The sequence below is a fragment of the Singulisphaera rosea genome (genome assembly GCF_054877945.1).
Map to the genome: position 1 here is coordinate 115,344 of NZ_JBTYIP020000009.1, position 57,671 is coordinate 173,014.

Annotated in this window: 41 protein-coding genes and 2 pseudogenes (1 of these 43 only partly in view); 22 read left to right on the forward strand and 21 right to left on the reverse strand. The window is 64.9% G+C overall.

Annotated elements, in window-relative coordinates; all coding sequences use genetic code 11:
• The 11 genes and pseudogenes from ACYOEI_RS17260 to ACYOEI_RS17310 form a co-directional block, all read left to right on the forward strand.
• Nucleotides 1–582: the 3' end of an IPT/TIG domain-containing protein gene (locus ACYOEI_RS17260; RefSeq protein ID WP_462850779.1), read on the forward strand. The gene continues 17,241 nt to the left of window position 1, outside the view; only the last 582 of its 17,823 coding nucleotides appear in the window; its start codon lies off the left edge, out of view; its stop codon occupies nucleotides 580–582.
• A 413-nt stretch (nucleotides 583–995) separates the two neighbouring features.
• Nucleotides 996–2,411 carry a sulfatase family protein gene (locus ACYOEI_RS17265; RefSeq protein WP_462850780.1) on the forward strand — a complete coding sequence of 472 codons (1,416 nt, stop codon included), beginning with the start codon at nucleotides 996–998 and terminating at the stop codon, nucleotides 2,409–2,411.
• 669 nt (nucleotides 2,412–3,080) lie between these two features.
• On the forward strand, nucleotides 3,081–4,157 hold the full coding sequence (locus tag ACYOEI_RS17270; protein ID WP_462850781.1) for an esterase/lipase family protein: 1,077 nt from the start codon (nucleotides 3,081–3,083) through the stop codon (nucleotides 4,155–4,157).
• Nucleotides 4,158–4,218: 61 nt separating this feature from the next.
• Entirely contained in the window at nucleotides 4,219–4,818 is a 600-nt protein-coding gene (locus ACYOEI_RS17275) for a histidine phosphatase family protein (protein ID WP_462850782.1), read from the forward strand.
• Nucleotides 4,819–5,158: 340 nt separating this feature from the next.
• Nucleotides 5,159–5,395, forward strand: a pseudogene (locus ACYOEI_RS17280) (hypothetical protein); the annotation flags it as partial.
• A 235-nt stretch (nucleotides 5,396–5,630) separates the two neighbouring features.
• Nucleotides 5,631–7,727: a transketolase gene (gene tkt / locus ACYOEI_RS17285; RefSeq protein ID WP_462850783.1), complete on the forward strand. Its 2,097-nt coding sequence runs from the start codon at nucleotides 5,631–5,633 to the stop codon at nucleotides 7,725–7,727.
• Nucleotides 7,728–7,730: 3 nt separating this feature from the next.
• Nucleotides 7,731–8,204: a ribose 5-phosphate isomerase B gene (rpiB, locus tag ACYOEI_RS17290; RefSeq protein ID WP_462850784.1), complete on the forward strand. Its 474-nt coding sequence runs from the start codon at nucleotides 7,731–7,733 to the stop codon at nucleotides 8,202–8,204.
• Nucleotides 8,205–8,549: 345 nt separating this feature from the next.
• Nucleotides 8,550–10,613: a glycogen debranching protein gene (locus ACYOEI_RS17295; RefSeq protein WP_462850785.1), complete on the forward strand. Its 2,064-nt coding sequence runs from the start codon at nucleotides 8,550–8,552 to the stop codon at nucleotides 10,611–10,613.
• Between the two features lie 106 nt (nucleotides 10,614–10,719).
• Nucleotides 10,720–11,739, forward strand: coding sequence for a phosphogluconate dehydrogenase (NAD(+)-dependent, decarboxylating) (gnd, locus tag ACYOEI_RS17300; protein ID WP_462850786.1), 1,020 nt, complete (start codon nucleotides 10,720–10,722; stop codon nucleotides 11,737–11,739).
• A 118-nt stretch (nucleotides 11,740–11,857) separates the two neighbouring features.
• Nucleotides 11,858–13,234, forward strand: a complete 1,377-nt coding sequence (gene zwf, locus ACYOEI_RS17305; RefSeq protein WP_462850787.1) for a glucose-6-phosphate dehydrogenase — start codon at nucleotides 11,858–11,860, stop codon at nucleotides 13,232–13,234.
• A 208-nt stretch (nucleotides 13,235–13,442) separates the two neighbouring features.
• Nucleotides 13,443–15,404: an esterase/lipase family protein gene (locus ACYOEI_RS17310; protein ID WP_462850788.1), complete on the forward strand. Its 1,962-nt coding sequence runs from the start codon at nucleotides 13,443–13,445 to the stop codon at nucleotides 15,402–15,404.
• A gap of 13 nt (nucleotides 15,405–15,417) precedes the next feature.
• On the opposite strand, the gene ACYOEI_RS17315 is transcribed toward ACYOEI_RS17310, so the two are convergent.
• Nucleotides 15,418–16,890 carry an RNA polymerase sigma factor gene (locus ACYOEI_RS17315; protein WP_462850789.1) on the reverse strand — a complete coding sequence of 491 codons (1,473 nt, stop codon included), beginning with the start codon at nucleotides 16,888–16,890 and terminating at the stop codon, nucleotides 15,418–15,420.
• 121 nt (nucleotides 16,891–17,011) lie between these two features.
• Complete coding sequence (pgi, locus tag ACYOEI_RS17320) at nucleotides 17,012–18,643, reverse strand: glucose-6-phosphate isomerase (protein ID WP_462850790.1); 1,632 nt, start codon at nucleotides 18,641–18,643, stop codon at nucleotides 17,012–17,014.
• 317 nt (nucleotides 18,644–18,960) lie between these two features.
• Here pgi and ACYOEI_RS17325 point away from each other — a divergent pair, with 317 nt between their 5' ends.
• Nucleotides 18,961–20,595, forward strand: a complete 1,635-nt coding sequence (locus tag ACYOEI_RS17325) for a serine/threonine-protein kinase (RefSeq protein ID WP_462850791.1) — start codon at nucleotides 18,961–18,963, stop codon at nucleotides 20,593–20,595.
• Nucleotides 20,596–20,815: 220 nt separating this feature from the next.
• Here the strand turns inward: ACYOEI_RS17325 and ACYOEI_RS17330 are convergent, their stop codons facing one another.
• Both ACYOEI_RS17330 and mscL read right to left on the reverse strand, forming a co-directional pair.
• Nucleotides 20,816–21,211 (reverse strand): hypothetical protein, encoded by a 396-nt coding sequence (locus ACYOEI_RS17330; RefSeq protein WP_462850792.1) that lies wholly within the window; start codon nucleotides 21,209–21,211, stop codon nucleotides 20,816–20,818.
• Nucleotides 21,212–21,500: 289 nt separating this feature from the next.
• The gene (gene mscL, locus ACYOEI_RS17335) at nucleotides 21,501–21,935 is read right to left on the reverse strand and encodes a large conductance mechanosensitive channel protein MscL (protein ID WP_462850793.1); all 435 of its coding nucleotides are present in this window, start codon (nucleotides 21,933–21,935) and stop codon (nucleotides 21,501–21,503) included.
• Between the two features lie 274 nt (nucleotides 21,936–22,209).
• On the opposite strand from mscL, the gene ACYOEI_RS17340 reads away from it, so the two are divergent.
• The gene (locus ACYOEI_RS17340; RefSeq protein WP_462850794.1) at nucleotides 22,210–22,863 is read left to right on the forward strand and encodes a 3-keto-disaccharide hydrolase; all 654 of its coding nucleotides are present in this window, start codon (nucleotides 22,210–22,212) and stop codon (nucleotides 22,861–22,863) included.
• Nucleotides 22,864–23,002: 139 nt separating this feature from the next.
• Here the strand turns inward: ACYOEI_RS17340 and ACYOEI_RS17345 are convergent, their stop codons facing one another.
• On the reverse strand, nucleotides 23,003–24,715 hold the full coding sequence (locus ACYOEI_RS17345) for an NAD-dependent malic enzyme (RefSeq protein WP_462850795.1): 1,713 nt from the start codon (nucleotides 24,713–24,715) through the stop codon (nucleotides 23,003–23,005).
• Nucleotides 24,716–24,864: 149 nt separating this feature from the next.
• Here ACYOEI_RS17345 and ACYOEI_RS17350 point away from each other — a divergent pair, with 149 nt between their 5' ends.
• Nucleotides 24,865–25,476: a Dps family protein gene (locus tag ACYOEI_RS17350; protein WP_462850796.1), complete on the forward strand. Its 612-nt coding sequence runs from the start codon at nucleotides 24,865–24,867 to the stop codon at nucleotides 25,474–25,476.
• Nucleotides 25,477–25,718: 242 nt separating this feature from the next.
• Here the strand turns inward: ACYOEI_RS17350 and ACYOEI_RS17355 are convergent, their stop codons facing one another.
• From ACYOEI_RS17355 to ACYOEI_RS17390, 8 genes are all read right to left on the reverse strand, one after another.
• Nucleotides 25,719–27,653: a sodium/solute symporter gene (locus ACYOEI_RS17355; RefSeq protein ID WP_462850797.1), complete on the reverse strand. Its 1,935-nt coding sequence runs from the start codon at nucleotides 27,651–27,653 to the stop codon at nucleotides 25,719–25,721.
• A complete protein-coding gene (locus ACYOEI_RS17360; RefSeq protein ID WP_462850798.1) occupies nucleotides 27,650–27,985 on the reverse strand; it encodes a DUF485 domain-containing protein in 336 nt (111 codons plus the stop codon). The genes ACYOEI_RS17355 and ACYOEI_RS17360 overlap by 4 nt, the downstream gene beginning before the upstream one ends.
• Before the next feature lie 421 nt (nucleotides 27,986–28,406).
• Complete coding sequence (locus tag ACYOEI_RS17365) at nucleotides 28,407–29,966, reverse strand: hypothetical protein (protein WP_462850799.1); 1,560 nt, start codon at nucleotides 29,964–29,966, stop codon at nucleotides 28,407–28,409.
• Between the two features lie 236 nt (nucleotides 29,967–30,202).
• Complete coding sequence (locus ACYOEI_RS17370) at nucleotides 30,203–33,127, reverse strand: protein kinase domain-containing protein (RefSeq protein WP_462850800.1); 2,925 nt, start codon at nucleotides 33,125–33,127, stop codon at nucleotides 30,203–30,205.
• Between the two features lie 167 nt (nucleotides 33,128–33,294).
• A complete protein-coding gene (locus ACYOEI_RS17375) occupies nucleotides 33,295–36,828 on the reverse strand; it encodes a hypothetical protein (RefSeq protein WP_462850801.1) in 3,534 nt (1,177 codons plus the stop codon).
• Nucleotides 36,829–37,177: 349 nt separating this feature from the next.
• Nucleotides 37,178–37,771 carry an ECF-type sigma factor gene (locus ACYOEI_RS17380; RefSeq protein WP_462850802.1) on the reverse strand — a complete coding sequence of 198 codons (594 nt, stop codon included), beginning with the start codon at nucleotides 37,769–37,771 and terminating at the stop codon, nucleotides 37,178–37,180.
• Between the two features lie 620 nt (nucleotides 37,772–38,391).
• Nucleotides 38,392–41,706 carry a protein kinase domain-containing protein gene (locus ACYOEI_RS17385; RefSeq protein WP_462850803.1) on the reverse strand — a complete coding sequence of 1,105 codons (3,315 nt, stop codon included), beginning with the start codon at nucleotides 41,704–41,706 and terminating at the stop codon, nucleotides 38,392–38,394.
• Nucleotides 41,696–42,313, reverse strand: coding sequence for a sigma-70 family RNA polymerase sigma factor (locus ACYOEI_RS17390; protein WP_462850804.1), 618 nt, complete (start codon nucleotides 42,311–42,313; stop codon nucleotides 41,696–41,698). The genes ACYOEI_RS17385 and ACYOEI_RS17390 overlap by 11 nt, the downstream gene beginning before the upstream one ends.
• Before the next feature lie 325 nt (nucleotides 42,314–42,638).
• Between ACYOEI_RS17390 and ACYOEI_RS17395 the strand changes: the two genes are divergently transcribed.
• Complete coding sequence (locus ACYOEI_RS17395; RefSeq protein WP_462850805.1) at nucleotides 42,639–43,592, forward strand: SGNH/GDSL hydrolase family protein; 954 nt, start codon at nucleotides 42,639–42,641, stop codon at nucleotides 43,590–43,592.
• A gap of 215 nt (nucleotides 43,593–43,807) precedes the next feature.
• On the opposite strand, the gene ACYOEI_RS17400 is transcribed toward ACYOEI_RS17395, so the two are convergent.
• The 3 genes from ACYOEI_RS17400 to ACYOEI_RS17410 form a co-directional block, all read right to left on the reverse strand.
• On the reverse strand, nucleotides 43,808–45,178 hold the full coding sequence (locus tag ACYOEI_RS17400) for a 6-phosphofructokinase (RefSeq protein WP_462850806.1): 1,371 nt from the start codon (nucleotides 45,176–45,178) through the stop codon (nucleotides 43,808–43,810).
• 419 nt (nucleotides 45,179–45,597) lie between these two features.
• Nucleotides 45,598–45,840, reverse strand: a complete 243-nt coding sequence (locus ACYOEI_RS17405; protein WP_462850807.1) for an RNA-binding S4 domain-containing protein — start codon at nucleotides 45,838–45,840, stop codon at nucleotides 45,598–45,600.
• Nucleotides 45,815–46,573, reverse strand: coding sequence for a CvpA family protein (locus ACYOEI_RS17410; protein WP_462850808.1), 759 nt, complete (start codon nucleotides 46,571–46,573; stop codon nucleotides 45,815–45,817). The genes ACYOEI_RS17405 and ACYOEI_RS17410 overlap by 26 nt, the downstream gene beginning before the upstream one ends.
• Before the next feature lie 337 nt (nucleotides 46,574–46,910).
• Here ACYOEI_RS17410 and ACYOEI_RS17415 point away from each other — a divergent pair, with 337 nt between their 5' ends.
• On the forward strand, nucleotides 46,911–47,855 hold the full coding sequence (locus ACYOEI_RS17415) for a serine hydrolase (protein ID WP_462850809.1): 945 nt from the start codon (nucleotides 46,911–46,913) through the stop codon (nucleotides 47,853–47,855).
• Between the two features lie 69 nt (nucleotides 47,856–47,924).
• The gene (locus ACYOEI_RS17420) at nucleotides 47,925–48,407 is read left to right on the forward strand and encodes a hypothetical protein (RefSeq protein ID WP_462850810.1); all 483 of its coding nucleotides are present in this window, start codon (nucleotides 47,925–47,927) and stop codon (nucleotides 48,405–48,407) included.
• Here the strand turns inward: ACYOEI_RS17420 and ACYOEI_RS17425 are convergent.
• Together ACYOEI_RS17425 and ACYOEI_RS17430 are read right to left on the reverse strand one after the other, a co-directional pair.
• Complete coding sequence (locus ACYOEI_RS17425) at nucleotides 48,375–48,800, reverse strand: acyl-CoA thioesterase (RefSeq protein WP_462850811.1); 426 nt, start codon at nucleotides 48,798–48,800, stop codon at nucleotides 48,375–48,377. The genes ACYOEI_RS17420 and ACYOEI_RS17425 overlap by 33 nt on opposite strands.
• A 276-nt stretch (nucleotides 48,801–49,076) precedes the next feature.
• Complete coding sequence (locus ACYOEI_RS17430; RefSeq protein ID WP_462850812.1) at nucleotides 49,077–50,036, reverse strand: GlxA family transcriptional regulator; 960 nt, start codon at nucleotides 50,034–50,036, stop codon at nucleotides 49,077–49,079.
• Between the two features lie 424 nt (nucleotides 50,037–50,460).
• On the opposite strand from ACYOEI_RS17430, the pseudogene ACYOEI_RS17435 reads away from it, so the two are divergent.
• The 4 genes and pseudogenes from ACYOEI_RS17435 to ACYOEI_RS17450 all read left to right on the forward strand — a co-directional run.
• A pseudogene (locus ACYOEI_RS17435) lies at nucleotides 50,461–51,081 on the forward strand (efflux RND transporter permease subunit); the annotation flags it as partial.
• A 91-nt stretch (nucleotides 51,082–51,172) separates the two neighbouring features.
• On the forward strand, nucleotides 51,173–52,027 hold the full coding sequence (locus tag ACYOEI_RS17440; protein WP_462850813.1) for an isocitrate lyase/PEP mutase family protein: 855 nt from the start codon (nucleotides 51,173–51,175) through the stop codon (nucleotides 52,025–52,027).
• Between the two features lie 367 nt (nucleotides 52,028–52,394).
• Nucleotides 52,395–53,621, forward strand: coding sequence for an MFS transporter (locus ACYOEI_RS17445; protein WP_462850814.1), 1,227 nt, complete (start codon nucleotides 52,395–52,397; stop codon nucleotides 53,619–53,621).
• A 138-nt stretch (nucleotides 53,622–53,759) separates the two neighbouring features.
• Nucleotides 53,760–54,452 (forward strand): isochorismatase family protein, encoded by a 693-nt coding sequence (locus ACYOEI_RS17450; protein WP_462850815.1) that lies wholly within the window; start codon nucleotides 53,760–53,762, stop codon nucleotides 54,450–54,452.
• A 55-nt stretch (nucleotides 54,453–54,507) separates the two neighbouring features.
• Here ACYOEI_RS17450 and ACYOEI_RS17455 read toward each other — a convergent pair whose 3' ends face one another.
• On the reverse strand, nucleotides 54,508–54,873 hold the full coding sequence (locus ACYOEI_RS17455; protein WP_462850816.1) for a transposase: 366 nt from the start codon (nucleotides 54,871–54,873) through the stop codon (nucleotides 54,508–54,510).
• 251 nt (nucleotides 54,874–55,124) lie between these two features.
• Between ACYOEI_RS17455 and ACYOEI_RS17460 the strand changes: the two genes are divergently transcribed.
• Nucleotides 55,125–55,493, forward strand: coding sequence for a hypothetical protein (locus tag ACYOEI_RS17460; RefSeq protein ID WP_462850817.1), 369 nt, complete (start codon nucleotides 55,125–55,127; stop codon nucleotides 55,491–55,493).
• Between the two features lie 118 nt (nucleotides 55,494–55,611).
• On the opposite strand, the gene ACYOEI_RS17465 is transcribed toward ACYOEI_RS17460, so the two are convergent.
• Entirely contained in the window at nucleotides 55,612–56,700 is a 1,089-nt protein-coding gene (locus tag ACYOEI_RS17465) for a DUF1559 domain-containing protein (protein ID WP_462850818.1), read from the reverse strand.
• Nucleotides 56,701–56,897: 197 nt separating this feature from the next.
• Entirely contained in the window at nucleotides 56,898–57,146 is a 249-nt protein-coding gene (locus ACYOEI_RS17470) for a hypothetical protein (protein ID WP_462850819.1), read from the reverse strand.
• Nucleotides 57,147–57,671: the final 525 nt, after the last annotated feature.

Below are 57,671 nucleotides of genomic sequence, written 5' to 3' on the forward strand. Positions count from 1 at the left end.
TTCGCGAACGGAGGGCTTCTCTCGGGCGTTCTTCGAGGCAACGGTGGCGCCGATTGGCTTGACTATTCGACGATGAGCAGTCCGGTGACGGTCAACCTCACGAAGGGGATGGCGACGAATGTCGTCGGAGGGATCAGCAGCATCGCCAACGTGCGAGGCGGCAGTGGTGGAAATACCCTTACCGGCAACGCGGCCCCGAACATCCTCATCGGGGGCGCGGGGAATGACACGCTCACGGCAGGCGCGGGGGGTGGGATCCTGATCGGTGAGGCCGGGACGGATGTCATCCAGGGCGGCAATGGCAATGATATCGTGATCGGCGGCACCTCATCGTTCGACGGGAACGAGACGGCTCTCGACGCCATCCTGGCCGAGTGGGAATCAAGCGATTCCTTCGCAGCCCGGATTGCCCAGATCCGATCGGGCGTCTCTTATGGGGGACCCTCCCCGGCATCGTTTTCTTCCACGACGATTAACCTTAACGGCCGCAGCAAGCTCGGTGGCGGCTCGGGCAACGATTGGTTCTGGTCAGGGATCAATGATGCTGCGACCGACCTTGACGCGAACGACCAACTCGATTGACGGTGACTCCAGGCCGGCGAATCTCCCTCACCGCTGATATGTCGAAGCCCTCAGGGAACCGTCGAAGGGGTAAGGTTTTGGGGAACCGGGTAGGCGTCTTCATCCCGGCGCCTGGTACACGAGCGGACTTCGTCGGGTCGGGAATCCTGGGCAAAGCGTTGACTCGCCAGGCCCTGACGTGGTTATTGGCTCGCAAGTCGGTTTTGAAAGGATACGCACGCGATGACTCCGGGGTGGGCTCCGGTTTCGAAAGGGACCCATTCGGAGATCCTGACGGTTGTCTGGTCTCTTGCGCCCGTCCTCGGCAACCGCCGATCGGTTCGCGTGTCCAAGCGATTCATGCGGGAGAGGCGATATTGATGAGGCGACGCACGATCTTGATACGGTGCCTTGCGCTTTTGACGACATGGGCGATGCCAGGGGGTGCGGCGGAAGGGGATCGGCCGAATCTGGTATGGATCGTCGTGGATGACATGTCGGCGAGCTTCTCGTGCGAGGGGGAGACGACGATCCGGACGCCGAACGTGGATCGGCTGGCGAGGGAGGGGACGAGGTTTCGGAAGGCGTTCGTCACGGCGCCGGTCTGCTCGCCGAGCCGCTCGGCGCTGATTACCGGGATGTATCAGACGACGATCGGGGCGCAAAACCACCGGAGCGGGCGAGGAGTCGAGAAGATTCGGCTGCCGGAGGGGGTCGAGCCGGTTCCAGCAGCTTTCAAACGAGCGGGGTATTACACGTGCATCGGGGGGCCGCTCGCGAAGGGGAAGGGGCTCGGGAAGACGGATTACAACTTCGATTGGGCCCCGTCGATGTATGACGGGAACGACTGGTCGGGACGGAAGCCGGGGCAGCCGTTCTTCATGCAGGTCCAACTGCATGGCGGGAAATATCGCGAGGGGAAGAACTGGGCGGAGGTGGTGCGTCGGGAGTTGGGTGAGGCCACGAAACCGGAGTCGGTCACGTTGCCGCCGTACTACCCGAAAGATCCGGTGATCCTCGAGGACTGGGCCGACTACCTCGACGCGGTCCGATACACCGACAAGCAGGTCGGCGACGTGCTCCGGAGGCTCGATGACGAGGGCCTGGCGGGCTCGACGGTGGTGATCTTCACGACCGACCACGGCATCAGCCACGCGAGGGGGAAGCAGTTCCTTTACGACGAGGGGATCCACGTACCCCTGATCGTCAGGGGGCCGAGGATTGCGAAGGGGAAGGTCCGGGACGACCTCGTCGAGCACATCGACATTGCCCCGACCTCGCTCGCTCTGGCGGGGCTGGCCATCCCTCAGGCGATGCAAGGGCACGACCTGTTCGCCGCCGATGGGGTCGCTCGAGACGCCGTGTTCGCCGCGCGGGACCGGTGCGACGAGACGGTCGAGCGGATCCGGGGAGTCCGGACCGACACGTTCAAATACATTCGCAATTTCTATCCCGACCGTCCCCACCTCCAGCCGAACCGGTACAAGGACGCCAAGGCGATCGTCAAGCGGCTCCGGCAGTTGCACGATGAGAAGGCGCTCGACGAGTTGCAGGAGCGGTTGCTCTTCTCCGAGTCGCGCCCCAGGGAGGAGCTTTACGACATCGCCGCCGATCCGCACGAGACCCGGAACCTAGCCGACGACTCGGCGCACCGCGCGACCTTGGGAACCATGCGAGGGCGACTCGACCACTGGATCGAGGAGACCGGCGATAGGGGACGTCAGCCCGAGCCGGAAGCGATGTACGACAGCGACATGGCCGTGTACCTGGGTAGCAAGGACGCCCAGGGTGACGCGACCCTGCGCCAGAACATCGCCCAGATGAAAGCGTGGGCCGCCGAGGGGAAATGATCGAGTCTCTGGGTGTCGGAGCCGGTGCAAGTCACTCTGGTCGACGTTGCTGGAGATTCACCACAATGGCACCAAGACACAAAGAAGACCGGGAGGCAGTACGGAGATAGATCATCTCGATGAAAATCATCAATCCAACCTCACAATAGATTCATCATACAATCGGATAATGGACGGATTAATGAACGTCAGGAGTCTCTCGCGACACAAGTCGAACCGGTGGGCCGGCTCACCGGTTTTTCGCTTGATTTGGGGCCGGAGCTCGGGTTCAATACGAAGGCCGCAAAGGTCGGTCCTGGAGGGTGTTGCCTCGGGCCGACCGGCGCCGGAAGGAAATCGAGGGGATGTCGGGCGGAACCTCGGGCTTGTCCACGTCTTCTTCGCCGGCAGGGCGTTCCCCAGGGCACTGACGTTGAGGTGACTCTCATCGAAGTTTGGGACTGTCAACTCTCTTCTCTCCGCCGTCGCGACACCCCCATCCACCCCGTTCATTCGACCTCGCGAGTTTCGGCCATCCGGGCCGAGGGCTTTCGCGGTTCAATTCGATGAGTCCGGGCCCACACACTCGACTCGCCGAGAACCGCCTGAGAGGGACGCGTCCGGGGACGTCATCCTCGACTCGAACACCAACGAGACCTCGTCATTCCAAAGAGTAGGGTATTGAAGGTCATGCGCCTCGAGATCGGAATCCCGGCGTTCTTGACGCTCGTCCTCGCCTCCACGCTGGGGGCGGCCCCTCCGACCGAGCCGACGCACCCGGCCCCTTCGGGAGTGATCGCGAGCGTCGCGAAGCCGAGCGCCCCGGCGTCGGTCGACCCCGGAGCACCGTCGACGACGATCCCCGCATTCCACTTCGAGCCGGTCGGGCTGTCGCTGATCCGGCCTTATGAGCGGGGGAAGATCCCGGTCGTCTTCATCCACGGCCTCTGGCTGAGCCCCTGGTCGTGGGCCCGGATGTGCGAGTCGCTCGAGTCCGATCGGGCCCTGCTCGACCGCTACCAAATCTGGACATTCGGATACTCGACCGGAGAGCCGCTGCTCTACTCGGCGCTGCTGCTGAGGAATAGCCTGAGGGAGGCCCGCAAGCGGTTTGACCCCGACGGCACCGACGCGGCGTTCGACCGCATGGTCCTCGTCGGGCACAGCATGGGAGGCTTGCTGGCGAAGATCGTGGTGCAGGACAGCGGGTCGAAGCTTTGGGACCTGCTCTGCTCGAAGCCGTTCGACGCGATGGTCGGCTCGCGCGAGGACCGCGATATTCTCCAGGAGATCCTCTATTTCAGGCCCCTACCCGAGGTGCGCCGGGTGGTCTTCATCGCGACGCCGCATCGGGGGAGCAAACTCGACCAGGGGGCGGTGCACCGGATCGGCTTGCGGCTGGTCCGGACCCACGACCCGCTCCAGGCGGCGCACGCGAGGCTCTTGAAAGCCAACGGGCCGGACTTCTTCACCCCGTTGCTTCGAGAGAAGATCCCCTCGAGCATCGACCAACTCGCCTGGGGACATCCCGAGCTCCTGGCGCTGTCCGCCCTCGCCATCAACTCGGGTGTGTCCTACCATTCGATCATCGCCGACCGTCGTAATCCCCCGCGTCCGGGGGGTTCGGACGGCGTCGTCCCTTACGCCAGCTCGCACCTGGACGGTCCCCGGCCCGAGTTCCTCGTCAGCGCCGGGCACCTATGCCAGGACACCCCCCCCGTCATCGAGGAAGTCCGGCGCATCCTCGTCGAACACCTCAAGCCCTGACCGGCCCGCGCCAGAGCCCGGGCTCTATCGAGCCTTGCAAGTGAGAATCGAGGGTTGGATCATGAGCGACGTGCTCCCCGAGACCTACCTGGCTCGCCACGGCGAGACCGATTGGACGATCAGCGGCCAGCACACGGGCCGGACCGACATCCCCCTGACCCCTCGGGGCGAGGAAAACGCGCGAGGGCTGGGCGACCGGCTCCGCGGTCTCGGGTTCGCCCGGGTGATCGCCAGCCCGCTCCGCCGCTCGCGAAGCACGTGCGAGATCGCCGGCTTCGCCGAGCTCGCCGAGTTCGATAAGGACCTGATGGAGTGGGATTACGGGGCCTACGAGGGTCTGACGACCGCCGAGATCCGCGGCCAGAGGCCCGACTGGGACCTCTTCCGCGACGGCTGCCCCGGTGGGGAGACGCTCGACGCGATCTCGGCCAGGGCCGACCGGGTCGTCGCCAAGATTCGCGAAGCGAGCGGCCGCGTCCTCGTCTTCAGCCACAGCCACGTCCTCCGGGTCCTCGCGGCGCGTTGGCTCGGACTCCCCGCGTCGCATGCCCGCTACTTCGTGCTCGGCACGGCGGCGCTGAGCGTCGTCGGCTACGAGCACAACCTGGCTGAGCCGGCCATCCGCCTCTGGAACGACGACCGCCACGTCCGGTCGGCGTAAGTGGAGGATCGCCCCCGACGCCCCTTCAGGCTCGATGAGCCCCGGTTCGGCCCGAGAATCCGGACCGATCGGGGCGGGACCGCCCGAAGCGCCCTGGCAATTGGGGGGGAGGCCAGATTATCGTAATCGGGGGCCGCCCTCCCGAGCGTGACCAGCCCGTCGATGTCGGCCTGTCCCGGGAAGGGTTCGCCCGGACCGAAGACCATCTCCGCGTCGGGTTGAGGTTCGAGCGCCGGGACGCCGATTCGGACGAGATGGCGGACCGGTTTCGGGAAAGAGATGGTGAGGTCTTATGGCGATACATCCACTGGCAGGACAACTCGCGCCGGCGGACGTACTCATGGACTTCGCCGCCTTGCTGCGCGAATACGTCGACCGTCGGCCAGGCCCGGCAAATTCTCACGACGGCGAGCGCCCGACGCCGGTGATCTCGCACGCGATCCTGGTCCATCGCCGAGGGCGTCGCGAACACCTCGGCCACGGCATCGTCAACACCCCGTCGCACACTTCCCCCGCCGACGGCGGCTTCAAGTACAACCCGCCGAACCGCGGCACCTCCGGCGGAAGGGCGTCGGCACCGAGAACACCGCCGAGATCGATGCGGAGAGCTTCAAGGACCATGCCCACCTCGACGCCATCGTCGACGAGGCCGGGGCGATCGTCCGACACGCGATAGCCGGGGCCTCGTCCTGATTAAGGATGTCCCACCCGGCGTGTTCGAGTCCAACGACCCGGCGAGAATGACCGCGAGACAGACCACGCGGCGAACGAACAGACTGACTGTCAGGTACCTGGAGAGGAGAAAGAGATCCATGGCGATCGCGGCCGACCCGAAGGCGACCGAGGCCGGGAAAGACCCGCTCGACATCACGTGCATCAACACGATCCGGACGCTCGCGATGGACGCGGTCCAGGCGGCCAATTCGGGACACCCCGGCGCCCCGATGGGCCTGGCCCCCGTGGCGTACTACCTCTGGCAGAACATCCTCCGCTTCGACCCCGAGGACCCGATCTGGCCGAACCGAGACCGGTTCGTCCTCTCGAACGGCCACGCGTCGATGCTGCTCTACGCCATGCTCCACCTGACCGGCGTCAAGTCGGTAAGCAAGGACTACGAGACCCTCGGCGAGCCGTCGGTCCCCCTCGAGGACATCAAGCGGTTCCGACAGTGGCACAGCAAGTGCCCGGGGCACCCCGAATATCGCTGGACCTCGGGCGTCGAGACGACCACCGGCCCGCTCGGCCAAGGGGTGGGCAACAGCGTCGGCATGGCGGTCGCCGGGCGCTGGATGGGGGCGCACTACAATAAGCCCGGCTTCGAAGAGCTGATCAACTTCAACGTCTACGCGATCTGCGGCGACGGCTGCATGATGGAGGGGATCTCGTCCGAGGCCGCCTCGCTCGCGGCCCACTGGAAGCTCTCCAACCTCTGCTGGATCTACGACAACAACCATATCAGCATCGAGGGGAGCACCTCGCTCGCCTTCACCGAGGACGTCGGTGCCCGGTTCCTCGCCTACGGCTGGAACGTCACACATGTGACCGATGTCAACGACCTCGGCCAGCTCGAGAAGGCGTTCGCCAACTTCCTGGCGACCGACGACCGCCCGACGCTGATCATCGTCGACACCCACATCGCCTTCGGCGCCCCCCACAAGCAGGACACCAAAGAGGCGCACGGCGAGCCGCTCGGCGACGAGGAGATCAAGCTCACGAAGCGAGGCTACGGTTGGCCCGAGGACGCCAAGTTCCTCGTCCCCGACGGCGTGTACGAGCACTTCCGGGAGGGCATGGGCCAGCGCGGGAAGACCCTCCGAGACGCCTGGTTCGACTCGCTCGGGAAGTACAAGGCCGAGTTCCCGGGCCCGGCCGACGAGCTCAGCCGGATGCAGCACCGCCAGCTCCCCGACGGTTGGGACAAGGGGCTGGTCCCGTTCCCGGCCGACGCCAAGGGGATGGCGACCCGCGTCTCCTCGGGCAAGGTCCTGAACGCTGTGGCCAAGGAAGTCCCCTGGCTGATCGGCGGCTCGGCGGATCTGGCCCCCTCGACAAAGACCCTGTTGACCTTCGAAGGGGCGGGCGCCTTCCAATCCGGGAGCTACGGCGGCCGGAACTTCCACTTCGGCGTGCGTGAGCACGTCATGGGCGCCATCATGAACGGGATGGCCCTGGTCAAGGTCCGGCCTTATGGCGCGGGCTTCCTGATCTTCAGCGACTACGGCCGGATGCCGATCCGACTCGCGGCGGTGATGGAGATCCCGGTCATTTACGTCTTCACGCATGACTCGATCGGAGTCGGCGAGGACGGCCCGACCCACCAGCCGATCGAGCAGCTCGCATCGCTCCGGGCGATGCCCGGTCTGGTCGTGCTCCGGCCGGCCGACGCCAACGAGGTGGTCGAGGCCTGGCGCTATGTCATGCAGCTCACCCACGAGCCGGTCTGCCTGATCTTGAGCCGACAGGACCTGCCGACCCTCGACCGGACCAAGTATGCCCCCGCCTCGGGCCTGAGCAAGGGGGCCTACGTGTTGGCGGACGCGCCCGACGGCAAGCCCGACGTCCTCCTGCTGAGCACCGGCAGCGAGATCCAACTCGCCGTCGAGGCCTACGAGAAGCTCACGGCCGAGGGGATCAAGGCCCGGGTCGTCAGCATGCCGTCCTGGGAAATCTTCGAGCACCAGTCGGCCGAGTACCGCGAGAGCGTCCTGCCCCCCGGCGTCAAGGCGAGGGTGGCGGTCGAGAAGGCCGCGACGTTCGGCTGGAGCCAGTACGTCGGCCTGACCGGCCAGATCATCGGCATGAAGACGTTCGGCGCCTCGGCCCCGCTCAAGGAGCTCCAGAAGGAGTTCCACTTCACGGTCGATTACGTGATCTCCGCCGCCAAGGACCAGTTGGAGAAAGCGAAGTAAACCATGAAGATCGCCATCGGCGCCGACCACGCCGGCTATGAACTCAAGCAGGTCCTCTGCGGCGACATCGCCGAGCTGGGTCACGAGTACGTCGACCTCGGGACCTTCGACCCGAACCAGCCCGACGACTACCCCGACTATGCCGCGGCCGTCGGGCTCGCGGTGCAGGAGGGGAAAGTCGATCGCGGGATCCTGATCTGCGGCTCCGGCGTCGGCGCGTCGGTGGCGGCGAACAAGCTGGCCGGCATCCGTGCCGGCCTCTGCCACGACACCTACTCGGCGCACCAGGGGGTCGAGCACGACGACATGAACGTCCTCGTCCTCGGCTCCCGGATCATCGGCACCGAGCTCGCCTACGAGCTCGTCCGTGCCTACCTCGGGGCGACGTTCAGCAACGAAGCCCGACACGTCCGCCGGCTCGCCAAGGTCAAGGCCATGGAGGCCTCGGGCAAGGCGGGACCGGCGGCGGGAGGTTGATCGACCGCGATCGCTTCGACTCTCGAGAAGCCTCGAGGTCCGGCTTATCCGGGCCTCGAGGCTCTCTACAAACAGTCTTTAGCACCCGGCCGGAAACCCGGTCGTTTCTTAAAAACCGGGTTTCGGGACAAACATCGACCCCAATCACTTCCGACGCGTTTCTTATGCCAATCTTCGGGATCGAGACCCGGCAACGGATGCCGTCGCTTGAAAGCAGGGGACATCGTGCAATCTACCCCTCGGGCGATCGAGACATCCGAAAATGATCATTCAACCCACTCTTTGAACGGGCAACTCCCCGACGCGGAATGCCGGTCCCCGTCCGCCTTCCAGGGCCGAGGGGTCGTGGAATGGTTCCGAGACGAAGGGCGCCCCCTGCCCCCGGGCCAATCGTGGCTCGATGACGAACTCGCTTATAACTTCGTGCTCTGCTCGGAAAATGCCGAGGCCGTCACGCTGCTCCTCTACAGCGAGGAGGACCCGGCCCGGCCGATCCTCGCGAAGCGGCTCGACCCGCAGGTGAACAAGCTCCGGACCATCTGGTTCTGCAAGGTCCCCAAGGCCGACGTCCCCGGCGCCAGGTATTACGCCTACTCGATCGACGGGCCTTCTCCGGGCGGCCCCGACGTCCGGCACGCGTTCGATCCCGAGAAGATCCTCCTCGACCCGTACGCGAAGTCGGTCTGGTTCCCCCCCACGTTCGACCGCGAGGCCGCGAAACGCCCGGGCTCGAACGCGGGCAAGGCGCCCCTCGGCGTCCTGAGGGACGGCGAACGACCGTTCGATTGGGGAGGGGACTGCAACCCCCCGCTCGACCCTCGAAGCATCATCTACGAGATCCACATCCGTGGATTCACCCGGAGCCCGAGCTCGGGCGTCGCAGACGAGGTCCGGGGGACGTATGCCGGCGTCATCGCCAAGATCCCGTACCTCAAGGCGCTCGGCGTCACGATGGTCGAGTTGATGCCCGTCCATCAGTTCGACCCCCAGGAGGGCAATTTCTGGGGATACATGACGCTCAACTTCTTCGCGACCCACCGGCAGTATGCCGCGGACCAGGGACGCGCCGAGGACGAATTCCGGGAGATGGTCAAGGCGCTGCACAACGCGGGGATCGCGGTCATCCTCGACGTCGTCTACAACCACACCGCCGAGGCCGCCGAGGACGGTCCGACCTACAGCTTCAAGGGGATCGACAACAGCACCTATTACCTCCTCTCCGGCGACCCCGCGAAGCCCTATTCGGACTACTCGGGGACAGGGAACACGCTCCACTGCAACAACCGCAACGTCCAGGTCCTGATCCTCGAGAGCCTACGCTACTGGGCGACCGAGATGCGGGTGGATGGCTTCCGATTCGACCTCGCCTCGGTGTTCACTCGCCTGGACAACGGGCTGATCGACCTGTCCGATTCGCCGCTCGTCTCGGCGATCCGCGCGGACCCGGCGCTCCGCCACGTCCATCTGATCGCCGAGCCCTGGGACGCCGCGGGGCTCTACCAACTCGGCAGCCACTTCCCGGGGCAGCTCTGGAGCCAGTGGAACGGCCAGTTCCGGGACGACTTGCGCAAGTTCATCAAGGGGGATCCGGGGATGGTCCCGACCTTGATGCGCCGGCTCTACGGCAGCGACGACCTCTTCCCCGACACGGTGCGCGACGCCTGCCGCCCGTTCCACAGCATCAACTACATCAACTCCCATGACGGCTTCACGCTCTACGACCTGCTCTCCTACACCGAGCCCAGGAACTGGGCAAACGGGCACGACAACACCGACGGCCAGCGCGACAACTACAACTGGAATTGTGGCTGGGAAGGGGATGAAAACGCTCCCCAGGACGTCCTCACGCTCCGGAAGCGCCAGGCGAAGAATCTCTGCTGCTTGCTGATGCTCGCCAACGGCATCCCGATGTTCCGCGCCGGTGACGAATTCTTGCAAACGCAGCATGGGAACAACAACCCGTACAACCAGGACAACGAAACCTCCTGGCTCGACTGGAGCCGGGGCGAAGTGAACGGCGAGAACCTCCGGTTCTTCCGGGCCATGATCGCCTTCCGGAAAGCACATCCGAGCTTGCATCGCAATCGCTTCTGGCGGGAAGACGTGCGATGGTACGGCGTCGGCCCGGACGCGGACGAGTCGCACGACTCGCACAGCCTCGCCTACGTCCTCCGAGGTGAAAGCCTCGGCGACGACGACCTGTACGTGATGATCAACGCCTACTGGGAACCCCTGACGTTCGCGATCCAAGAGCGGGGCGAGACCCCTTGGCATCGGGTCGTCGACACCGCGGAAGTGAGCCCCGGCGACATCGTCGAACCCGGATCCGAACCGGTCGTGCCGGACGAGTACGTGGTCCGGGCCCGTTCGGTCGTCGTGCTGATTCGTGGGTCGAGATTTGCCGGATAATTGGCCCGACGACGACCGCTGGTTAAACTCGGCCGCAACCCCCGGTGTGCCCGAACTGTCCGGTCGAAGCGAGCCCTGAGACCATCCAACAATAACGGAGCGACTCATGCAGATTGGAATGATTGGGCTGGGCCGGATGGGGGCCAACATGGTGCGCCGGCTCATGCGAGCGGGCCACGAGTGCGTCGTCCATGACGTCTCCGCCTCCTCGGTGAAGACCCTGGTCGACGAAGGGGCGGTGGGCTCGACGACCCTCCAGGATTTCGTCTCGAAGCTGAAAGGTCCCCGAGCCGTCTGGCTGATGGTCCCGGCGGCGGTCGTGGACTCGACGCTCAACGAACTCGTCCCCTTGCTGAGCAAGGGTGACATCGTCATCGACGGCGGGAACTCTTATTACATCGACGACCTCCGCCGCGCCGGGGAGCTCAAGGCCGAGGGGATCCACTACGTCGACGTCGGCACGAGCGGCGGCGTCTGGGGGCTCGACCGCGGTTACTGCATGATGATCGGGGGCGACAAGGAGGCCGTGACCTACCTCGACCCGATCTTCGCGACGCTCGCTCCTCCCATCGACGCCGCACCTCGGCTCCCCGGCCGCGAGTCCCTCGGCGGCACCGCCGAGCACGGCTATCTGCATTGCGGACCCAACGGCGCAGGCCACTTCGTGAAGATGGTCCACAACGGCATCGAGTACGGCATCATGGCCGCTTATGCCGAAGGGATGTCGATCCTGAAGCACGCCAACGTCGGCAAGCAGCAGCACACGATCGACGCGGAGACGACACCGCTGCGCGATCCCTCGCTCTACCAGTACGACCTCGACCTGCGCGACATCGCCGAGGTCTGGCGGCGAGGGAGCGTCATCGCCTCGTGGCTCCTCGACCTGACCGCGGCCTCATTGCTCAAGGACCCCGAACTCACCGACTTCGCCGGCAGAGTCTCGGACTCGGGCGAAGGGCGCTGGACGATCAAGGCCGCCATCGACGAGGCCGTCCCGGCCCCCGTCCTCACCACGGCGCTCTACGAACGCTTCTCCTCCCGGGGCGAGGCCAGCTACGCCGACAAGCTCCTCTCCGCGATGCGGTTCCAGTTCGGCGGCCACGTCGAGAAGGCCGCCGGGCAGTGAGTGTCTGTCCCCGTGACCCGGTTTTTTCTTAGAAACCGGGTTTCAGGACAGTTCCTGACGCAGACACTCCCTTCGTCCAATCCGAGCCCTGTCCTGCTACCCGAGGGAAGAGCTGACGATGTCGAAACCCCAATCCGATGCACTCGTGTTCTTCGGCGCGACCGGTGACCTCGCCTACAAGAAGATCTTCCCGGCGCTTCATTCGATGGCGAAGCGAGATCACCTCCACGTCCCGGTCATCGGCGTGGCCAAGGCGGGTTGGGGCCTCGACCAGCTCAAGGCGCGGGCCCGCGAGAGCATCGAGCACCACGGGGGCGTCGACGAGACCGCGTTCGGCCGGCTCATGGCCGCGCTCCGCTACGTCGACGGCGACTACCAGGACCCGGCCACCTTCCAGACGCTCCGCGAGCAGCTCGGCTCCGCCCAGCGGCCGACGCACTACCTCGCGATCCCCCCGACCCTCTTCGGCCTGGTCGTCGAGCAGCTCGCCAAGTCAGGGTGTGCCAAAGGGGCCCGGATCGTCGTCGAGAAGCCGTTCGGCCAGGACCTCGCCTCGGCCCAGGCGCTGAACCAGACGTTGCTCGGCGCCTTCGACGAGACGTCGATTTTCCGGATCGACCACTACCTGGGCAAGGGCCCGGTGCAGAACCTCCTCTACTTCCGCTTCGCCAACACGTTCCTCGAACCGATCTGGAATCGAAGATATGTGCACAGCGTCCAGATCACGATGGCCGAGGACTTCGGCGTCCAGGGCCGTGGCCACTTCTACGAAGAAGCCGGCGCCATCCGGGACGTGGTGCAGAACCACCTCTTCCAGGTCCTCTCGATCCTCACGATGGAACCCCCCGTCGGCGCCGACAGCGAGGCGGTCCGGGACGAGAAGGCCAAGGTCCTGAAGGCCATCCCGCCGCTCCACGCGGATGACGTCGTGCGCGGCCAATTCCAGGGCTATCGCGACGAGAAAGGGGTCGCGCCCGACTCCCAGGTCGAGACGTTCGCCGCAGTCCGGCTCCGGATCAACTCCTGGCGATGGGAGGGGGTCCCGTTCTACATCCGGGCCGGCAAGAACCTGCCCGTGACCTGCTCCGAAGTCCTGGTGACGCTCCGCCGCACCCCGGCGATCGCCCCGACCTCCCAACTGACCCCGAACTACCTCCGGTTCCGACTCAACCCCGACCATTCGATCGCCCTCGGCACCATGGTCCTCCCCCCCGGCGAACACCCCGAGGGGAAGCCGGTCGAGCTCCTCCTTAGCCACCACCCCGAGTCCGACGAGATGGAGGCTTACGAACGGCTCCTTGGCGAGGCCATGAAAGGCGACGCCACCCTCTTCGCCCGAGAAGACTACGTCGAGGCCGCCTGGCGGATCGTCGGCCCCGTCCTCGGCGAGTCGACGCCGGTCCACATCTACGAGCCGAAGACATGGGGCCCTCGCGAGGCTGAGCGCCTGCTCGATGACGGCCATAGCTGGCATAACCCCGTGCTGTCTCGGTGATTTGGAAACACGATCTTCGACCGTGCCCGGAGAAATCAGAAATCCTCGACGGGACGAGTGCTCGCGATCGGCCTTCCGAGAATCGCGTCCTGCGGATAGAAAAGGGGAGCCATCCGGGACGAACTCCGAGTCCGAGGTGTGGGCTGCGCCCACTCTGGCCGCTTCGGAAGCCGGTGGGCGGAGCCCACCCAACGGATTGGGTCGTACGATGGCGCTCCTCCCCAAACTCTCGGCATTGTCATTCCAGGCCGACTCTCGACCCAAGGTCGGGACAAGGATCCGCCCCGGCCTCTTCCTCGTGGTCGTATTCCTGGCCGGTTCCTCGGGCTGCGCGGGGATCAGCGCGACCGAGGCGCGGTTCCGTAACACGATCCGGGATCGTCGCGAGCGTTTCGAGGCCACGCGAGGCGTGAGCGGGGCCTCGGCGGCCGTGCTCGAGCACGCGGGGATCCCGGCCGATGCCGGGAGGAATCCGGCCCTCTCCGCGAGGGCACTCGAGTCCAAGCTCCAATTCTACCCCGACCCCAATGGGCCCTTGGCGCTCGCGGAGCTCTCGTACCGCGCGGGGCTCCAGCGCCAGACGTTCTCGCCGTCGGCAGCCATCGACTGGTATCGCGAGGCGGCGATCCTCGCGTCGCTCGCCCTTGGCGAGGCGCAAGGGTCCCACCCGGAGCTGGCGGCCGAGATCCACAATCGGGCTCTGGCACGGTTGATCCGGATCGCTCAGTCGGAAGGGATCCTGACCCGGAAAGTCTGGCGCCGGGTCGTGAGCGAGCAAGGTTTGTCGCTCGGCAGCTCGACCACGTTCCTCGACCCCGAGCGCATCGCCGACGTCCGCCTCACGGGCGACCTCCAGGTCACGGGGCTGGACCACGTCTACCGCTTCAACGGCCTGGGGGTCCCGCTCGTCGCCCACCGGGTCACCGACCCGAAACTTCCCCCCGACACGCACGACCAGCTCATGCCCCGCGAGATTCGGACCGCGGCCACAGCGGTCGTCATCCCTGGCGGGCGGTTTGCCGGCGGCGAGTGGCGGCAGAAGCGGAGTACCCTCGTCTTCTTCGACCCCGCGCAGGAGTCGGCGGCGGTCGTCGGTTCGAGGAGCGTGCCCCTCGCCCGAGACCTCTCCACCCCCCTGGCCATGCAGGTCGCCCGGATCCACCTCTCCACGCTCGAGTGGAACGGACTTTTTCAGTCCGACTTCACTCGAGAAGGCGTGGAGACCGGCCTCTACATCCTCCGGCCTTATCAGCCGGGGAAGATCCCCGTCGTCTTCGTCCACGGCCTGGTCTCGAGCCCGAGGGCCTTCATCCAGACGATCAACGAGTTGGAGAACGACCCGATCCTCTCCGCCCGCTACCAGTTCTGGGTTTTCATGTACCCGACCGGTCTGCCGGTCCCGGCCTCCGCCGCCCGGCTCCGCGAGTCGCTGGCCAAGACAAGGGATACGCTCGACCCTGGCCATGCCGACGGTGCCTTGGACCGGATGGTCTTCGTCGGGCACAGCATGGGGGGCCTGCTCTCCAAGATGATGACCCAGGACAGCGGCCTGGAACTCTGGAACGCCACGATCCAGGTCCCCTACGAGAAGCTCCAGGCCTCGCCGTCGCTCGAGAAGACGATCGGGCAGGCGTTGGTCTATCAGCGAGTGCCCAACGTCTCGCGGGTCGTGTTCATCGCGTCGCCGCATCGTGGCAGCCCGATCGCGAATGAGTTGTTTGGCCGCGTCGTCTCGAGCTTCATCCGCCGGCCTGCCAAGTTCGACGAGGTCTCTGCGGAAATGCGAGAGATCTACGGGCAGGACGTCATCAGCCCCGAGTTGCGCGGCCAACCCCTCAACGCGATCGGCAACCTCCGAACCGACAGTCCGATCCTGGCCGCTTTGAATCGGATCCCGATCAATCCCTCGGTCCCGTATCACTCGATCATCCCCCAGATCGGGGGAGGTAGGGTCCTGAAGACGGATGGCGTGGTCGAGTATTCCAGCTCCCACCTCGACGGCGCGACGTCCGAGCTGATCGTCTCGGGTTTCCACTCCGCGCAGCAAAAGCCCGAGGTAACCGCGGAGCTCCGTCGGATCCTCCTGGTCCACCTCGGGCCCGATGGTCCGACGGGCGCGGTCGATGGGGCGAGGGTCGGTGCCGTCGCACCGGCCTCGAGGAAGTTCTAGACGCCGCGGGGCGTCATTTGGGTGGAGAGGGCCGCGGGTCGAGTGCCTTCCGACTTCGTCCCTCGTCTTTGTTGAGCGCGCCACCGGGTCGCTCTTCGGTTTTCACCGAATCCAAGAACCGGTCGAGCTTGTCTTCCAGGTTTTCCATGCGTACCTCGAGGGCGGCGAGCCTCGAGTCGATGACGAGCAATCCGTCCTTGACATGATACGAGAGGCCGAGCGGTCGAAGGGCCCGTCGCAAGGCGACCCCCAGGGGGGTATTCTTCCCGTCGAAGGTCGCGATGGAAGACATCGTCTGGTTCGCCTCCTGGAGACCCAGGGGGCTGACATAGATCGGGATTCCCGGGACCCCTGGGGCTCGCGTCGCTTCCCTGATCGACTTCAAGACCGAGTCCAGCTCGGCCCCGTCGGGGAACGCGACGTCGTACGCCCCTTTGAGCTTGGTTAGGATCGTCCGGGACTGCTCCTCGAGGGCCCGGGCGTCGGCCACCCTCTTGATCCGCTGTTCCGCGAGCTTTCGCCAGGTTTCCGGGTCGGGATTCTCGATGACGACCGTATCGGGGAACGGGACGGCCTTCCTCGCGACATCCGCATCGGACTCGACCTGACGCCCTTGCTGGGCAAGGACCGCGGCCCCGACCACACCCGAGAGCAGAAGGGCGGGAATCATGGCGGACTTCATCGCGCTGTAGTACATCATCAAGATCGCTCCTTGTGCGAGGGATTGGATCGTGCCCGAGACCGGCGCCGGGTCCAGTGGAACGACAGCCCTCCACCGGACCGCGAAATGGGCCGTGGAATCGATCAGGCCGCTCGAAGGCAACCATGCGACTTTCCCGGGCGAGAGGACGGCCCCGAGGAGGCCGGCCGGCCCGAGGTCACGACGTCGCAATCGGGCTTCGAGCTTCCGTCGGGCTCGATGGAGCCGACCGCGGAGGGTCGGCTCGGATATGCCCAGCGCCTGGGCGGCACGCTCGTAACTCTGATCCCCGAGGCAGCAAAGGATGAGCGCCGATCGGAGCGTCTCCGGGAGGCGTTCGATCTCCTCGTGCAGGGCTTGCTCGAGCTCGCGAGGCTCTTTATCCGCCGGCGCCTCGTGGTCGAGGTCGGGCGGGCCGGGCTTCTCGCGGAGCTGCCTCCGGGCCGCGAGGCTCCTGGCTCGTCGCGAGACCCGAGACGCCACGCCAAGGAGCCAAGGCCCGACCGCCTCGCGGCTGCGGATCGACTCGGACCTGCGCACCAGGACGAGGAAGGTCGCCTGGAAGGCGTCCTCGACGTCATGCGAATCCCTGAGCACACCCCGGCAGAGCCGCAGGACCATCGGGCCGTGTCGTTCGACCAGGACCCGAAAGGCCTCCTCGGCCGCCGCTCCGCGACGGCTCCGGTAGATCTCCAGGAGCTCGCGATCGGTCGACGCCCCGAGCGTCCCCACGTCGAAGAGGGTGCTCAATGTCCGAGATGGAGGGCTCGATCGTGCGCCGGACATGGCCTCGTCCCGACAGACCGCGGGTGGTCGATCTCTACACTGGAATGTGCGGGGACGAGGCCATTCCTCACAAACTATTCGCGACGAATTCCGAAGATCACGCGGGCAACGATCCAATCAGTCACTCCGCCTTGAGCGAGCGATAGCGACGGATCAAGGCATTGGTCGAGCTGTCGTGGCCGAGTTGCGGCTCGTCCTTGCCCCCGAGCTCGGGGATGATCCGCTTGGCGAGGACCTTGCCCAGCTCGACGCCCCACTGGTCGAACGAGTCGATACCCCAGACGATCCCCTGGGTGAAGACGCTGTGCTCGTAGAGCGCGATCAGGCTCCCGAGGATCTCGGGGGTGAGGCGCTCGGCGAGGATGACGTTCGTCGGCCGGTTCCCCTCGAAGACGCGATGGGGCACGAGCCAGTCGGGGGTCCCCTCGGCCTTGACCTCCTCGGCGGTCTTGCCGAACGCGAGGGCCTCGGCCTGCGCGAAGACGTTCGACATCAAGTAGTCGTGGTGATCGCCCAGGGGGTTGAGGGTCCGGCAGAAGCCGATCAGGTCGCTCGGGATCAGCCGGGTCCCCTGGTGGATGAGCTGGTAGAACGAGTGCTGGCCGTTCGTCCCGGGCTCGCCCCAGTAGATCGGCCCGGTCGAGTACGACACGTGCTCGCCGGTGAGGGTGACGTGCTTGCCGTTGCTCTCCATCGTCAATTGCTGGAGGTAGGCCGGGAATCGCTTCAGGTACTGGTCGTAGGGGAGGATGGCCACCGTCTCGGAGCCGAAGAAGTCGGTGTACCAGACGCCGAAGAGCCCGAGCAGGGCCGGGAGGTTCTTCGCGAACGGGGCCGTCCGGAAGTGCTCATCCATGGCGTGGAAGCCGGCGAGCATCGCGCGGAAGTTCTCCGGCCCGACCGCGATCATCGTGGAGAGGCCGATCGCCGAGTCCATCGAGTACCGGCCGCCGACCCAGTCCCAGAACTCGAACATGTTCGCGGTGTCGATGCCGAACTTCGACACCTCGGCCGCGTTGGTCGAGACGGCGACGAAGTGCTTGGCCACCGCCTCCTCGTCGCCGAGAGTTGCGAGGGCCCAGTCGCGGGCGGTGTGGGCGTTCGTCATCGTCTCGAGGGTCGTGAACGTCTTCGACGAGACGAGGAAGAGCGTCTCGGCCGGGTCGAGGTCGCGGGTCGCCTCGGCGAAGTCGGTGCCGTCGATGTTGGAGACGAATCGGAATGTGAGCGAACGTTCGGTGTAATGCCGGAGCGCCTCGTAGGCCATCACGGGGCCGAGGTCCGAGCCGCCGATCCCGATGTTGACGACGTTGCGGATCCTTTTGCCGGTGTGCCCCGTCCAATCGCCGCTCCGGACTCGGTCGGCGAAGGCCGACATCTTGTCGAGCACGGCGTGGACCTGCGGGACGACGTTTTCGCCATCGACGACGATCGACGTCCCCTTCGGGGCCCGGAGCGCCACGTGGAGCACGGCCCGGTTCTCGGTGACGTTGATCTTCTCGCCGCGGAACATGGCGTCGATCCGGTCGCGGAGGCCGGACTCTTCGGCGAGTTCCACGAGGAGCCCGATCGTCTCGTCGGTGACGCGGTTCTTCGAATAGTCGAGAAAGAGCCCGACGGCCTCGGCCGTGAGCCGCTCGCCTCGCGCGGAGTCTTCGGCGAACAACCCGCGCAGTTGGACGTCGCGGATCTGCTCGTAATGCGCCTCGAGCGCCTTCCAGGCCTTGCGCTGACGCAGCGGTGTCGAGCTCATTGAGGTGTCCTCTCAATCGTCCCACGGAGACAACAGACGTTTCCCACCCGGGAACCCCACTCGGCCCTTCTGGAATGAGCCGCAGTCGGTTTGCCGCGAGGGAGATGTCGAATCGGCCGACCGGCTTCAGCCTACCCCCACACCGACGACGGGTCCACTGCGGACCGCGAGGGATCCGAGGCCTCGGCCCTCGAGCCGGTCGATCGCCCATCTTTCAAGGTGCTGGCGGGACATGATACCCTTCGGATCGGCCTCCCCGGAGCGCCACCGATCGGGCGTCGGGGCGAAGAAAACGTCCTAATTGGATACCAGCCGAGATGAGCCACCGCGACCCTCACCGGCCCTCGCCCGAATCCCGACACGACGCGTCCCCTATCGCGACCGGGGGAGAACGGCGGCCCCCGGGGTGCCTGGCGCTCAACAGAGAGGGAGGACCGGGGTCCACTCTCGAGATCGACGGCCTGCTCCAGGCGCGACTCCGGTCCGCCGGCCTCTTCTTCACGGTCGTGCTCGCCCTCACGCTGGGCCGGGACTTCGTCCTGGGCGAAGTCGTGGCCTGGCAACTCCAGATTGCCGCGATCCTCGCCGTCGCCACCATCGTCGCGATCCTGTCCGCCCCAAGGCCGATCAAGACCCGACGGTTGCGGATCCTCGAGATCCTGATCTTCGGGATCGCGGCGGGGATCCTGGCCCTCCGGCACTACCACGCCATGCTGATGTGGGCGTCCCGAGGGGATGAGGTCGCGATCGCCACGGCGGCGAAGAACATGATCATCAGCTCGGTGCTGCTCATGTTCGCCTATGCAATGTTAATCCCCGGCACCTGGCGCCGGGCATTGCGCTTCGCCGTGACGTTCGCCGTCCTCCCGGAGGTGACGACCGCCGTCGTGCTCCTCGTGCATCCCACACTGTTTCCCGCCATCCGCGACGTCGCCACGTTCGATCGCATGAGCCGAGACTTCGTGCTTCTGCTCATCGCCGGGGGGCTCTCGGTCTACGGCACACACGTCTTGAACTCGCTCCGACGCGAGGTGTTCGAGGCGAGGCGGCTCAACCAGTACCGCCTCGGGAAGAAGATCGGCGCCGGCGGGATGGGCGAAGTCTACCTGGCCGAACACCAGCTCTTGAAGCGGCCTTGTGCCGTCAAGTTGATCCGCCCCGACAAGGCCGGGGATGCCCGAGAGCTCGCCCGGTTCGAGCGCGAGGTCCGCGCCACGGCGAGGCTGTCGCACCCGAACACGGTGGACGTCTACGATTTCGGATGCGCCGACGACGGGACCTTCTACTACGTGATGGAATACCTCCACGGACTGCCCCTCGACGAGCTGGTGGACCGCCACGGCCCCCTGCCCCCCGGCCGAGTGATCTACCTACTGCGGCAGGCCTGCGAGGCGCTCGCCGAGGCCCATGGCGCAGGGCTGATTCATCGCGACCTCAAGCCCGCGAACATCTTCGCCGCGACGAGGGGGGGACGATCCGATTTCGTCAAGCTCCTCGACTTCGGCCTCGTCAAGGAGGCCACTCCGGAAAATGAGTCGTTCGAATTGAGTCAGAAAGGGATCGCGCGCGGCTCACCCCAGTACATGGCGCCCGAGCAGGTCCTCGGCGCATCCTTGGACCAGCGATGCGACCTCTATGCGCTCGGGGGCGTGGCCTACACGCTGATCACCGGGCGTCCCCCCTTCGACGGCGAGTCGCCTGCGAGCGTGATGATCTCCGTGACGAGAGACGCCGTCGTGCCGCCCTCCCGGCTCCGCCCCGACGTGCCCAATGACCTCGAGCACCTCATCATGACGTGCCTGGCCAAAGACCCGAACTCCCGTCCTTCGAGTGCCGAGGAGGTCGGACAAGCCCTCGCCCGCTGTCGATCCTCGGCGGAGTGGGACGCCTCGGCGGCCGCAACGTGGTGGCACGAACGCGAGGCCAATGCCTCGCGGAAAGCCTCCCTCTGAGGGAAGCCTGATACTGGTCCCCCGAGAGTCTCTGTCCTTTAACGGGTTCGGGCGGATCGACCCCGCGTTGCACCCCTTGGATAGAGGGCTTCCCGGACTCTTTACAAGCCCGAAGCGCAAGCGAGTGATTCGTCTCGCGGGATATCGAGAGAGATTCACTCGCTTGCGCTTCGGGCTTGTATCAAAGAGCGGCGACTCGATCGTAAACCGCCTCGGATCCTCAGTGGGTTGCGGTATAGGGATGAGCCCCTTCCTCGGTATCCCACCACATCCGGACGAACCCGCGATCCTCGAGCGCGAAGTATTCGAAAAGGCTCGGTCGCGCCATCCAGACTTCCTGGGCGAAATAGAGGCTCCGGACGCCCGTGAGGATCTCCAGCGAGACGGTGAAGACCAGGGTCGACGGGTCGTTGACCCACTTTGGCCCGACCTCGTCCATCCACTTCGACAACGCCGGAGTGTTCTTGAGCCGGACCTCCTCGGCAAAATCGGGAGAATCCACGAGCCGGCCGTCGACCGTCTTGAGGAACCGCTTGATCCCGGGATGATCGGAGCCGAGGCTCGCGGTCCTGGAACGGTTGGTGACCGAGATCCACTCTTCTTTCGCCGACACCATCCGCGACCCTCCTCCCAACCGTCCCGGTCGAGTCTTGACCCCCGTTCCATTTTAGAGCCAGTTCTTATTCGTAAAGGGCAATTCGTCCGCCGAACCGAGGACGGAGAGTTCGTCGGCCCCGAACCCATCAATGCAGACAGATTCGATAATCAGCCCGACCCCGAGAAACAGGCTGCGGCAGGGCCGTGACACGGTCCAGGTTGATCTCGTCGATGGCGATCGAAATCGACCGTTTATTTGCTCCGAAAAGATTCCGAAGACACCTTGCTCGCGGACTTCCATCCCGGCGTCAGGCTTGGCATCCCCCCTGCTCTCTCGACTTGAGGAGGTCGCGGATCTCGGATAATAGCTGCTGGTCCTTGCTCAAGGGCGCGGGCTCCTCGGTCTTGGACCTCAGGACCCAACCGAGGAACTTGAAGATGAAGACGAACAAGGCCGCCGCGAGGATGAGGAAGTTGACGGAGTCGCCGAGGAACTTCCCGTAGTGGATCGGCTTCCCCTGGATGGACGCGGTCCAGTCCTCGTAACCTTTGCTCCCCGGCAGGATGGCACCGAGCACGGGCATGATGATGTTGTCGACGAGCGACTTCACGATGTTGCTGAAGGCCCCGCCGACGATCACGCCGACCGCCAAGTCGATGACATTGCCCTTGAAGGCGAACGTCTTGAACTCCTCGAACAACGACAAGGCCTGCTTGGTAGGGTCAAGTTTCGTGAGGTCCATGGTCGTGTCCCGGCCGAGGGAACTGGGCCCAAACCCGCTCGACGTGCGCCTTTGCCGAGGCAACGCGTCAAGGGTCACCCGACTCTCCCGAGCGAATCAGGTGCCGGGCATCGGACTCGAGACCCGGCCCCGGGCGGCGACTTCGTCCGAGTTTCTTAGGCGATGGCGGACGGCCACCGGTTCGGATACGATCGCGACGAATGGTCGGAGGCGGCCGACCGGGGAGGGATCGGTCGGCCCAACATTTCGAGGCCCCAACTCAGGAGACCCCGTCATGCACGGCTTCCGCTGGGCGATCGTCACACTGCCCCTTTGGCTCGCCTCGCCGACGCTCGGCGACGACTTCCAGGCCCTCTTCAACGGGAAGGACCTCGATGGTTGGGTGGCGGAGGGGCAGACCGAGTCGCCCAAAGACGGTGTGGCCCGGCCGGTCTGGTCGGTGAGAGAGGGGTTGATCCACTGCGACGGCAAGGGCTTCGGCTTTCTCCGCTACGACCGTCACGAGTACAAGGACTTCGTCTTCCACGTCGACTTCCGGATGGCCCCCGGCTGCAACAGCGGCCTCGGAGTCCGCACGCGGGTCTTCATCCCGGAGCAGTCGAGGGCGACCCGCCCCTCGCTCTACAGTTATGAGATCCAACTGATGGACGACGCGGGCAAGCCGGCGACGCCCCATAGCAGCGGGTCGCTCTACCGCTACGTCGCTCCCAAAGAGAACGCGATCAAGCCCGCCTCGGAGTGGAACAGCATCGATATCGAATGCGTCGGCCCGAAGATCAAGGTCACGCTCAACGGCAAGACGATCATCGATGTCGACCAGCAGACCGTTGAGGCGATCAAAACAAAGCCGATGAAGGGCTTTGTCTGCCTCCAAAACCACGGCGGCACGATCGACTTCCGCGACGTCCGCATCCGGGAGATTCCCTGAGGCTGGTCCTGAAACCCGTTATTTTCTTAAATAACGGGTTTCTGAGCAGATCCACTCTGACGTCCCGTGTGGGTTTTCGGGGCCGAGGGCATCAGAATCCCGTTATTTAAGAAAATAACAGGTTTCGGGGGAGAGGGACTTAAACTCTCCGCTTCAGCTTGGGGTAGCTCGGCTCCCACCACCGCTCCTCGATCGTCCGCTCGAGCACCTCAGGCGCGGTCGGGCTCGCGAGCCCTTGGGCCTGGGCCTGGATCCCGACCGCCAGAGCAATCCGCTTCGAGACCTCCGTGATGTCCTCCAGCGGGGGGAAGAGCGAGGCGTCGCGGTCGCGACGGGTCGGGGCGCACTCGGCGAGGGCCCGAGCTGCGGCCAGGAACATCTCGTCGGAGACGCGACGGGCGCCGGACGCGACGACCCCCATGCCCATTCCCGGGAAGACATAAGAATTATTGCACTGGCCAATCCGAATCGACCGGCCGTCGTGGGTGACGTCGGGAAACGGGCTGCCCGTCGCCACGATCGCGCGCCCGTCGGTCCAGGCGATGAGGTCGGCGGGCTTGGCCTCGGCCCTCGAGGTCGGATTCGAGAGCGGGAGGATGGCCGGGCGCTCGACGTGGCTTGCCATCGCGCGGACGACCGGCTCGGTGAAGGTGCCCGGCTGCCCCGAGGTCCCGATCAGGACCGTCGGTCGGACGCGATCCATGACTTCGCCCAGGGAGATGTCGTCCCCCTCGCGTCGCCAATCCTTCAGACGAACCTCGGGCTGGGCGTAGCGAAGCTGGAACGGTTGCAGGCCCGACATCCCGGTGTGGAGGAGTCCGTGCCGGTCGACCAGCCAGAACCGTGAGATCGCCTCGGCCTCGTCGAGTCCTTCGGCGACCATCGCGGCGACGATCTGGTCGCTGATTCCGGTCCCCGCCGTCCCCGCTCCGAGGACGACCACGCGATGGTCGTTGAGCTTCGTCCCCGACACCTCACCGGCCGCGAGGATCGCCGAGAGGGCCACGGCGGCGGTCCCCTGGACGTCGTCGTTGAAGGTGCAGAGCCGGTCGCGATAGCGGTCGAGCAGCCGGTGGGCATTCGGGAGCGCGAAGTCTTCCCACTGGAGCAGGACGCCGGGGAGTACCCGCGTCACCGACTCGACGAAGGCGTCGATGAAGTCGTCGTAGGCCTGGCCGCGGACCCGCTGGTGCCTCCAGCCGAGGTAGAGCGGGTCGGCGAGCGCCTCGGCGTTGTCGGTCCCGACGTCGAGCAGGATCGGCAACGTCCGAGCGGGGTGGATTCCGCCGCAGAGGGTGTAGAGCGAGAGCTTGCCGACGGGGATGCCCATCCCGCCGACCCCGAGGTCGCCCAGGCCGAGGATCCGTTCGCCGTCGGTCACCACGATCACGTCGACGTCACGGAACGGGCGATTTTCGAGGATCGTGTCGATCCGGTCCCGATGCTCGAACGAGACGAAGAGCCCCCGGGGGCGTCGGTAGATCCGGCTGAAATGCTGGCACGCGTCCCCGACGACCGGCGTGTAAATCAAGGGCATCATCTCGGCGATGTGGTCCTTCATCAGCCGGTAGAAGAGGACCTCGTTGCGGTCTTGCAGGTCGCGAAGATAGATGTGCTTGAGAAGGTCCGTCACCCTCTGCTGGAAATCCCCGTAGCGCCTGGCGAGTTGCTCGTCGAGCGACCCGACGTGCGGGGGCAAGAGCCCATGCAATCCGAAGGCGTTGCGTTCCTCCTCCGGGAACGCGCTCCCTTTGTTGAAGAGCGGGCAGTCGAGCAGCGGGATACCCGCCAGGGAGACCTCGACGACATCCTCTCCGTTGGCGTCATCGACGTTGGTCGCGAAGTCGAGCATGCGAGGTCCCCGTCCGAAGATCTTCCCTGGTCCGACGATCGGGCTACAATACCTCTCCAGCGGCCCCGCGCCGAGCCCGCCCGAGCCTCTCGGCGGCCCTCGCGGGGCCCGGCATCGAAGCGATTCCCGAAGAGGAGCGATCCACGCCCATGAAGTCGCCACAGGCCCCCACCAAGGATCCGATCGGAACCAACGGCGGTCACGGCAATGCCCAGCCGATCCTGGGCCAACGCGGCCGAGAAATCCAGCCTTACGGGACCCTGACGAACCTCCCGATCGGCCTCGACGAGTCGATCCGCGCCGCGAGCGTCGCCACGCTCAACCAGATCCTGGCCGACACAATGTCGCTCCGCGACCTCTACAAGAAGCATCACTGGCAAGTCTCGGGCCACACCTTCTACTCGCTGCACTTGCTCTTCGACAAGCACCACGGCGAGCAGGTCGAACTCGTCGACTCCCTGGCCGAGCGGATCCAGTCCCTCGGCGGGGTCAGCCTCGCGATGCCTCACGACATCGTCGAGACCACCCGAATCCCCCGGCCTCCTCGGGGCCGCGAAGAGGTCCCGGTGCAGCTCTCCAGGCTCCTCGAAGCCCACGAGATCATCCTGAAGGCCGCCCGCGAAGGGGCCCGCGAAGCCGCCCAGAACGGCGACGACGGGACCAACGACCTGCTCGTCAGCGACGTCGTCCGCACCAACGAGCTTCAGGTCTGGTTCGTCGCCGAGCACCTCGTCGACACCCCGGTCGTCCGCGCCGACTGAGCCCGCCGCCTGAAACCCGGTTTCTTCTGAGAAATCGGGTTTCTGACGGAGTCGGCAACGAGATCCCCGAGAGCGATCGACGTCGACCGTGTCGGAGGACCTCGAATGCTGGAGCTCAGTCGGAGTCGATTGCGAAAGGCCGATGTGGGGGTCGACGTTGACTGTGGATCCGAAACCCGGTTTCTAAGAAGAAACCGGGTTTCGGAGCACACGCGTTCATTTCTCCAATTCAGCCAATCGTGTTAGTGCTCGATATAATTCCGCGACAGGCCCATCTCCTCCGGCGCGTGGAGCCTGAGCATCTTGAGGTCGACGTCGCGCGGGATCCACGAGGCGGTGGCCCGAGAGACGGCGAACATCACACCGAGCGACAGCGGGACGCCCCAGATCGCAGGCTGCTCCATGAGGGACCGCACCAGGGGGCTGGCCTCCCAGGTCAGGATCTTCTTGTCGAGGAGCATGGAGGCGATGATCGCGGCCAGTGACAGGAGGCCGCCGGTGAGCATCCCGCTCGCCGCGCCGATCATGGTGAGCCCGCGCCACCAGGCCCCCATGAGGAGGAGTGGGAAATAGGAAGCCGCGGCGATCGCGAACGCCCAGCCGACCATCATGGCGATGTCGAACGACTCGACGAGGAACCCGAGGAGCATCGAGACGACCCCGACCACGATGGCCGAGACCTTGAACGCGAGGAGCCTCGACTCGGGCGACGCCTGCGGCCGGAGCATCTTGCCGTAGATGTCGTGCGCGAGCGCCCCGGACATGCTGACGAGGAGCCCGGAGAAGGTCGACATGAACGCCGCGAATGCCCCCGCGCTGGTGATCCCGCTCAGGATCTGGCCGAGGAGGGGATTCTCGAGAGCGGTCGGCAGGCGGATGACGACGCTGTCGGTCGTGTTGTTGATATAGAGCGTCGGCATGACGTTCCGACCCAGCACGCCCCACATCGGCGGGAAGACGTAGAAGGCGCCGAGCATGACCATCACCCAGAGGGTCGTCCGCTTTGCGGCCCGCCCGTCGGGATTGGTGTAGAACCGCACGAGGATGTGCGGCAAGCCGGCCGTCCCACAGATCAGGGCGATGATCAGCGAGTACGTATAGAGAAGCGGATACCCGTGCTTGCCGGTCAGGGTGCCGAACGGTTCGAGCCACTTCCGGTTCGCCGGGGCGTTGGGGGCCACGGAGGCAGGCGCGAGGACGAGTTTGGTCGCCTTCGCGAACTCCACCCGGATCCCGGTGACAACCGGCTTGCCATCGACCTCGAACGGCTTCCCTCCCTTCGTGACCGCCGCAGGCCCGATCTCCAGGCTCGCCCCTGCCGGCAATTCGCCGGGCTGGATCGGGAGCGTCACCTCGTCCTCGCCTGGAGAAGGCTTGCGGACCGGCGAGACCTTCTCGATCGCCGCACCTTCGGGGAAGACGACCCGCGTCGGCCCCGCGGAGGAGAAGGCCACGACGTTGGCCGGATAACCCTCGCGTCCCTTCACCGAGACGGTCGACTCTCGGGCGAGCGTCGGGTACGCCCCCGGTTCCAGTCGGATCGTGTCGAGGTTCCGGGAGTAGCCGCCGAAGACCGACATCAGCACGAAGATCGGCAGCGAGATGGCGAACGCCTTGGCCCAGTACTGAAAGGCCTGGACGAAGGTGATCCCCTTCATCCCGCCGAGCGCGACGTTGAAGGTGATCACGCTCCCGACGACCACGATCCCCGCCCAGTAGGGCCAGTTCAGGATCGTCCCCAGCACCACCCCTGCCCCCTTCATCTGGGGCATGGTGTAGAAGAACCCGATGAACAGGACGAAGGTGACGGCGATCTTGCGGAAGACGGGGCTGTCGAACCGCCCTTCGGCGAAGTCGGGGATGGTATATGCCCCGAACCGACGAAGCGGCCCCGCGATGAACAGGAGCAGGAAGAGGTACCCGGCCGCGTAACAGACCGGATACCAGAGGACGTCATACCCGTTCTTCATCAATAGCCCGGCGATCCCCATGAACGAGGCCGCCGAGAGGTATTCGCCGGAGATCGCCGAGGCGTTCCAGAAGACGCTGACCGACCGCCCCGCGACGAAGAAGTCGGAGGCGGTGCGCGACATCCGCGTTGCGTAGACACCGAGTCCGACCGTCGCCAGCGTCATCAAGACCACGAAGCCGACAGCGATCCATGAGATGCCCGTCATGACCTCTCCCCCCCGCGCGAGTCGGCGTCGAGCAGCGTCTTCCAGTCCGAGCACTCCGCCTCGATCCGGTCGGACTCCCTGACGAAGTAGGCCGAGAGCAGCACCGTCACCGGGAACGAGAGCACGCCGAGTAATAGCCAGCTCGCCGTCAGGCCGAAGACCGGCATATTCGCCAGGTCGGGGAGGAACGCGTTGACGAGGGGCAGACCCAGCAGGATGACGAGGAACACGGAGGCCACGCGCAGGCTGAGTGCCGCCTGCCTCCTCATGACCAACCGCGCCAGCCGCGCATGGTCGTACTCGGACGGGGAGCTTGTCTCCGGGTCGGCCATCGTCTTCGTTCTCCCAGGAAGCCGACGCGCATCGCCGAGTTCGCGAGACTCCCCGCGACGGGGGCCGCGGGCGGCGGTCGGAGTGCCTACTCTATTGGGCCCACCCCCCACCCGCAAGGGCCGGGAGGGGGGCCCGTCGCCATCGCCCGAACCCCTTGCCCCGACGCGCAAGACCCCGCCCGCCAGGCCCTGGAGCGGATCACACTCGGATTCCCCCCTCACACGGCTCCACCGGAAGAGTTCCTAGAAGCCCGAAGCGCAAGCGAGTGAATCTCACGGCCTGAAATCAAGGAAGATGCACTCGCTTGCGCTTCGGGCTTGTATTCGGAGAGCAGCAGCGACTCGAAACCGCCCTGGGAATCCGCCCGTCCATGGAAATCCGTCTCGTCGTCGATCGAACGCAATTCGGACACAATGCAATCTAATGTTCATCCCCAAGTTTGATTTCGACGGTGGAGAGGTTCCCACCAACATCCGCGAGGATGCCCTGAAGGCGGATCCTGCCGTCCGCCGAGGACTTGACCTTGATCACTTGTTCGAAGGACCTGCGACGTCCGGAGAGGGCACGCCCTTCCACGACGCTGTCTTGCTCGGGGTCGAAGAACGCGATCGCCCGCAACGCCGAGTCGTCGGAGGCCGAGACCAGGACGCGGACGCTGGCACTGCCGGGGCTCGGAGACCCCACCCATTTTAGCTCGAGGGTCGGCGGCGTCTGATCGGAGAAGTCGCAGTCGGGCGCAAGGTATCGCGACGAATAGAGGAGCCGGGCGTTCAGTTCGGAGAACCGGACGCGGCGCTGGGGGTCGGGCTTCGGGCCGAAGTTCCAACGGAGATTCCGGAAGCCATTCCCCATGATGTCGACATCGTCCTGCCGACGGTCGTGCGGCAGCCCGAGCGCATGCCCGAGCTCGTGCGCGACCGCACCGAAGCCGTCTTCGATGAACTCGAAGCGGGGCGAGTCGGGGCCGCCGTGGCCGAGGGCGGTCCGGCCCTTGATCGGGGTCGAGTCGAACAGCATCAGCTTCTGCTTGGCGACAGTCAGGGCACAGAACTCGGGGCGGAGGATCCAGGCGGAGAACAGGCCGACGCCCCCGTCCGAGGAGTTTCGACGCCCGAGCGCAACGCCGCCGGGCCACTCGTAGGGAGCACTCCCAGGGTCGTATGTCTCGGCCAGGATGAGGATCAAATTCCGGTTCGGGTTGCCGACGGTCTTGGGAATCTCCGGGAGGATTGCCTTCCACTGGTGATCCGCGTCGTACTCGGGCGCATGGTTGTAATAGTCCGCGGGATGATTCCCTCGGACCAGGTGGATGATGGGCTGACCGTCCTTCGACTCGAACGCCAGGCCCCGGCTCCGGATACCTCGGGCGTCGTAGTCCTGGCGGTAGAGCTCGGAGACGAAGTGCATCAAGACCCGGATCTTCGCCTTATAGTTCGCCGTGGGCTCGCGGTCGGTCGGGACGAAATAGCAGAGACGGATCTTGTAGTCGGTGGCCGCCATCTTCGGGAGGAGCCTCGGGTCGACCCAACGCCCCTTGGCCAGGAGCGCCCAGGGCCCGTCGCTCCCCTGCCGCCACTCGCCTCGGTCGTCGTAGAGCCGCAGCCAAAGCGACCGGCCTCGGTCGAGCAGCTCGACGTACGACGTTTCCCGGCCCATCTCCTCGAACTCGAGCTCGACCCCGTCGGGGTTCGTCTCGAGCCAGTGCTTCCCGCCGACTTTTCGGAACGAGCCTTCCTTGTTGGCAAGCTCGTACCGCCAGCCCTCCCGGACCTGCTTCTCTTTCGCGGGGGAGTCGCCAGGGCCCGCGGCCCAGACCCCGGGAGAGAGGGCCACGACGAGGCACAGCGTCGTCCAGAGCCGTTTTGCCTTTGCCTGAATTAACGAGGCCCGCAGGCCCGACTCGACGGCGATTGCCGGATCCCCTGAGACATCCGGCCCTTCACTACATCGTGAATCTTGGGCAAACGTCGACCCGCTCACGTTCATAAACCCTCGGCACTGGGGCCGGGCGCTCAGACGTCCAAACTCATTAACACCTTCACTCGAAAGAGTCGTGGGCCCGGCCGATGCTGCATGCTATCAGATCGACCGCGGGGAAAACATACGAGACGGCCGTCCCAACTTCGGGATGAGCGGATCGGCGCACTCGGTAGGCCGTTGAGTCGACAACCTTCGCGTCAAACTATCGCGATCAATGGAAGGCCCAGCCGTAAGGGCTAGCGTGTGGGGCGGGGATCCGTCGCGGGCGGACGATCCGGAGGCCGCGTCCCGAGCAGGGACCTCACCTCATCGAGGAACCATCGTGGGGTATCTCCCAGTCGGTTGCTGTCGGCGAGCTTCGGTTCTGCCCTGGCGTACCACTCGCGGCCCTTCTCGGCATCGCCGCGTCGTGTATGGGCCGCAGCCAAGACGAGTTCGAGGAACGCCCAGCTTCCACCCCCGCGGATCGCGATGCACTTCTCCTCGGCCTTGATGGCGGCGTCCCAGTTCTCCAGGACATACTCGGCCAGCCCAAGCCACTTCCAGCAGAGTTGATTGTCCGGGGAGAGCTCGCAGGCCCGTCGGGCTAATTTCACAGCCTCGCCTGGAGCCCGGCGGGCCGAGTCGGGCGAGTCCAACCGCCGCTCGGCCTCGTTGGTAAGAAACTCGGAGAATTGCCGACGGTAAATGACCTTGTCCGGAAACTCGGCGAGCAACGATTCCCAGATCCCGAGAATCCTCTCCGCCGACTGTTTCGCCGCTGCGTCCTCGCCGGTCTTCCTTTGGCAGTAAATCAGCACATCGAGGGGCCTGGCAACGAGGGCTCGGTACTCGGGGAAGCTCGGGAAGTCGGCCGCGAGACGCTCGGCCGTGGCGATTGACAGGCCAACGACCCGCTTCGCCTCATCGGCCTTGCCGAGACCGATGAAGGTGATCGCGTGGTTCGACTGGCTCAGGGAGAGGAACTCGCGATATTTGGGCCGGTCAGGGAACTCCTCGACGAGCTTGCCCAGGATCGCAATGATGCGGCGGTCGCGGTCGAAGATCTTCTTCGGATCCGACCCGAACGTGTTGAGGTTGATCAGAGAGGTTGCCACGTCGCTCCGATAGGCGGGATTGCCCGGATCCCTGGTAAGTCGTGTCTCATACAACTCGACCGACCTTCGAACGGCCTCCTCTCCTTCCTTGCTCCGGCCCATTCGTTGCCAGAGACCGCCGAGGTTGTCCTCGACCTTGGCGAGCCGACCGATCGCCTCCTCGTCGCCGGGGACCTCGTCGAGGAGACGTCGAAGCATCTCGCGAGCTCGAAGGAGCGCCCGTTCGGCCTCGGCATAGCGCCCGCTCTCGCTCTGGATGGCGGCCAAGTGTGAAAGCGTGATGGCGAGTTGGCTCCGGAGCTCCCAGGACCGAGGAAGGCGCGTGACGAGGGCTTCGCGGATCGTCAACGCCCGACGATCCAGGGCTTCCGCATCTTGAAAGCGGTTGTGGCGTCCGAGGACGACCGCGAGCTGCGACAGCGTCCAGCCGAGTTCCTCGTCAACGCTCGAGCCGCCAGGCTGCCGAATCGCGAGATCCTCCAGGTCCAGGAGCATCGCCCGATAGGTCGCCTCGGCCCGGTCATCGTGGCCGAGCGATTCTTCGATGGACGCGACCCGCCTGCGGGCGCGGAGGGCCTCGAGCCGAGCCGGGAGATCCTCACCCTTCTCGGCGGCGAACTGTCGATAGAAGGCCAGGGCCTCTTCGAGGAACTCTCGTTGGAGGGATGTCAGCTTCGGCTGCTGGGCCAACCACTTCTCGGCGACCCGGGTATACATGCGATCGACGGCGCGTCGGGCCTGCTGTGCGCGAGCCTCCGCCAGCCGCTCGGCTCGGGTGGCGCGAGCAGCCTGCCAGACGCTTACGACAGTACCGGCCATCAGCGAAGATACCACCAAAAGTCCCGCGACCAGTGCGGTGCGGTTGCGTCGGGCGAACTTGGAGAAACGGTAGAGCGGCGACGGTCCGCGAGCCCCGACCGGGCGGTCGTCCAGGTAGTTCAACACATCGGCGGCGAAGTCGTTGGCCGTCGCGTACCGGCGATCACGGTCCTTCTCCAACGCCTTCATCACGACCCAGTCGAGTTCTCCTTGGAAGGAGAGTCCCAGGCGTTTTGGGTTGACCTTCCTCCGGACGGAGACCGTCGTGGATCGCGCGCCGAGTGTGCTGAGCCGAGAACTGGGCCGAGGCGGCTCATCTTCTCGGATGATGCGCCAGACCTCGTCAAAAGCCGCCTTGCGAAACGTCTCGCCGTCGAACGGAGTCGTGCCCGTCAGCAACTCGTAGAGCAGTACCCCGAGGGAGTAGACGTCACTCCGCGTATCGACATCGACCCCCGCAGGGCCGGCCTGCTCGGGGCTCATGTAGAGCGGCGTCCCCAGGCGCATGTGGAATCCCGTGGAGAGGGTCCGCTCGGTGAACCCCTCTCCGATCGCCTTGGCCACGCCGAAATCGATCACCTTCGGGACGGCCACGCCGTCAACCTCCGTCACCAGGACGTTCGACGGCTTGAGATCCCGGTGGATCACGCCCTTCTGGTGTGCATGCTGAACCGCTCGGCAGATCAGCACGAACAATTCAAGACGATCGCGGACGGCCAACGTCTCGCGCTCGCAGTATTCGGTGATCGGGATGCCCTGGACCAACTCCATGACGAAATACGGATACCCGGAACTTGTGGTCCCGGCATCGAGCACCCTCGCGATATGGGGATGATCCATCAAGGCAAGCGTCTGACGCTCGGCCTCAAACCGGGCGATCACCGGCCTCGTGTCCATACCCGGCTTGATGACCTTCAACGCGACCTTGCGTCGAACCGGGGCCGATTGCTCGGCCAGGTAGACGACCCCCATCCCGCCCTCGCCGACCCGCTCCAGGAGCGTGTACGGTCCGATCATGCTCCCGAGCACTTCGACGGGCGGGGCGTCGATCAGGTCGGGCGACCCCGCGGGCGATTCGAGGAATCGGCTGACCCTCGGATCGGCGGCAAGTAGGCGATCGACGTGTCGGCGGAGGTCGGTGTCCAGCCCGCACGTCTGATTCAGGTAGTCGGCGCGAGCGTCGAGATCGCGCCGGTCGAGTGCGGCGAAGAAGATCTCCTCGAGGTCGGGGGCAGGGATGCGCATGTTCGTTAGGCTCGACATGGACTCAACCAGGCTCATTCAACGCGGGAGAAGATCGAATCGTTTCGCCCGAATTCCAACGGATCATGCAGCGTTCTGCGACGCGTAAGAGCCCCGTACCGGCGAGGCAAATTCGGCCAACATCTTTCATTGCATGTCCATACGTATTTTTATTTTCCCAGTGGCCACAGGATGCCCTTCGACTCATAGATCTGCTTCAGGCCGACGAGGTCGACCACGTCCACTTTTCCATTCAGGGCGACGATAAACGTCGTCCCGACGTCGGGATTGCCGAGCTTCACTTCGCCCGCAAGCTCCTTCCAGAAGGCGTCATTCGTACCGTGTTGCACCATCTTCAAGGCGGAGTCCATCGCGGAGTTGATGTTCGCGATGATCGATTCGGTCGTGTCGATAATCCACTGGTTCGCAGTCCCGGGTGTGTGGTGATAGACCCCCATCAGGTCGTAGTCGCCGAAGAACTTGTTCTTGGCCGCGTCGACCACGTAACCATTGCCGTCGCTCCCGAACAGCAGGCTGAAGGCAGTCTCCTTGCCGAAGTTTTTGTCGCCGATGATGTTATTGATGATCTTCCCGTTGCCGTTCACGAGATAGTTGGTCTTGTTGCCCACGGCGTCGATGAGAGTGCCGTCGCTCAAGCGTCGCCCCATGACCAAACCGGTGATCTTGTCGGTCTTGAGCTTCAGCGCCTCGGGCTTCGGAAGATAGCCGATCTTCCCTTGGTATTGCAGACTCTTCGGGTTGGAGGCACGGGCGACGACCATCGTCCCTTCGTTCGTGTAGGAATATTTCTGGAGGCCCTTGGCGTGGACCGGAGACATGCCCGCCGCCTTGAGCTCGGCGGCCTCCGTCTTCAGACCACTCATGCCCTTCGCGAATCCCCCCGCGAGGGCCTTTTCGTCGCGGGCGACATCCGACACGACCTGAACCACGTTTTTCCCGGAGGATCCGAACGGGACGAGTTTCCCGACCTTCTCGAGGGCGGCCTGCCCGAGGCCCGAGGCGAGGATGTCCAGGAGGGCGAACGCCCCATCCACCACGGCCGCGCCCGTGCTTCCCTCCTTCGCGTACATGTAAGCATTCCCGGCATTCAGGAAGAAACCGATGCCCGGGTATGTCCCGAAGAGGGCCTCAGCATCCTTCTGATTCATCCGGGCGGCCTCGCCGACGCCCCGGATCGCCTCGTAGTTGCGGACCTTGCGTAGAGTCTCTGCGGCCTTCTTCTCCGCCTGTTGGGCCACGTAGACCGTCGACCATTGTCGGAACGTGTCGAGCCCCTTCTGCACGTCCTTCAGTTCCGTACGGACCTGCTTGACGAAATCGGCGTTCAAACGGGGATCGAGCTTGATGACCTCGGGCTTACTCCGCGCCGCCTCCTTGACGGTGATGCTCGCGGCCCAGTTCTGCCCGTTCGTGGCGGACTTCACCTCGGCGGGCAACGCGACTCCCTTCGTGATCGCATCGCCTTTCAGGGGGGCGGCCGCGATCGTCTGCGCCCGGAAGCCGTCCGGACTGCTCAAGAGGTGTTCGGCGTACAAGACGTTGGCGATGGTCGGGTGCGGCCCGGCGGCCCCGGCGTGCGTTGCCTGGTAATAGTCGTCGAATCGAAGTGCCCAGTTCATGAGATAGTCATCCAGGCTTCCGACGTCGGCACCTTCCTTTTCGTAGAATTCGTACTCCTCCTTGATCGACGTTTCCCCCCAGCCGTAGGACGTCCCTTTGGCGGTCAAGTACTGCTGAAGCACCGCCTTCCACGCCGTCAATTCTTCTCGGCTGTAGCCGTCCTGGTTGAGGGGCCGGTCCTGGGCGTCTCGCCTCTCGAACGTGACCGACGCTTCGGTCTCGTCCGTAACTTCGACCATGTCCACCCCCAGGTAGACGTCCCCGTTCTGGTCGTCGTACACGCCCGCCGAGGCCAACACGTAGGGCAAAGCAAATCCGCGTTTCTGTTCGGCCGAGGATATCACGTAGCTCGTCGAGGAGCCCCCTCCACTCGCCCCACCACGTCCATCGTCGTTGACGCTGGAGTCCTCGAAAATCACGACGGGGCTTGCGACGGGAAGGGAAATCGCCCTCGAAATGCTCTTGTACCAATGGTCGTTGTTGTCCTTCAGCTCGAGGGTGATCGTGTACACACGATCCTCGGGAGCCGCGAACGCGACCGAGTAAAAGCGAGTCGGGCCAAGTAGCTCGTCGCCCGTCCCCTTATACTCGGACTTGGGCGTCTTCCCATTGTGTTCGACGGTCCAGCGAATACCTTTCAGGTTCCCATCGGCTTTGGTCAAGACCGCATCGACCTCATAGTTGTTTCCTCCCTTCGGAAGGACGGTGATCTTGTCGATCCGCGCGGACGCCCCGGAGCTCCACTGCACCCAGTGGAGCGGATCATAGTTGATGAGGTCTTTCCACGCCTGGGGGCCCCATGTCTTGACACCCTGCCAGCGCTCATTTCCCCACGTGACGATCTTCTCCAGGCCGCCGAGGATGAGCCTATCCGCCATGTAGTTCGAGGTGTTGACTTGTTGTCGAAGTTCCTGGCGTGCTGCGTTCGCCTTGGTCGTGATGACGTTCAGATCCGCGTCGGTCTGGTCGATGGCCTTCTTGGCGGTGCGCTGGAGGTCGGCCGTGGCGAAATCGAAAATCCTCTTGGCCAAAGCATAAACGGACTTGGCCAGATCGATCTCTCCCTTGGCCCGCTTGACGATCGAATCGATTTGGACCTTCACGGAAGACAGGCTCTTGCCCAGGTCGACCTTGATCTGTTTGACGGCGGCCTTGGCCACCTTGCTCGCCTTGTCGACGGCGCCCTGTGCCGCCTGAGTGACGTAAGTCACACCGTCGCCGACCGCCTGGGCGATATCCTTCCCAGCCTTTGATGCGTCATTGGCATACTCCGTGAAACTTTTGGTTTTCACATGAAATAGCCCAAATCCGATGTCCGAGAGCGAAAGTCCATACTTCGCCAGATTCCGCTCTGCCGTCGCTTTGGCTGAGTCCATCTTGGCCGTGAGTCGCGTGACGTCGCCGTTGCGTTTCTTCTCCAGGCTGCCCACGGCAACATCACGAGTCTTCGTCTGATCGCTCAAGAATGCATTCCAGGGAGCCAACTGGTCGCGCTGCCACTTATTCCATGTGGCAACCGTGCGGTCGTGGGTGGCCTTCGCATCGGAAACCTTCTTGTCCCAGCTTTGGATCGCACTGAGGTCGATCACGAGACCAGGCAGGAGCCCTCCTCGGACCGCCTCCAATGACTGGGTGCTGATCGAGATGCTCAGGTCGAGCTTGTCTTTGTCCAGGGCCACGCCCGTCGACGTGGCGATGGCGTCGGCGCCCGCCCCGCCCTTGACCCGTACCCCACCTTTGAGAGCCGACACGTTGATCCCCAAGACGGCAATGGCGTCGTTGCCGCCGCGACCGTCAACGGTGATCGACTGGACCGTCTTGTCGAACAACGTCGACTCCAAGGTCTTCCCGGGGAGCGTGCCGACGACCTTGCCATTGAGGAGGATGCGATCATCTTGTTGGTACAGCAGGATCTGGTCCGAGTACTCCGTTCCGACGATGGACAAATTCTTGTTCGTCAGCGTGGCACTGACGCCTGCCGCCATCAGGGACCGGCCTTCGAGTCCCTCGACGCTCGCGAGGTATGTCCTCCTCCGAAGTTTGATGCACTCGACTCGCGACATGGTGATTTCATTCCATGGGGGGGGATGGAGTCACGTAGGTGGGGATAACGTTCTTCTCGTCCCACCTCGATGCCGCTCAGCGGAAGCGAGGGCTCGGGTTGTCGGCGGGAGTTCGCGTGCCGGTACCGTCACCGCAAAGGAACCGACAAACTGCGACCCGGCGAGGCATCGAACGAGCCGAGTCAACAAGCGAGCCACGACATGCACACCGATTCGGTATGCACCGCGAAGCACTCGCATGGCGAGGTCGTTGTCAACGATCCATTCGAGCGGGATCGCTGTCAGAACCGGACATCACCGACTCGGCATCCGCACGACATCGCAATGCGAGAAACCAACCCCGCGCGCCTCACGGCCCGTTCGATTTTCCTAATTGAGGGCGGAGATCATCCACATCCTGCAACTCGCTGTAGAGCCAGACCTTGGCGTAATGCCAGTGGCGGTCGGCTGTTGCGCGAGAGATACCGAGGGCCTGGGCTGCCTCCTCAACCGTGAGTCCGGCGAAGTAGCGAAGTTTCACCAGTCGGGCCTTGGCAGGATCCTGGGCCTCCAACTTCGCCAGGGCATCGTCGAGGGCGAGGAGATCTTCCGTCCGAGCCTCGGCCCCGAGTTCGAACCGCCCGAGGTCACGACGAACAAGTTTGCCGCCATGCTTCTCCGACTGCTTGCGTCGGGCGATCTCGACGAGGATGCGCCTCATGGATTCGGCCGCGGCGGCGAAGAAGTGACCGCGACTGTCCCAACTCAGCTCCGCATTTCCCAGCAGCCGCAGATAGGCGTCATGGACCAGGGCCGTCGCCTGGAGCGTTTGCCCGGGTTTCTCGCGCGAGAGCATTTGAGCGGCACGTTTTCGCAACTCATCATAGACCAACGGGAGGAGGAGTTCGGCCGCCCTGGAGTCGCCCTGCTCGATCGCCGAGAGGGCCTGAGTTACGTCGTTCATGGCAGTGAGTCGCCTCAAAACCCCGAAGTCCGTGCCGCCTGCCAGGGCAAGGATAGCCGTCGTCAGGGCCGAATCCAGGAGACGGTAGAGCTCGTCCCGAAGTACTGGCCCGGGCCGAGAGATACGGCGTGAAGAGCAAGATCAGGGCAAGTGAAACGGAGAAATCGGCTCGCCGGTTGATCCCCGCCACCATCCGCCTAGCAGAGTTCGGCTTCGAGAGGTTTCGATGCGAGGGCAAGGTGCGGGCCTCGCACTTCGCCTCGGTCGAGCGTGAAGGCGGAGTGGCTCCATGCCTTCCTTTGCTTGGAACGCGGTCCCAACAGAACGTCGATGTGGGGGCCGTTCTCGCTCGGGACGACGGATAAAGGAGGCTCGATGCCGTCGCTCGTGCCGGTGGGATTCATCGCGGAGTTCCCGGGGGGTAAGGGATAAGACCCTATGATATCGCAGTCGAGGAGTCGTCGCCTATCCCCCAATCCTTAGCGCGTCGTTTGCGATGTACCGAACTCCGACTGGCATCCACTTCGGCTTGGCGATCACCGATCTCGAAGCCGACCCATCCGAGCGGTTTGCCCGCGACTCGGGGCGAATCCATGGGGCTGGACGGGCCCGCGCCGGCTTCAGTTCGGCCCCTTGGCGGTCCTCCAGAGTTTGATCACCCCATCGAAACTGCCAGAGGCCAGAGTAGCCCCGTCAGGGGAGAACGCAACGGCGTGGACCCTGTGCTTGTGCCCTTGAAGCGTCAGTAACTCCTGGCCGGTGGCCGGGTCCCAGAGGCGGACCGTCCCATCACGCCCCGCCGACGCGAGGGTCCGCCCATCGGGGCTGAAGGCGAGGCCGAGGACTTCCAGGGAATGACCGAGGAGCGGAGGACGCGAGACGCCGTTGGTCGGATCCCAGAGCGTGATGATTCCGGTCGCGGTCGACGTTGCGAGTGTGCTCCCGCCTGGCGAGAAGGCGAGCGATTGGATGCGCTTTTCCGAGGGGATCTCCTTAAGGCGGCGTCCTGCATTCAGATCCCAAAGCCGGATCGTGCCATCGTCACCTCCCGAACCCAGGACACGACCATCGGGCGAGAATGCGACGGAGTACACGATCAAAGAGCTACGGCCCTCGAGAGGACCACCGAGGGCGCGTCTTTCGACGGCATCCCAGAGGCGAACCGTACCGTCGTTCCCCGCCGATGCCACCAACTTGCCGTCGGGGGAGAATGCCACGGTCCGGACGTATTGCGTGTGTCCTTCCAGGACGACCGTGCGCTTGCCCTCGACGACGTCCCAGAGGGCGACCGTCCGGTCGAAGCTGGCGGACGCAAGCTGGCTGCCATCCGGGGAGAACGCGACGTCCGCGACAAGTGCCGTGTGGCCAATCAACGTCCGCTCGAGTTTCCCGGTTGTTGTGTTCCAAAGCTTGATGCAGTGATCATCGCTACTGGAGGCGAGCATTCGACCATCGGGAGAATAGGCGACTCTCCAGACCTCGCGCTCGTGCCCAGAGGGCGACGGAGGTTCTGGAGGCGGTGCCCATTGCCATAAGAGGGCCCTGGGGAAGTCGCCCGTGATGAGGATCGCACGGCCGTCGGGCGTGAAGTGAAGCTCGATCCCCTGGTTGGCGGTATGGTCACCCAGCGTGTACGTGGCGCGACGCTCTCCGCTTGCCGCATCGACCACGGCGATCTCACCGAAAAATTGGTCGGCCTTGCTCGCGTAAAGGGCCAGCGATGCCCCATCGGGCGAGAAAACCGCCGTATGCACGGCCCGATCCTCGCCGAGACAACGGACCTGCGGACGACCGGACAGACGTTGGACATGCTCGCCGATTCGGTGGACCTCGGCCGGTGGGAGTGCCGTGTTCCGAAGCGTGAGCGGCACGAAGGTCACCGTATCGTCGGCCCGCCGACCGATGGCGATCATAAGGGCGTCGCGCGTGTCGACGAGCCGGATCGTGCCATCGGCGTCGAGTTGGGACAGGATCCGGCCGTCCGGTGACAGGGCGGCGTCCCGAGCACGCGATAGCCGGCCGCCACCAAGAGGCCCCCCCTCACCTTCCCCAAAAGGGTCTCCGGAACGCGGATTGTTCTGGAGCCGGTCTCGTGCGTAGGACGCCCGGAGTGTGGCTCGCTTGTTCCGGGGCTCGAGCGTCCACACCCGGACCATGGCTCCGTCGGGATCGTCCTTCGCCCGGACGGTGGTCAACGTTGTGCCGGACGCGTCAAAGCGAAGGAGGTCCGACCGCCCAATCTGAGAGGCGCCGGCTGCCCAGCGCTCATCGGAGCCGAGGTCCCAGAGCTCGGTTTTCTGAGCATCTCCCGCCGCAAGCGTTCGGCCGTCCGGCGAGAATTCGAGATGACGGACCCCGTCGAATTGGGAGCTCTGCAGCAAGCGGACCCTTTCGACGGCCATGTCCCAGATCCGGATCTCTCCTTTGTCGTCGCCGAGCGCGGCGAATCGGCCGTCGGCGGAGAGTGCGGATGCGGTGACGCCGCCGGGAAGCTTCAGGATGCGCGGGAGTTGCCGACGACGCAGTCGATCGAGGTAGGACCAGGCGAAAGTCCGAGGGTCGGGCCGACCGGGTTCGCCTCGGACGTCGTCGAGGATGTCCGCAGCGATCTCGACCTTCCCCACGTCGTAGGAAAGCTGCGCCAGGCGAATCCGTCCCGAAGAATAGAGCCGTTGGGCCCGTTGCTCGCTCTCCCGGGTCTTCTCGAGGGCCTGGCGAAGGTTCGTGTTGTAACGCTTTTCCCTCGCGCCGGACCAGGCCAGACCGACCATGGACGCGATCAACGTGGCGAGGAGAAGGCCCGCGAGCGCGGCGTGAGCTGGCCGGCGCCGGATCCATTTTTCGAGATGGGTCCATCCCGACGCGGGTTGCGCCCGGATGGGCCTCGCTGCGAGGAAGCGGCCGAGGTCGTCGGCCAGGTCCGAACCGTCACGATAACGCCGGTCCGGACGCCTTTCCAGGCATTTCATGCAAATCGTGTCGAGGTCGCGGGGGACTCCGGGCCGGAGCGAACGGAGTGGCGGCGGCTCGCCTTCAGAAACGTGCCTCAACGTTTCGAGGACCGTCTCTCCTTGGAATGGCGTCCGGCCCGTCAAGAGTTCGTAGAGAATCACCCCAAGCGCATAAACATCCGTGCCCGGGCTGATCTCTCTCGAACGACCGGCGGCTTGTTCCGGGGCCATGTAAGCGGGTGAGCCGATCGCGATGCCGGAGCAGGTGTCGTCGCCTTCCTGGTCGAGGATCTTGGCCAGGCCGAAGTCGCAGATCCGAGGGACGAAGCCCGCCGCAACCGGTTCGGGAGACGCCTCGGTCCAAGAACCGTGAAGCAAAACATTTCTCGGCTTGAGGTCGCGGTGCAGGATGCTCCGGTCGTGCGCATGCCCCACGGCGAGGGCGAGCTTCGCGAGGAGATCCGCCGCGAGTGGGGCCGGCAACGGCGTTGATCGTCGTCGGAGCCACTCGGCAAGCGTGATCCCTTCGCAGTAGGCCGAGGCGATGTAACAGACCGCCCCCTCTTCGCCGATCTCAAAAATGGGGACGATATGGGGATGATCGAGCCGCGAGGCCGCCTCCCCTTCGCGGAGGAACCGGCGCCGGAAATCCGGCGTGAGTGCAATCTCGGGGCGAGGCAGCTTGAGCGCGACCTTGCGTTGCAGGACGGTGTCGGTCGCCAGGTACACGACCCCGAATCCCCCGCGCCCGAGCTCGCTGTGGAGGAGAAATCTCCCAAACCGCCGCGGCAGCTCCGGCGGCCTGGACGTGCCCCGGGGCCAGATGCGCTCCAGCAGCCGCTGACACTCATGGACGGCATAAAGAGGAGACCCCGGCTCACAGGGAGGCTCGGAAGCACGACCGGCCGCCAGCGCCTCGTCGAAGGCCACGAGAGCGTCGATTTGCCAGTCTTCGGCCTCCGAGGGATCGTCGTCAGGGTTCATGGTGGGGAGAGAGTTCCTCCGAAAGGCGCATCAAGGCACGCGACCAAATCTTGCGTGCGGCCTCTGCGGAGCGACCCAGTCGCGTGCCGATCTCCTCGAAGCCGATTTCGTCGTACTGCCGCCAGACGACCACGCGTCGGTAATCCTCCGGGAGCCTTTCGAGGGCGACGAAGAGCGAGTCCGCACTCTCCCGGCGATCGAGACGCCCACCTGGTGTCGAGGAGTTCGAAAGCAAAGCATTCCAGAGCCCACCGGCGGTCGGATCCCCGCTCGGGATCTCTCGGTCCAGCCGGCGTTTCTCCGTGCCGCGATAATGCCGCGCGACGAAACCAAGGCGGTTGTGCAAGATCACCCTGAGCCAGGCCAGCAGCGCCTCGCGCGTATGACCGCGGAATTGAGTGAAGTCGAAATGAGCCCCGACCAGGGTTTCTTGCACCAGGTCGGAGGCCCCCACCTTGACGGCCAGGTCGGCTCCCAGCCCCCGGCCGGCGATCGCCCGCAAGTAGTCCCGGCACGACTCCAGCACACGCCCTTGAGCGTCGACGTCTCCGCAGCGAGCCGCCTCGAGGTCCAGGTTGAATCCAGCGTCGCTTGGGAAGACAGTCACAAGGTCGCTTGCTCCGTGGGGGTATCCGGATGCGCGAACGCTCAAGACAAATCCGCGTGCATTAGAAAAAATCGCTCGATCCCATACAAGATTTCTTTGTTCACGTCTCGACCGGAAACCTCGAATTTCTGCGAGCGTGCCCATTTCTTTGGAAAAATCGGGAAGAAACTCAAGTTGGTGCGTCCGATTCCCGGGCCCGTCGTTCTTAACCCGATGGAAGGCGGGCGCGGTTGGCAATCGCCTCGCAAAACCGTAGGGACAAATCTTCGACGGTCCTTCCTCCCATCCCGATGCGAGAGCCCGAAAAAAAGGAGTAGTCCCCATCATGGTCACGATGACCCGCCGCTGTGTCATGACCGCGTTTGTTTTCGCCCTCATCCCCCTGGGCCCCTTCCCCTCGGCGTCCGCCGCGAAAATCGGGGACTATCTTGCCCTGGGGGATTCGATGGCCTTCGGTGAGACCGACTTCTCGGCGAACCCTTCGAACGGCGATCGTGGCTACGTCTCGCTCTATGCCGACTCTCTAGCCCAGTCCAACGGTGGCGTCCGCCCCCATGTCATCAACCTCGCCGCCGACGGAGAAACGTCCTCGACATTCTTCAACGGCGGCGCCAACAACGACGGCACACCCGGTCATCCTGGCTCGCAATGGAACCTAAACTATTCGGGCTCGAGCCAGTCGCAGAACAGCCTGATGCTCTCCACGATCGCCGCCGAAAAGGCCTCGGGGCATGAGATCAACACCGTCACGATCCAGATCGGTGCGAACGACCTGCTCGCCGCGTTGGGCACCCCGGGTTTCCTGAACATGCCCCTCGACCAGCAACAGGCCGCGATCGGGCAGGGCCTCGCCATGATCGCCGCGAACGACAAGGCCCTCCTCACCGAGTTGAACACCCTGCTTCCCAACGTAAATCTGATTATACTCGGATATCATAACCCCTTCAATGCCGACCCGACGAGCGCGATCGGTCGGATCGCGGACCCCGCGATCAAGGCGTTGAACGCGCTGATTGCGGGCGAGGCCGCCACGTTCGGAGCCAAATACGTCGACACCTACGCGCCCTTCCTGGGTCACGAGCTATCGTACACCTACATCGCCAGCGGCAACGTCCACCCGAACGCCGCGGGCTATGCCGTCATCGCCTCCCGGATCGAGACCGTTCCCGAACCCAGTAGCGTCTTGATCGGGGCCGGGATCCTCGGGTGGATCGCCGCGGGCCGTTTCCCTTACCGCAGGCGCCGTGTCGCGTCGTCGGGTGGGGTCGTTGTCCGGTGATTCTTGCGGTCTGCGACGCCGCTTGAACCCGTCGGCACCGAAGACATCCGGGACCTGGAAACCCTCCCCGCTGGATCCGCAGAACTTCTCCGCCTTTCTCGGCAATCCAAACGAGCCCGGAACGCCGACGAGAGCATCGTCCTGGATGATCCCCAGGGAGGCTCTCGTCGTCGTTTCGGGCTCGCATGCAGAAGGCCGAATACTCGGCCGACAAACTAAGCGATCCTCATAATTCGCTTATTGATATCAACGTTTACCGAGTCATACGGGTGGGTGAGGTTCCCCGTGTCGAAGATGTTCCGCTGGCATTCGACGTCGTCGACCCCGAGGGCGTTGTTGAAGATGCTGCGGAGGTATTCGATCCCCTTGGGGGAGGGCTGGAACCGCTTGGGGTCATACAGGCTGGGCGAGAGGGGCCGGGCGTGGATGGTGCCCCAGGGGTCGCGAAGCTTGCTGGCGTCGATGCTGTCGAGGGCAAAGCCGCCGTCGCGATACTGGAGCGTGGAAACACAGTTGTGGTAGCCGTCGAGCAGGAGGTCGACGGCCTTCCCGCCGAGCTGCGAGGCATAGAACCGGTCGAACTGGATCGGCCGTCCGCCGCGCTGGGTGTGCCCGATCTTCCGGACGAAGATGGCCGCGTCGGCGCTCTCGTTGCGGCGCTTCCGGGTGAAGAAGGCGTCGCCGATCTGCTCGACGAGGATCCGCTTGACGGCCTCGGCGGCCCCGGTGTACTGGGTGTTGCCGGCCGGGTCCTTGCTCGCGGTGACGGAGCCGAGGATCCGACCCTCGACGTCGACGATCCCTTCCGAGACGCAGATGACGGCGTGCTTCTGCTTGTCCAGGATCGCGAGGACTCGATCCACCAGGGGGCCCGGTTCGACGGGAGACTCGGGGATCAGGATGAGGTCGGGCTGACCGTAAGCGGTCCCGAGCGCGATCATGCCGCAGTCGCGTCCCATCACCTCGATGATGGCGACCCGGCGGTGGCTCTCGGCCGTCGTCCGGATGCGCTGGACGTTGAGCGACGAGACGAAAACCGCCGTGGCATATCCGGGGGTCGCCGAGTTCACCATCTCGTCGAGGGCGAAGGCCCGCTCGGGCTCCTTCTTGTAGACGTAGCCCTTGGGCCGCGGGTCGGGCTGCCGGCGCCACTCGGTCGCCTCGTCGGGGTAGTTCAGCCCGAGGTCGTTGTCGATCGTCTTGGGCGCGAGGGCGACCGGCAGGTACCGGCTGAGGGGCTGCATGCCGTTGAGCGTGCCGTCCCCGCCGACGCAGACCAGGCCGTCGACCTTGAGTTGTTGGAGCCGCTCGGCGACGCGGGCGATCGTCTCGGTGTCCTCACCATCGACGTAGTCGCGCGAGGCGCCCAGGATGGTCCCGCCCCGGGTGGGATCGAGCTCGGGGATCGCCTGGAAGAGGGGGTTCAGGTGGACGTGCGGCACCTGGGGGTTGAGCAGGCCGCTGAACCCTTTGATGATGCCGTAGACCTCCACGCGGGCCTGGTTCGCCCGCTCGACCGCCCCCGCGATCGTCGCGTTGAGCGCCGGAGTATCCCCGCCCGCGGTCAGGATGCCGATCCGCTTCATCGATTTCGTCCCCCTTCGGTACGCCGATCGAAACGAGCACGCGAATGCCGGACGCGCGGCGTGGAGAGGGGCCGCCGTGGCGTCTCGCCCGTCAGGGCCGCCGTCCGGCTCCGGGACGAGGAGACGTCCCGGGGATTCTATCGGACCCGAGTTCGATCCGCCAACCCGGCAGGAATAGAAGGGGGGCTCGGACCGTGGACGTGCTTACCAATCAACGACTAAAAACACGCTAACTTTTTAAAACAAACACATTCGCCTCGTCCGCGACGAGCAATCCATTGCGCGGACCGGCGACGTCCACGGACCAGGACATCTCGCCACACTTGGCAAAAGCCGTCGAGAGGCATCCGGGGCGAGCGTGCCAGGACCCCGGCCCTGGAGGGACGCCGGGGATCCATGGCTCACCCTTATTCTTCGCCTCAATCTCCCTCAGGGGAAGGGGAAGGCTCCGAGACGAGCACCAGCGAGGGGCCGTCTTCGAGCTCGACCCGGTCGCCGATCGCCATCTTCCGGCGCTTGCGGAGCTCGACCTCGCCATTAACACGAACAAGGCCTTCAGAGATGAAGGCCTTGGCCTCGCCACCGTTTCCGACCCAGCCGGCGAGCTTGAGGACCTGGGTCAGGTTGATTTCACGCTCACCGACGTTCAGCCGGTCGTCCATTCGTCCCCCCGATCCCCGAGGCTTCCAGTTCCTTCTCGGCCGTCTCGACGACCGCGCGGCCGATCTTCGCCCCTTGCGTCTCGATGAGGTCTTGCAGGCTCGTCGAGCTCACGGAGTCGTCCCGGGACTTCGACCCGCCGAAGGGGCGTCGAGGCTTGCTCGAGGCAACCTCCTGCGAATCCGACCTCGCTCGAGACTCGGGCTTGGACCGGGGCTCGACCTCGGGGCCATCGTCGTCCGTCGAGTCGTTCCAGAATCGGGCGAGTTCGGTTCGGGCCTCGGCGGGCAGGACCGGCCCGAGGGCGACCATGACCTGGCCGACGACGCGCCCCGACGGGCTCGAGAAGATCGGCCCACGCGTCTGCGGGGCCAGGCTGGCCACGAAGAAGGTCGCCACCAGGCCGAGGATGGCCCCTTCGAGGCCCCCCAGGACCATCCCGAGATGCCGGTCGAACGCCTCGAACTGGAGCGCCCGCAACGTCGCCCGGATCGCCCAGGCGACCAGGAACACCCCGCAAGAGACCGCCGCATAGATCGTCAACATCGCCAGGGCCCGAGCCACGACGGGCTCGCCCGGGAACTTCGGGGCCAGTTGGACCGAGAGGGGCTGCGCCACCGTGTAGCCGAGCACCAAGGAGGCGAGGCTCGCCACTTGCCAGGTGATCCCTCGCCAGGCACCCCAGATCATCCCGGCGATCACCACGGCCGCCATCGCCACGTCGTAGTAAGTCATCCCTGACCTCCCTGCTGTGGAACATCGCTCGACTTCGGGCCGACCTTCCTCGGCCCGCGCGTATCGTAGCCGACCCGCCCCCAAGCGGAAAGGGATGTTTTCGCGTCATGCCCACACGCCCCTGGACGTGATCAGCCGCAACGCGGAGCCCCGGCGACTCGACAGGAGAATGAACCCCTCCCCTGCCCCCATGTCATGAATCTCCAGGGAGTTGGAGCCGCCCCCTGTCTCGTCTCGCTTGGGAGGGACCTTGGAGAGCCCCGAGGGATCTGAGACAATCCTCGATATGCAAGAGGATTTTGAATCATCCCGAATCGGCCCCACGAGATCCCACACGATGCCGTCCTTCCTCAAAGCCCCGTTCGGCCGGATCGGAGCGATCGCCTCCCTCGTCGCCCTCGGCCTGCCGGCGCACGGGGCCGAGCCGACGCTCGAGGCCCGGTTACGTCCCCTGATCGACGCGCACAAGGGGAAGGTGGCCGTGGCGGTCAAGAACCTGAAGAGCGGTGAGACCTTCTTCGAGCATCAGGACGACCCGATGCCGACGGCCAGCCTGATCAAGTTCCCGGTCATGATCGAAGCCTACCGTCAGGCGGCCGCGAAGTCGGTCGACCTCAAGGCGCCGGTCACGCTCAAGGACTCGGACAAGGTCCCCGGCTCGGGGATCCTCACCTCGCATTTTTCGGAAGGGGCGACCTTCCCCCTCCTCGACGCCGTCCACCTGATGATCGCCTTCTCGGACAATACCGCCACGAATCTCGTGCTCGACAAGATCGGCATCGGCTCGACGGCCGCGACCATGGAAACGATGGGTTACCCGAACACCAAGATCCATTCCAAGGTCTACCGACGCGACACCTCGGTCTTCCCCGAGCGGAGCAAGCAGTTCGGCCTCGGCAGCACGACCGCCTCCGAGATGATCCGGCTCTGCGAGGCGCTTCATAAGCACGAGATCGTCAGCGAAGAGGCGAGCGAGGCGATGCTCAAGCACCTGCGTGACTGCGACGACAAAGACAAATTCCCAAGGTTCCTCCCTCCTGGCACGAAGATCGCGTTCAAAACCGGGAGCGTCGACGCGTCGCGGACGGCCGCCGGGATCATCGACTGCCCCGCGGGGCCGGTCGTGCTTTGCGTGATGACCGACAAAAACGAGGACCACCGCTACACGACCGAGAACGCGGGCAACCGCCTCTGTGCCGAGATCGCCCGCGCCGTCTACGACCATTTCGGGTCGAAGACCGAGGGGACGACGTCCCCGACGGACAAGGCCCCGAAGCCTTGAACATGAACCAGGACTCGGGCGACTTCGTCGACCCGTCACGAACGACCGACCAGCCTTGAGGAGGATCCGATGAGTTTCTTCGAGTCCCTGCGACGCATCCTGCCCGGCACACACCCTGACGGCTCGGAGACCTCGTCGTCGGGCGGGCTCGTTCTCGAGTCCGCAGGGCTCTTCGGAGAGTCGGGAGCCGACGACGGCGGGCCGGCCGTGCCTCCGCACCCCACCAGCGACTTCGACCGCACCCAATGGCATAAGAAGATGAAACGGGTCCTCGAACGACTCCCCGAGTCTAGCCCCGAGTGGCCCGACCTGATGCTCGAGGCGAAGGCCCTGGAGCTCGACACCTCCTGGGTCGACAACAGCCAACGCGAGGAATTCCTCCTGCTCATCAGACAGGCGGTCGCCGACCGCGTGGTCACCGAGGACGAGCACCGCAAGCTCGACCTCGCCCGCGAATTGATCGGCATCCCCGAGGACGAGGCCCAGGCGTCCTTGAACGCGATCGTGGCCGAGGCCGAGTCATTCTTCGGGAAGCCGGTCAAGGAGGGCTGACCCCGGCTCGGCCGGCTTGAGGAGCTCCGGGAGCGCCTGCGGCCTCCCCTCGCGGTCGACGCAGGCCAAGGTCGAATGCCCCTCGGCGAGGACGACGCCGTCGCGAAGGACCTGATAGGCATGGACGATCTTGACGTGCGTCACACGAGACACGGTCGTCCGGAGCGTGAGCAGGTCGTCGTAGTACGCGGGCCGCTTGAACTTGCAGCCGATGTCGACGACGACGAGCAGGTGGCCCGAGTCCTCGATGTCGCGGTAAGAGACGCCGCTACGTCGGAGCAATTCCGTCCGCCCCATCTCGAAGTAGACCAGGTAGTTGGCGTGGTGCAGCAGCCCCATGCGATCGGTCTCGGCATACCGGACTCGGACCTGAATCTCGTGGCTCTCCGACATCGCTCGACAACCTCCGGGGCCTGAACAAGAGAGCGGGCGAAGGGAACGCCTCGACGCGACAACAACCGGCACCACCTGGCCAGGCGGCCCGGTGCGGTCGCCCTTCGGGCGATTCCCCTCGACTCATCCCCCGGCTATAGCGTCTCGGCCGCTCGCTGAGAAGGCCGGATTCCGTCGAACCTCGGGCCACTCCGCCAAGCGGCCGGACAGGCACGCCGCCGAACACCTTTCTCGAAGCCCGGCGATCGAGCCAAGTCCGGGCCGTTCGCGAGGTCTTCAAGTCGCGGGCTTCGACTGGAATCGAGCCCGATAGTCTGCCGGAGGCACTCCGAGTAGACGCTGAAACGAGCGCCTCATGGAGTTGCTGCTGCCGAATCCGCAAAGCGCCGCCACGCGCTCCTGTCCGTCGTCGGACTCCTCGAGCCGCCGCCGAGCGGCCTCGACCCGCACTCGCTCGACATAGCGGGCCGGAGTGGTCCCAACCTCCAGTGTGAAGGCCCTGGCGAAGTTCCGAGGGCTCATATGGACCCGGGTGGCGAGCGCCGCGACCGCGAGGTCGGCCCCCGGGTTATCCGCGATCCACGCCTGCAGGTCACGGAGCGGCTGCCGGTCGGCCGCCTGCAGTGCGAGCGCCGCGGAGAATTGCGCCTGCCCCCCGGGCCGGCGGACGAACAGCACGAGTTGTCGGGCCGCGTGCATCGCCGATGCCGGGCCGAGGTCCTCCTCCACCAGGGCGAGCGCCAGGTCCATGCCGGCGGTGACTCCCGCCGACGTATAGACATTCCCCTGCTTGACGAAGATCGGATCCGGGTCGACGGATACCCGAGGGTACTCGCGGGCCATGCGCTCGCAGTAAGCCCAGTGAGTCGTCGCCTTGCGGCCGTCCAGGAGGCCCGCCGCCGCCAGGGCGAAGGCGCCGGTGCAGACCGAGCCGACTCGACGGGCGGTCGCGGCCAACCTCTTCACCTGGCCGAGGAAGACCGGGTCGGAAGCCGCGGTGAAGACCCCATCGCCGCCGGACACGAGCAGGGTGTCGATAGGGCCTCGCACACGCTCCAGCGCGGCATGCGCCTCGAGCCGTGCCCCCGAGCTGGAACCGAACGGGCCCCCGCCCAGCGTGACGATCCTCAGCGAATAATGTTCGGGCCCGGCCATGGCGAACACCTCCCACGGTCCCACGAGGTCGAGGGCGAACGCCCCTTCGAAACCGACAAGCACCACGCTCCGCTTGGCCACGCCAAGGCCCTCCCGTATCACCACGAACTCGGCGAATTCTTGGCAGGATTTGCTGCCTCATCGCCATTAAAGCTTGGAAAAACACTGATGGGAAGGGAGCAAGATGGGCGGATGCAGACATGGCAAGATTTGCTGCCTGTTTGTCACTCGTGATCGGTGCCCAGGTGATGATAATTACGGCATCGATCGAGAGATCGTCCAAGTGAGGTGACGGGGCCATTTTTGGACGAGGTCCGCACGACGGACGTGACCATGTCGAGCGACCCGCTCCTGTCCTCCCGGCCATCCCGGGCGTAGGTCGCCCGACGCGAAGAAACCCGATCGCCGACAACCGCCGAACCGGGAGTATGGGATGCCTGACGCGACGGAAATCCTGACCGAGAGCCTTACCTCGGCAGGTATCGCGATGAGGATGGTGCTAACCGGGGTCGCCTCGGGAACGGCGATGACGCGTATCACCGAGATCGCCCGCGAAGTGCTCCCCAACGGCATCGCAACGGAGTGGACCGACCTGGCCTTCCAGCAGGAGAAGCAGGGCATCCCGACGCTCGTCATCTTCGCGGTCTCCGGCCTGTTTGTCTTCCTCGTGCTCGCCGCCCAATACGAGAGTTGGAAGACGCCGCTGGCGATCTTGCTGATCGTGCCCATGTGCCTGCTCGCGTCGGCTTTCGGCCTCGACGCCCGGAGCCTGCCGATCGACATCCTGGCCCAGATCGGGTTCGTGGTGCTCCTGGGATTGGCCGCCAAGAACGCGATCCTGATCGTCGAGTTCGCGAAACACAGGCAGGACAACGAGGGCGATACCGCCGAGGAAGCGGCGGTGTACTCCGCGCGGACGCGCCTCCGCCCGATCCTGATGACCTCGCTCGCCTTCATCGCGGGCGTGGCCCCGCTCGCGGTCGCGACCGGGGCGGGCTCGGAGATGCGTCAATCCCTCGGGACCGCGGTGTTCTCCGGGATGCTCGGCGTGACCGTCTTCGGCCTCGTGTTTACGCCGGCCTTCTACACCATCATCCATAAGCGCAGGGCCAGGGAAACCTCATGAATCACGACCAAGAATCAACGGCTCGTGAAAGCCGGGGCGAAGCCTAAGTCGGAATGTCTCAAACGCTCGAAACCATGAATGGAGTTGCAGAATGCCCAGTCAACCAGAACTCTATGAACGCTTCCGCTCCCTGCACGAGAGGCCGGGAGGTTTCATCATGCCGAACCCTTGGGACGGCGCGTCCGCCCTCCTGATGAAGGACGCGGGCTTCGAGGCACTCGGTACTTCGTCGGCGGCGCTCGCCCTGTCGCTCGGCCGTTTGGATGGACGGCACGCGGTCAGCCGCGACGAGCACCTGGCCAACGCTCGGCTCCTGATCCGGGTCACCGGCCTTCCCGTGAACGGCGACCTCGAGGACGGCTTCGGCCCCGAGCCGAGCGATGTCGCGGAGACCGTCGAGGCGGCGATCGCCGCAGGGCTGGCCGGCGTCGGCATCGAGGACACCACCGCCAACCCCGATCGGCCGATCCACGACTTCGACAAGGCCGTGGCCAGGGTGGAGGCCGCCTCCAAGGTTGCCAAGGGCCGCATCCTGCTCACCGGCCGCACGGACAACTTCCTCCAGGGCCGGCCAGACCTCGACGACACGATCAGGCGTCTCGTGGCCTTCGCCGAAGTCGGCGCCGACGTCCTCTTCGCGCCGTTTCCGAACGACATGGACGCCGTCCGCGCCATCGTGCGTGCCGTCGCGCCGAAGCCGGTGAACCTCGTCGTGGGGACCATGCAAGGGGCCTCGCCCTGGGCCGAAGTCCAGGCGGCCGGCGTCAAGCGGCTGAGCCTCGGCGTCGCGCTCTACACACGCGTCATGGGCAACCTGGCCCAGGCCGCGACCGAACTCCTGTCCGGCGACCTGGCGACGGGCACCGGCGAGAAGCCTTCCACCTCCTCGGCGATCGATTTTGGCATGCTCCATCGGAAGATCGGACAAGCGACCGACGCGGTCTGATCGCTCGCCGGAGCGGACTTCGATCGACACATCCGTAAATCTTGTCAAACAGGGCGTACTTCAACCCTCGTGACCCCTGAGGGGCACGAACACCTCAACAACCTTGCGAGCCAGACTAATGCCATGCAGGCAGCGCACACGTGCGACCTATTCGAGGGTGAATTGCCCTACGTCTGACGCCACCTAAGCAGACCCTGGCGTAGACGACACCGCTCGCAGGTTGGCAGGGACTGCTGTCGGTTTGTCATTTCCCGAAGCACGCTCGACGCGATACAGAAAGCACGAGAGCGAATCACCTCCTCGACGAGGAGAAGCGGAGGACGTTGTGGATGACGCTTGTACGAAAGGCGAGACGAGGCCGGAGGTCTTGGCGGCCACCCGGACCAAGTCAGCGAATGGACGATCCGCGACCGAGGCTCGAGCGGGGGCGACCGCACCGCGTCGAGTCCCGGTTGCGCTCTTTGCCCTCTCCGTGGGCGTGATCATCACGAATGTCTTCGCCCCACAGATCCTGATTGGTCGGATGGCTGCATCGTTCGGCCTGCGAGAGGCCTCGGGCGGGTTGATCGCGATGATCCCCCTCTTGGGTTATGCGATGGGCCTCTTCTTCCTCGTCCCGCTGTCCGACCTCGTCGAGACTCGTCGGCTGGTGGTCTCGATGCTCGGCGTAGCGACCCTGGCCGCGGCGGGGATCGTACTCGCCCCTGGCGCCGGTTCCCTCTTCGCCCTCCTGTTCATCCTGGGTGCGGCATGCTCGGCCAACCAGGTGCTCATGCCGGCCGCCGCCGCGATGACCGAGCCCGAGCATAGGGGTCGGGTGCTCGGGGACATCATGAGCGGCCTGATGATCGGGATCCTGCTGTCGCGTCCGATCGCCAGCGTCCTCGCCGGGACATGGGGATGGAAGGCGTACTACGTCGCCAGCGCCACTTCGATGGCCTTGCTGGCGACGACGTTGGCGTTGAGCCTTCCCGAGCGCCGGCCGGTGCAGACGTCCGCCTATCCCCAGCTCATTGGATCGCTTTGGGACTTGTTCAAGAACGAACCCGTTTTGCGGCAACGCTCGATCTCCGCCGCAATCGTCATGGCGGCGTTCAACTTCTACTGGACGACGATCGTCTACGTCCTCCAAGGGACGCCGCTCGAGCTCAGCCCGTGGGGGATCGGTGTCTTTGCACTGGTCGGTGCAGGCGGCGCATTCGTCACACCGTTGGCCGGCCGCCTGGCTGACCGGGGACTAGGAACACGTGTCACCACGATCGCCCATGTCACGCTCATGGCCGGGTTCGGCCTGGCGGCGCTGAGCGGACTCGCCGTCCCGGGGCCGAACCATCTGATCCTGGTCGGGCTCGGATTCAGTGCCTTGATGCTCGATATGGGCGTGCTCGGTGATCAGACGGTGGGACGATATCTCATCAATCAATTGAGGCCGGAGGCACGCGGGCGCATCAATGCCATCTTCGTGGGAGTGTTCTTCATCGGCGGCGCCATCGGCTCGGCGGTCTCGGGCATGCTGTGGGCGACGGGCGGGTGGGCGGCCGTCTGTTTCGGTGGCGTCTGCCTCGGGTTGCTCGCCCTAGCTACGCGAAAGTAGCGCAAGGTCATCGCCACCATCACTCGTCTCGCGAAGGGTGAAGTCCCGACTCCGGGTACGGAAACTCGGTCGTGATCGGAGCCAATGCCGGAGGCCCAGGTTCAACAACTCGTCGACCCGAGGAAGGATGATTTTCGCATGTTCACGTTCACGCATCGCAATCCTGAGATGCAACTCGACAAGGGCCACACCGCGTTGTTCCTCGCGGACATCCAGAACGAGTTCCTGACGGAAGGTGGAACCTATTACCCCTTGATCGAGGAGAGCCTGAAAGCACACAAAGTCCACGATCACCTGGAAGAACTCCTGCGATGCGCCAAGGAGTATGGATTCCCCGTCATCCACTCCCCCCACTACTACTACCCGACCGATGGCCAGTGGGTTGCTCCCGGCGGCGCGATCGCGGATTACCTCGTGCAGGTCGGTTTTGTCCTGCGAAAGGATCCCCTGAGCCTGGACGGCTTCGCGGGCTCGGGGGCCGATTTTCCGGAGAGATACCGAAAATACTTGCAGGACGGGAAAACATGCAACACATCACCCCATAAGGGCCTGTCGGCCCGGACGAACGACGTGATCAAACAGCTCCGCATGCGACGCATCGAAAAGGTGATCATGGCAGGCCCGGTAGGCAATCTCTGCCTCGAAGGGCACATGCGCGACATCGCCGAGGAAGGATTCGAGGTCGCGATGGTGCGCGACGCTGTCGCCGCCGGGCGGAATGACGAGGGAGATGCTTACGCCGCGGCCATGGTCAACTACCGGTACATCGCCAACGCGGTATGGACCACCGAAGAGGCCGTGAATCGCATGAAAGCCGCGGCTTCCTCCTAACTCAACACGGTCGGGTTCGGCTAAATCGCCTTGTCGAATTCCGGGACGCGCGGGGTCATGCGACATTCGCCTTGGCATAGGTGTGACGACCACGTCGGTTTCGTGCCGCGAGGTAACTTCGCATTTCTACCATCAATTCCGCCATCGTCGCGCAGCGGTGGTTGCGAGTGACGTTGTCGTGCAAGTCCTTCCAGATGCTCTCGATCCGATTGTGATCAGGGCAGTAAGGCAGCAAGAAGTGGAGCCTCGACTTCTCCGCCGCGGGGGACTTCAACGCCAGGCGTACCTGCAAACTGTCGTGGATGCCGTAGTTGTCGAGGATCACATGAATCCGCTCGGCGTTCGGATAGACCTTCGTGGCCAACTTGTGCAGCAGTTCCAAGGACAGTAAGTAGGCTGTCCTTTCGCTCTCCCTCGACATAGATCAGTCGGTGGGCCACGGGATCCCAGGCACCGGCGAGAGAGCACTTCCGGTTGCACCCGGGGGTCAAGACCTCCTTCTGTCGGCCCCGCTTCATCCAGTCGGGTCCGATCTTGGGATTGAGATGGATGTCGACTTCATCGACGTACAGGACGACCTCGCCGACGGGGAGATGATCGACCGATCTCCGGATCTCCCGCAAGCGACGAGTCCGACGTGCCTTCTTCCAAGGGCAGCCGACGATCGGCGACGTGACGGCCCCCGTCCGGACGGCATCGACGTTGTCCGGCCGGTTATCCGACGACGAGGCAACCCGGGCGTTGCGGTTGATGATCGGCGTCGACCGCGGATCGGCTCTCGCCGCGAACGTTAACGACCAGCTCGACGACTTCGGCACAACAGCTCGGCGAGTGTGGCGTGTCCTCGACCATGCTCGGGGCGTCGACTTTGTGCTAACTCAGGCCGTTGCCTCCGACCCCGAGGTTGCTGGCCTGCTCAACAAGGGAGGAGCCATCGCCGAGGTCGTCTCCATCGACTTCGACAGCCCTTCACGCGCGACCCGAATCCGGCCGGAAGCCGACTCCCAAGGCCATCCGGCGCTCGGGTTCACGGGATCTTAAACCGCACGCTCCCTCGCCCGTGACCGCCGACCGTGAATCTAACGAAACGGCCGGCATGCGGGGCACACTTGCCCTGCACACCGGCCGAATAACATAAAGTTATCAATAGATCCATTTATCAGAAAGCATCGGCGCTGATCACTTCGCCGCCGTTCCGGGTCGAGAGGGACTGGTAGACGCCTTGCATCGTCGCGGGGTTCCCCGGGATGATGATCGGCATGCAGTTCGTGTCCTTCTGGACGAGGTTGGCGTTCCAGGTCGAGACCGTGTTCTTGATGAATTTGACCGAGCCGTCGGCGAACGCGAAGTTGCAGCCGCCGGAGTGGAAGCTCGACGCCGAGAGGGGGAACATGCTCGTGGGCTCGCAGCTGTTGCCCTGGGTCTGGAGGTCGCCCTGGGGCATGTTCATCGGGTAGTTGGTCGAGATGGTGGTGTCGCCGAAGTCGGAGTCGGCCCACCAGCCGCTCCCTTCGAAGTTACAGCCGCCGGAGGCGGTGCAGCCGACCTTGCTGAGCTTGCCCTGGGCCCGCTCGCCGAAGAGCATGGTGTTGCTGGTGCCGTCGGTCACGCTCGCGATCGTGGTCGGGCCCTGGCTTGGGCCACCGCGGAAGTTCGGCGTCCCGGTGTCGGGGAACATCCCCTGCTCCGCGGGGAGGACCGTCGTGTTCGTCTGGCTCGCGGTTGCGGCAAACGTCCCGACGAGGCCTGCGTAGTCGGAGTAGCAGATGCCGATCGTGGTGCCGTCCCAGCCGGCGCTCTGCTCGAAGAAGCGCAGGCCCTGGATCGCGCCGTCGGACGGGCACCAAAGGGTGGAGATCCCCGTCCCGCAGAAGGTGCTATTGCGGATCTGGTAGGGGCCGAGGGTGATGTTGATCGCGTTGTAGAGCGGCTGCTGCTCGGTGTAGTTGAGGATGGCTGCCATCATCCCCCAGCCGTCGGCGTAGGTCTGGAGGCTGCCGGAGGTGCTGATGTAGGCCTGGACGTTGCGCCCCATGGGGAAGCTACCATTGGCGCTCTCATAGTTGTGGCACGCCAGGGCGAGCTGCTTGAGGTTGTTCACGCACTGGGCACGCCGGGCCGCCTCGCGCGCCGCCTGGACGGCGGGAAGGAGCAGCGCGATCAGCACCGCGATAATCGCGATCACCACCAACAATTCGATCAGGGTGAAGCCCCGCGCGGGCTTCTTGCTCTCGATGACGGAAGGCATGAGGCATCCTCCACAGGACTCGTATGAGTCGTGACAAGAACGAAGAACCATGGGGGGAAGTCGGCCGACTGCGCGTGGGGGAAGACGCAGGACGGCGATCGCTCAGAGCAGCGTGGGGGGGGAGATATGCTACGTCCCTACGGTGGCAGCGGGAGTTGGCCGAAGGACGAGCCTCGGCGACCCGGCGGGAGATGCGATTACCCGCCCGCGGTGGCCGCCGCCTTCTCGCGCACCTCTCGCACGCGTTCGCGACGCGACGAAACCCGGACCTTCTTCGCCTTTCCCTTCGTCCCCTTCGCGGGGGGAGCCTCGGCGACTTCGCCGGGCGTGGTCGTGGGGGAGGGCTCGGACGAGCCACAACCGGGGAGGATCACGACGGCGCCGAGGACGGCAACGAACGCCACGCGCAGCATGAACGGACGGCGAGCGCAACCATGTGTCTTCATGGCGAATTGACTCCGTCGTCAAGGAATGCAAGGGGTCGGAATCGACCCCGCTAACATTGAAGTTAGCGTCATCGACCCCCGCAAGACCGGGACGACTTTGCGGAAATCCCAAAAAATTCGGAATGGGTCCCCTGGGGGCCACATTCCCAAATGTCGCGGGGGGCGACGCAGCCCCGGCCGTGCCGAAGACAGGCCGGGTGAGCACCGCACGTTCGCAACATTTCGAGATCTGTGACCCTACCGATATCGCTCTCCGGTAGCAAGACCAAAATCAAGCAAACGCTTTGATTATTTTATTCACATAGTTTTCAATGAACGGACGTCGATCTGCGCCGGAACCCGGGAGGTTCGGCGTGCGGCATCGTCGCCCGAAGGCTCGTCGTGCCGCTTGCTCGGCACTGTTTTTGGGGGGGGAAGCGCAAACCAAAAAGATCCTGCCCCAAGACGTGTTCACGTCGAAGGGGCATGGACGAGTCTCGAGTCGGGGGGGAGGGGATCGGTCGCGAGGGGGGGAGGCCAGAGGGT

Bases quoted from the DNA above. Each gene is read 5' to 3' on its own strand.
- ACYOEI_RS17400 (WP_462850806.1), bottom strand. From the start codon at position 45,178: ATGAAGCGGATCGGCATCCTGACCGCGGGCGGGGATACTCCGGCGCTC.
- gnd (WP_462850786.1), top strand. From the start codon at position 10,720: ATGCAGATTGGAATGATTGGGCTGGGCCGGATGGGGGCCAACATGGTG.
- mscL (WP_462850793.1), bottom strand. From the start codon at position 21,935: ATGGACCTCACGAAACTTGACCCTACCAAGCAGGCCTTGTCGTTGTTC.
- ACYOEI_RS17415 (WP_462850809.1), top strand. From the start codon at position 46,911: ATGCCGTCCTTCCTCAAAGCCCCGTTCGGCCGGATCGGAGCGATCGCC.
- ACYOEI_RS17315 (WP_462850789.1), bottom strand. From the start codon at position 16,890: ATGTCCGGCGCACGATCGAGCCCTCCATCTCGGACATTGAGCACCCTC.
- ACYOEI_RS17350 (WP_462850796.1), top strand. From the start codon at position 24,865: ATGAAGTCGCCACAGGCCCCCACCAAGGATCCGATCGGAACCAACGGC.
- ACYOEI_RS17265 (WP_462850780.1), top strand. From the start codon at position 996: ATGCCAGGGGGTGCGGCGGAAGGGGATCGGCCGAATCTGGTATGGATC.
- ACYOEI_RS17370 (WP_462850800.1), bottom strand. From the start codon at position 33,127: ATGCGCATCCCTGCCCCCGACCTCGAGGAGATCTTCTTCGCCGCACTC.
- ACYOEI_RS17375 (WP_462850801.1), bottom strand. From the start codon at position 36,828: ATGTCGCGAGTCGAGTGCATCAAACTTCGGAGGAGGACATACCTCGCG.
- ACYOEI_RS17355 (WP_462850797.1), bottom strand. From the start codon at position 27,653: ATGACGGGCATCTCATGGATCGCTGTCGGCTTCGTGGTCTTGATGACG.
- rpiB (WP_462850784.1), top strand. From the start codon at position 7,731: ATGAAGATCGCCATCGGCGCCGACCACGCCGGCTATGAACTCAAGCAG.
- zwf (WP_462850787.1), top strand. From the start codon at position 11,858: ATGTCGAAACCCCAATCCGATGCACTCGTGTTCTTCGGCGCGACCGGT.
- ACYOEI_RS17275 (WP_462850782.1), top strand. From the start codon at position 4,219: ATGAGCGACGTGCTCCCCGAGACCTACCTGGCTCGCCACGGCGAGACC.
- ACYOEI_RS17410 (WP_462850808.1), bottom strand. From the start codon at position 46,573: ATGACTTACTACGACGTGGCGATGGCGGCCGTGGTGATCGCCGGGATG.
- pgi (WP_462850790.1), bottom strand. From the start codon at position 18,643: ATGAGCTCGACACCGCTGCGTCAGCGCAAGGCCTGGAAGGCGCTCGAG.
- ACYOEI_RS17465 (WP_462850818.1), bottom strand. From the start codon at position 56,700: ATGCCTTCCGTCATCGAGAGCAAGAAGCCCGCGCGGGGCTTCACCCTG.
- ACYOEI_RS17470 (WP_462850819.1), bottom strand. From the start codon at position 57,146: ATGAAGACACATGGTTGCGCTCGCCGTCCGTTCATGCTGCGCGTGGCG.
- ACYOEI_RS17270 (WP_462850781.1), top strand. From the start codon at position 3,081: ATGCGCCTCGAGATCGGAATCCCGGCGTTCTTGACGCTCGTCCTCGCC.
- ACYOEI_RS17385 (WP_462850803.1), bottom strand. From the start codon at position 41,706: ATGAACCCTGACGACGATCCCTCGGAGGCCGAAGACTGGCAAATCGAC.
- ACYOEI_RS17380 (WP_462850802.1), bottom strand. From the start codon at position 37,771: ATGAACGACGTAACTCAGGCCCTCTCGGCGATCGAGCAGGGCGACTCC.
- ACYOEI_RS17330 (WP_462850792.1), bottom strand. From the start codon at position 21,211: ATGGTGTCGGCGAAAGAAGAGTGGATCTCGGTCACCAACCGTTCCAGG.
- ACYOEI_RS17310 (WP_462850788.1), top strand. From the start codon at position 13,443: ATGGCGCTCCTCCCCAAACTCTCGGCATTGTCATTCCAGGCCGACTCT.
- ACYOEI_RS17340 (WP_462850794.1), top strand. From the start codon at position 22,210: ATGCACGGCTTCCGCTGGGCGATCGTCACACTGCCCCTTTGGCTCGCC.
- ACYOEI_RS17405 (WP_462850807.1), bottom strand. From the start codon at position 45,840: ATGGACGACCGGCTGAACGTCGGTGAGCGTGAAATCAACCTGACCCAG.
- ACYOEI_RS17420 (WP_462850810.1), top strand. From the start codon at position 47,925: ATGAGTTTCTTCGAGTCCCTGCGACGCATCCTGCCCGGCACACACCCT.
- ACYOEI_RS17360 (WP_462850798.1), bottom strand. From the start codon at position 27,985: ATGGCCGACCCGGAGACAAGCTCCCCGTCCGAGTACGACCATGCGCGG.
- ACYOEI_RS17455 (WP_462850816.1), bottom strand. From the start codon at position 54,873: ATGTCGAGGGAGAGCGAAAGGACAGCCTACTTACTGTCCTTGGAACTG.
- ACYOEI_RS17450 (WP_462850815.1), top strand. From the start codon at position 53,760: ATGTTCACGTTCACGCATCGCAATCCTGAGATGCAACTCGACAAGGGC.
- ACYOEI_RS17440 (WP_462850813.1), top strand. From the start codon at position 51,173: ATGCCCAGTCAACCAGAACTCTATGAACGCTTCCGCTCCCTGCACGAG.
- ACYOEI_RS17345 (WP_462850795.1), bottom strand. From the start codon at position 24,715: ATGCTCGACTTCGCGACCAACGTCGATGACGCCAACGGAGAGGATGTC.
- ACYOEI_RS17325 (WP_462850791.1), top strand. From the start codon at position 18,961: ATGAGCCACCGCGACCCTCACCGGCCCTCGCCCGAATCCCGACACGAC.
- ACYOEI_RS17395 (WP_462850805.1), top strand. From the start codon at position 42,639: ATGGTCACGATGACCCGCCGCTGTGTCATGACCGCGTTTGTTTTCGCC.
- ACYOEI_RS17425 (WP_462850811.1), bottom strand. From the start codon at position 48,800: ATGTCGGAGAGCCACGAGATTCAGGTCCGAGTCCGGTATGCCGAGACC.
- tkt (WP_462850783.1), top strand. From the start codon at position 5,631: ATGGCGATCGCGGCCGACCCGAAGGCGACCGAGGCCGGGAAAGACCCG.